The sequence below is a fragment of the uncultured Selenomonas sp. genome (assembly GCF_963528755.1).
Taxonomy (GTDB): Bacteria; Bacillota; Negativicutes; order Selenomonadales; family Selenomonadaceae; genus Selenomonas.
The window spans coordinates 115,344-173,014 of sequence record NZ_CAURXA010000006.1 but is presented as its reverse complement, the minus strand read 5'-3'; the positions used below and the strand labels follow the sequence as shown (position 1 = coordinate 173,014).

General features: G+C 56.6%; 50 protein-coding genes and 1 riboswitch (2 of these 51 cut by a window edge). Of the genes, 2 read left to right on the top strand and 48 right to left on the bottom strand.

The genetic code is table 11. The features are described from left to right. From pcrA to RWS31_RS08515, 46 genes are all read right to left on the bottom strand, one after another. Positions 1–1,863, bottom strand: partial view of a DNA helicase PcrA gene (gene pcrA, locus RWS31_RS08740; RefSeq protein WP_314597596.1) — the 5' portion only. The gene continues 405 nt to the left of window position 1, outside the view; only the first 1,863 of its 2,268 coding nucleotides appear in the window; it begins with the start codon at positions 1,861–1,863; the stop codon falls past the left edge of the window. 92 nt (positions 1,864–1,955) lie between these two features. Beyond that, a complete protein-coding gene (locus RWS31_RS08735; RefSeq protein WP_314597594.1) occupies positions 1,956–3,605 on the bottom strand; it encodes a putative manganese-dependent inorganic diphosphatase in 1,650 nt (549 codons plus the stop codon). 95 nt (positions 3,606–3,700) lie between these two features. Continuing rightward, complete coding sequence (locus tag RWS31_RS08730) at positions 3,701–4,336, bottom strand: SagB/ThcOx family dehydrogenase (RefSeq protein WP_314597593.1); 636 nt, start codon at positions 4,334–4,336, stop codon at positions 3,701–3,703. Beyond that, positions 4,329–5,036, bottom strand: a complete 708-nt coding sequence (gene hisIE, locus RWS31_RS08725) for a bifunctional phosphoribosyl-AMP cyclohydrolase/phosphoribosyl-ATP diphosphatase HisIE (protein WP_006192378.1) — start codon at positions 5,034–5,036, stop codon at positions 4,329–4,331. Before hisIE ends, RWS31_RS08730 begins: the two co-directional genes overlap by 8 nt. After that, positions 5,033–5,791, bottom strand: a complete 759-nt coding sequence (gene hisF / locus RWS31_RS08720; protein WP_264919165.1) for an imidazole glycerol phosphate synthase subunit HisF — start codon at positions 5,789–5,791, stop codon at positions 5,033–5,035. The genes hisIE and hisF overlap by 4 nt, the downstream gene beginning before the upstream one ends. 1 nt (position 5,792) lies before the next feature. After that, the gene (gene hisA, locus RWS31_RS08715; RefSeq protein ID WP_314597590.1) at positions 5,793–6,524 is read right to left on the bottom strand and encodes a 1-(5-phosphoribosyl)-5-[(5-phosphoribosylamino)methylideneamino]imidazole-4-carboxamide isomerase; all 732 of its coding nucleotides are present in this window, start codon (positions 6,522–6,524) and stop codon (positions 5,793–5,795) included. Positions 6,525–6,535: 11 nt separating this feature from the next. Continuing rightward, the gene (gene hisH, locus RWS31_RS08710) at positions 6,536–7,156 is read right to left on the bottom strand and encodes an imidazole glycerol phosphate synthase subunit HisH (protein WP_314597588.1); all 621 of its coding nucleotides are present in this window, start codon (positions 7,154–7,156) and stop codon (positions 6,536–6,538) included. A 10-nt stretch (positions 7,157–7,166) separates the two neighbouring features. Next, entirely contained in the window at positions 7,167–7,751 is a 585-nt protein-coding gene (gene hisB, locus RWS31_RS08705; protein WP_298589923.1) for an imidazoleglycerol-phosphate dehydratase HisB, read from the bottom strand. 1 nt (position 7,752) lies between these two features. Then, positions 7,753–9,102 carry a histidinol dehydrogenase gene (gene hisD, locus RWS31_RS08700; RefSeq protein WP_314597586.1) on the bottom strand — a complete coding sequence of 450 codons (1,350 nt, stop codon included), beginning with the start codon at positions 9,100–9,102 and terminating at the stop codon, positions 7,753–7,755. Further along, a complete protein-coding gene (gene hisG / locus RWS31_RS08695) occupies positions 9,099–9,767 on the bottom strand; it encodes an ATP phosphoribosyltransferase (protein WP_314597584.1) in 669 nt (222 codons plus the stop codon). The genes hisD and hisG overlap by 4 nt, the downstream gene beginning before the upstream one ends. Positions 9,768–9,857: 90 nt before the next feature. Beyond that, complete coding sequence (locus tag RWS31_RS08690; protein ID WP_314597582.1) at positions 9,858–10,382, bottom strand: phosphohydrolase; 525 nt, start codon at positions 10,380–10,382, stop codon at positions 9,858–9,860. Next, positions 10,379–11,563, bottom strand: a complete 1,185-nt coding sequence (hisZ, locus tag RWS31_RS08685; RefSeq protein WP_314597581.1) for an ATP phosphoribosyltransferase regulatory subunit — start codon at positions 11,561–11,563, stop codon at positions 10,379–10,381. The genes RWS31_RS08690 and hisZ overlap by 4 nt, the downstream gene beginning before the upstream one ends. Beyond that, complete coding sequence (locus RWS31_RS08680) at positions 11,550–11,888, bottom strand: YerC/YecD family TrpR-related protein (protein WP_314597580.1); 339 nt, start codon at positions 11,886–11,888, stop codon at positions 11,550–11,552. The genes hisZ and RWS31_RS08680 overlap by 14 nt, the downstream gene beginning before the upstream one ends. Before the next feature lie 173 nt (positions 11,889–12,061). Then, the gene (locus RWS31_RS08675) at positions 12,062–13,345 is read right to left on the bottom strand and encodes an S-layer homology domain-containing protein (protein ID WP_314597579.1); all 1,284 of its coding nucleotides are present in this window, start codon (positions 13,343–13,345) and stop codon (positions 12,062–12,064) included. Between the two features lie 49 nt (positions 13,346–13,394). Next, entirely contained in the window at positions 13,395–14,738 is a 1,344-nt protein-coding gene (locus RWS31_RS08670; protein ID WP_314597577.1) for an MATE family efflux transporter, read from the bottom strand. A gap of 127 nt (positions 14,739–14,865) precedes the next feature. Beyond that, complete coding sequence (locus RWS31_RS08665) at positions 14,866–15,846, bottom strand: ABC transporter ATP-binding protein (RefSeq protein ID WP_314597576.1); 981 nt, start codon at positions 15,844–15,846, stop codon at positions 14,866–14,868. After that, positions 15,836–16,624: an ABC transporter ATP-binding protein gene (locus RWS31_RS08660; RefSeq protein WP_314597574.1), complete on the bottom strand. Its 789-nt coding sequence runs from the start codon at positions 16,622–16,624 to the stop codon at positions 15,836–15,838. The genes RWS31_RS08665 and RWS31_RS08660 overlap by 11 nt, the downstream gene beginning before the upstream one ends. Positions 16,625–16,642: 18 nt before the next feature. Continuing rightward, positions 16,643–18,193: an ABC transporter substrate-binding protein gene (locus RWS31_RS08655; RefSeq protein ID WP_314597708.1), complete on the bottom strand. Its 1,551-nt coding sequence runs from the start codon at positions 18,191–18,193 to the stop codon at positions 16,643–16,645. A gap of 24 nt (positions 18,194–18,217) precedes the next feature. Next, positions 18,218–19,030, bottom strand: coding sequence for a nickel transporter permease (gene nikC, locus RWS31_RS08650; RefSeq protein WP_314597572.1), 813 nt, complete (start codon positions 19,028–19,030; stop codon positions 18,218–18,220). Continuing rightward, a complete protein-coding gene (gene nikB / locus RWS31_RS08645) occupies positions 19,030–19,971 on the bottom strand; it encodes a nickel ABC transporter permease (RefSeq protein WP_314597571.1) in 942 nt (313 codons plus the stop codon). The genes nikC and nikB overlap by 1 nt, the downstream gene beginning before the upstream one ends. A 229-nt stretch (positions 19,972–20,200) precedes the next feature. Continuing rightward, positions 20,201–20,450, bottom strand: a riboswitch (cobalamin riboswitch). 113 nt (positions 20,451–20,563) lie between these two features. Continuing rightward, positions 20,564–21,565 (bottom strand): lysylphosphatidylglycerol synthase transmembrane domain-containing protein, encoded by a 1,002-nt coding sequence (locus RWS31_RS08640; RefSeq protein ID WP_314597570.1) that lies wholly within the window; start codon positions 21,563–21,565, stop codon positions 20,564–20,566. A gap of 39 nt (positions 21,566–21,604) precedes the next feature. Continuing rightward, a complete protein-coding gene (gene folE2, locus RWS31_RS08635) occupies positions 21,605–22,426 on the bottom strand; it encodes a GTP cyclohydrolase FolE2 (RefSeq protein ID WP_314597705.1) in 822 nt (273 codons plus the stop codon). Between the two features lie 7 nt (positions 22,427–22,433). Further along, on the bottom strand, positions 22,434–23,108 hold the full coding sequence (queC, locus tag RWS31_RS08630; protein WP_314597568.1) for a 7-cyano-7-deazaguanine synthase QueC: 675 nt from the start codon (positions 23,106–23,108) through the stop codon (positions 22,434–22,436). 17 nt (positions 23,109–23,125) lie between these two features. After that, positions 23,126–23,770: a ribulose-phosphate 3-epimerase gene (gene rpe / locus RWS31_RS08625; RefSeq protein WP_314597565.1), complete on the bottom strand. Its 645-nt coding sequence runs from the start codon at positions 23,768–23,770 to the stop codon at positions 23,126–23,128. Next, a complete protein-coding gene (gene rsgA, locus RWS31_RS08620; RefSeq protein WP_314597563.1) occupies positions 23,767–24,651 on the bottom strand; it encodes a ribosome small subunit-dependent GTPase A in 885 nt (294 codons plus the stop codon). The genes rpe and rsgA overlap by 4 nt, the downstream gene beginning before the upstream one ends. Before the next feature lie 21 nt (positions 24,652–24,672). Further along, positions 24,673–26,454: a Stk1 family PASTA domain-containing Ser/Thr kinase gene (gene pknB, locus RWS31_RS08615; RefSeq protein WP_314597561.1), complete on the bottom strand. Its 1,782-nt coding sequence runs from the start codon at positions 26,452–26,454 to the stop codon at positions 24,673–24,675. A gap of 11 nt (positions 26,455–26,465) precedes the next feature. Beyond that, positions 26,466–27,860 carry a penicillin-binding transpeptidase domain-containing protein gene (locus RWS31_RS08610; protein WP_314597559.1) on the bottom strand — a complete coding sequence of 465 codons (1,395 nt, stop codon included), beginning with the start codon at positions 27,858–27,860 and terminating at the stop codon, positions 26,466–26,468. Further along, complete coding sequence (locus RWS31_RS08605) at positions 27,853–29,106, bottom strand: FtsW/RodA/SpoVE family cell cycle protein (RefSeq protein ID WP_314597557.1); 1,254 nt, start codon at positions 29,104–29,106, stop codon at positions 27,853–27,855. The genes RWS31_RS08610 and RWS31_RS08605 overlap by 8 nt, the downstream gene beginning before the upstream one ends. Beyond that, positions 29,093–29,812, bottom strand: a complete 720-nt coding sequence (locus RWS31_RS08600; RefSeq protein WP_314597555.1) for a Stp1/IreP family PP2C-type Ser/Thr phosphatase — start codon at positions 29,810–29,812, stop codon at positions 29,093–29,095. Before RWS31_RS08600 ends, RWS31_RS08605 begins: the two co-directional genes overlap by 14 nt. After that, positions 29,809–30,261, bottom strand: a complete 453-nt coding sequence (locus tag RWS31_RS08595) for an FHA domain-containing protein (RefSeq protein WP_314597553.1) — start codon at positions 30,259–30,261, stop codon at positions 29,809–29,811. The genes RWS31_RS08600 and RWS31_RS08595 overlap by 4 nt, the downstream gene beginning before the upstream one ends. Continuing rightward, positions 30,262–31,023 (bottom strand): DUF3662 and FHA domain-containing protein, encoded by a 762-nt coding sequence (locus tag RWS31_RS08590; protein WP_314597551.1) that lies wholly within the window; start codon positions 31,021–31,023, stop codon positions 30,262–30,264. It abuts the gene before it with no gap. An 18-nt stretch (positions 31,024–31,041) separates the two neighbouring features. Continuing rightward, entirely contained in the window at positions 31,042–32,091 is a 1,050-nt protein-coding gene (rlmN, locus tag RWS31_RS08585; RefSeq protein WP_314597550.1) for a 23S rRNA (adenine(2503)-C(2))-methyltransferase RlmN, read from the bottom strand. Positions 32,092–32,095: 4 nt separating this feature from the next. Further along, the gene (rsmB, locus tag RWS31_RS08580) at positions 32,096–33,427 is read right to left on the bottom strand and encodes a 16S rRNA (cytosine(967)-C(5))-methyltransferase RsmB (protein WP_314597549.1); all 1,332 of its coding nucleotides are present in this window, start codon (positions 33,425–33,427) and stop codon (positions 32,096–32,098) included. 9 nt (positions 33,428–33,436) lie between these two features. Continuing rightward, complete coding sequence (locus RWS31_RS08575; protein WP_009645200.1) at positions 33,437–34,267, bottom strand: DUF116 domain-containing protein; 831 nt, start codon at positions 34,265–34,267, stop codon at positions 33,437–33,439. Between the two features lie 32 nt (positions 34,268–34,299). Continuing rightward, on the bottom strand, positions 34,300–35,241 hold the full coding sequence (gene fmt, locus RWS31_RS08570; protein ID WP_314597546.1) for a methionyl-tRNA formyltransferase: 942 nt from the start codon (positions 35,239–35,241) through the stop codon (positions 34,300–34,302). Further along, entirely contained in the window at positions 35,238–35,705 is a 468-nt protein-coding gene (gene def, locus RWS31_RS08565; RefSeq protein WP_006192413.1) for a peptide deformylase, read from the bottom strand. Before def ends, fmt begins: the two co-directional genes overlap by 4 nt. Before the next feature lie 53 nt (positions 35,706–35,758). Further along, positions 35,759–36,571 carry an amidohydrolase family protein gene (locus RWS31_RS08560; RefSeq protein WP_314597544.1) on the bottom strand — a complete coding sequence of 271 codons (813 nt, stop codon included), beginning with the start codon at positions 36,569–36,571 and terminating at the stop codon, positions 35,759–35,761. 120 nt (positions 36,572–36,691) lie between these two features. Beyond that, positions 36,692–37,483 (bottom strand): class I SAM-dependent methyltransferase, encoded by a 792-nt coding sequence (locus RWS31_RS08555; protein WP_314597541.1) that lies wholly within the window; start codon positions 37,481–37,483, stop codon positions 36,692–36,694. Between the two features lie 8 nt (positions 37,484–37,491). Continuing rightward, complete coding sequence (gene mutL, locus RWS31_RS08550) at positions 37,492–39,414, bottom strand: DNA mismatch repair endonuclease MutL (protein WP_314597539.1); 1,923 nt, start codon at positions 39,412–39,414, stop codon at positions 37,492–37,494. Beyond that, complete coding sequence (mutS, locus tag RWS31_RS08545; RefSeq protein ID WP_314597538.1) at positions 39,411–41,996, bottom strand: DNA mismatch repair protein MutS; 2,586 nt, start codon at positions 41,994–41,996, stop codon at positions 39,411–39,413. Before mutS ends, mutL begins: the two co-directional genes overlap by 4 nt. Positions 41,997–42,051: 55 nt before the next feature. Then, positions 42,052–43,386 (bottom strand): tRNA (N6-isopentenyl adenosine(37)-C2)-methylthiotransferase MiaB, encoded by a 1,335-nt coding sequence (miaB, locus tag RWS31_RS08540; protein ID WP_314597536.1) that lies wholly within the window; start codon positions 43,384–43,386, stop codon positions 42,052–42,054. Positions 43,387–43,505: 119 nt separating this feature from the next. After that, positions 43,506–47,273: a PolC-type DNA polymerase III gene (locus RWS31_RS08535; protein WP_314597534.1), complete on the bottom strand. Its 3,768-nt coding sequence runs from the start codon at positions 47,271–47,273 to the stop codon at positions 43,506–43,508. Positions 47,274–47,284: 11 nt separating this feature from the next. Next, positions 47,285–47,914: a lytic transglycosylase domain-containing protein gene (locus RWS31_RS08530; RefSeq protein ID WP_294175302.1), complete on the bottom strand. Its 630-nt coding sequence runs from the start codon at positions 47,912–47,914 to the stop codon at positions 47,285–47,287. Positions 47,915–47,946: 32 nt separating this feature from the next. Continuing rightward, the gene (mutM, locus tag RWS31_RS08525) at positions 47,947–49,380 is read right to left on the bottom strand and encodes a bifunctional DNA-formamidopyrimidine glycosylase/DNA-(apurinic or apyrimidinic site) lyase (protein WP_314597531.1); all 1,434 of its coding nucleotides are present in this window, start codon (positions 49,378–49,380) and stop codon (positions 47,947–47,949) included. A gap of 13 nt (positions 49,381–49,393) precedes the next feature. Next, positions 49,394–51,997, bottom strand: a complete 2,604-nt coding sequence (gene polA / locus RWS31_RS08520) for a DNA polymerase I (RefSeq protein WP_314597529.1) — start codon at positions 51,995–51,997, stop codon at positions 49,394–49,396. 56 nt (positions 51,998–52,053) lie between these two features. Further along, complete coding sequence (locus RWS31_RS08515; protein WP_314597528.1) at positions 52,054–53,310, bottom strand: L,D-transpeptidase; 1,257 nt, start codon at positions 53,308–53,310, stop codon at positions 52,054–52,056. A gap of 421 nt (positions 53,311–53,731) precedes the next feature. On the opposite strand from RWS31_RS08515, the gene RWS31_RS08510 reads away from it, so the two are divergent. Both RWS31_RS08510 and RWS31_RS08505 read left to right on the top strand, forming a co-directional pair. Beyond that, positions 53,732–54,328, top strand: a complete 597-nt coding sequence (locus tag RWS31_RS08510; RefSeq protein WP_314597527.1) for a hypothetical protein — start codon at positions 53,732–53,734, stop codon at positions 54,326–54,328. Between the two features lie 67 nt (positions 54,329–54,395). Beyond that, positions 54,396–54,605, top strand: a complete 210-nt coding sequence (locus tag RWS31_RS08505; protein ID WP_006192860.1) for a hypothetical protein — start codon at positions 54,396–54,398, stop codon at positions 54,603–54,605. 69 nt (positions 54,606–54,674) lie between these two features. On the opposite strand, the gene aspS is transcribed toward RWS31_RS08505, so the two are convergent. After that, positions 54,675–56,477: an aspartate--tRNA ligase gene (aspS, locus tag RWS31_RS08500; protein WP_314597526.1), complete on the bottom strand. Its 1,803-nt coding sequence runs from the start codon at positions 56,475–56,477 to the stop codon at positions 54,675–54,677. Next, positions 56,477–57,671, bottom strand: partial view of a histidine--tRNA ligase gene (gene hisS, locus RWS31_RS08495; RefSeq protein WP_314597524.1) — the 3' portion only. The gene runs 71 nt beyond the window's last position; 1,195 of the gene's 1,266 nt are visible here — the last part of the coding sequence; the start codon falls outside the window, past its right edge; its stop codon occupies positions 56,477–56,479. Before hisS ends, aspS begins: the two co-directional genes overlap by 1 nt.

The window sequence follows — 57,671 nt, the reverse complement described above, 5'->3', positions numbered from 1 at the left end:
CTTGCCGTAAAGCGTCCGATAGCGCGCGTAGCTCAAGTAGAGCTTGCGTTCAGCGCGCGTGATGCCGACATAGCAGGTGCGGCGTTCTTCCTCGATTTCGCTCGGCTCAAGGAGCGTGCGCGCATGGGGAAAGATTCCCTCCTCCATGCCCACGAGAAAGACGACGGGGAACTCCAAGCCCTTTGCCGAATGAAGCGTCATGAGCGTCACGCGGTCGTCCTCCATGTTCGCTGTATCGACATCGGAGACGAGTGCGACCTGGTTGAGGAAATTTTCCAAAGTCGGTTCTTCCTCCGTTTTTTCAAACTCTCGCGCCACGCCGACGAATTCGCGCAAGTTCTCGATGCGCGTCTGCGCCTCGGGCGTATCCTGCTTTTCCAACTCCTTGATATAACCCGTATCGTCAAGCAAGGCTTCGATAAAGGAAGAAAGCGGCATAGCGGCAAGTTTGCCCATGAGGTCAAAGAGAAGCGCGGCGAAGGCTTCGAGCAGATTCTTCGTGCGCGTCTTGAATCCCATGGCTTCGAGCGCTTCGGGACTCGACAGGACATCGAAGAGGGATTCTTCACGCATGGCGGCATACTCTGTGAGCTTGGCGATCGTCGATGCGCCGATGCCGCGCTTGGGCACGTTGATGATGCGCAGGAGGCTCACAGCGTCAAACGGGTTGTAGAGGACGTGCAGATAGGCAATGATGTCCTTGATCTCCATTCGGTCGTAGAACTTCAAGCCGCCGACCATCGTATAGGGAATCCCCGCCGCCATCATGGCTTCTTCGAGGACGCGCGACTGCGCATTCGTGCGGTAAAGCACGGCGATGTCGCCATAATCGACGGAAAAGAGCGTCTTCTGCTTCTGCACGGTATCTACGACGAATCTTGCCTCGTCGCGCTCGTCATTCGCCTGATAAAGGGCGATCTTCTCCCCTACGGCGTTTTCCGTCCAGAGCTTCTTCGGCTTGCGATTCTCATTATTTCGGATGACGGCATTGGCTGCGGCCAAGATATTCTTCGTCGAGCGATAATTTTGCTCAAGCTTGATCGTCTTAGCCTCGGGAAAGTCCTTCTCGAAATTCAAGATGTTGCTGATGTCCGCGCCGCGCCAACCGTAGATGGACTGATCGGCATCGCCGACAACGCAGAGATTGTGATGACCGCCTGCCAGAAGCGTCGTGAGCCTGTACTGTGCGCCGTTCGTATCCTGATATTCGTCGATGAGGATGTAGCGGAAACGCTGCTGATACTTCTGACGCAGTTCGTCGTTATTTTCCAGAAGGTCGACGGCGAGCAGCAGGAGATCGTCAAAATCCAAGGCGTTGTTCTCGCGCAGCTTCTTGTCATACAGGCTGAAAAGTTCCGCAATCTTCTTCGCATGGAACGTATCCGCCTGCCGCGCGTAGGCGCGCGGGCCGAGCATGAGATTCTTCGCGTTCGATATGGCGTTCTGCACCTTTGCGGGAGCAAATTGCTTGTCATCGAGATTCAGCTCCTTGAGGCACGCCTTGATGACAGTCTTGGAATCTGACGTATCGTAGATGACGAAATTTTTCTTGTAGACTTCGCCCGCTTCAATCTCGCGCCGCAGAAAGCGTGCACAGAAGGAATGAAATGTGCTGAGCCAGACATCCTTGCCCAAGCCGCCGATCATGCGATCGACGCGCTCGCGCATCTCTGCCGCCGCCTTGTTCGTGAACGTGATTGCCAAGATGCTGTAGGGCGGCACGCCGTGTGCCAAGAGATTGGCGATGCGACAGGTGAGCACCTTCGTCTTGCCCGAACCGGCGCCCGCCATGATGAGCAGCGGACCATCGATATGCGCGACAGCTTCCCGCTGCATGGGATTCAAGCCCTGAAAAATATCCACTATATCAACCTCGCAAACATCAGCAGCATACACAGCAAAGGAAACGGCTGCCGCAGACATACTGCAGCAGCCGTTCCTGCCTTTTACAGCTCTCACTGCTTCTTGATCAATTTGACGGCTTCCGAAAGGGGCGGGATGATCTGCTTCTTGCGCGACATGACGCCGGGCAAATAGATATGCGTGCCGCTGGCATCCTTGTGGAACGCCTCGCCGATCAACGTCTTGGGCGATCCCGTGTAGAGCAGGTACGTCCCTTCGGCGATGATGTCCGTGACCATGACGAGGCTCATATCGTAGCCTTCCTTCTTGCAGACGTCCGTCATGCTCTTGACAATTTCCGCCTCGATGTCCATGACTTCCTTCGTATCCATGACGGAAATCTGGCTGACGATGATGCGGTAATCGCCAATCTGGAATTCCTTCATATCGTTCTTGGTGATTTCCAAGGGCGACATGTTGCCGATGCCCGACCCCGCCTTGAGCATTGCCATGCCATATTCCATGATGTCGACGCCGGCAATCTCCGCCAGACGTTCCGCCGTCTTCTTGTCGTAGGGCGTGCAAGTCGGCGACTTGAAGAGCACCGTATCGGAAAGGATCGCCGAGAGGAGCAGGCCTGCGATCGACGGCGGGATGTCGACATCCCTGTGCCAGTGCATGTTCGCCACGATCGTCGCCGTGCAGCCTACAGGCTCTTGACGCGTGAAGATCGGCTCGCTAGTCTGTATGCCGCCGAGACGGTGGTGATCGATGATCTCAAGAATCTTCGCTTCCTCGATGCCCTCGACTGCCTGTCCGCGCTCATTGTGGTCAACCAAGATGACGCGCTCGCGCTCCGGTACCATGAGCATGTCCTTGCTCACGAGCCCGACGAGCTTGCCATTTTCCACGACGGGATAATTGCGGTAGCTGTACTGCTCCATCGTTCCCTTGATGTCGCTCAAGAGGTCGAGCGGCTTGAAGGCGACAATCTCGTCCTGCATGATGCGCTTGACGGGGACGCACTGGTTGATGAGACGCGCACAAGTGTAGGTGTCATAGGGTGTATTGATGATGAGCATGTGGCGCTCCTCGGCTTCCTCGATGACGCTCGGCGACACCCTGCCGTTGCCCGTGACGATCATGCAGTCGATTCCCTGCTTCAAGCAGTCAATCAGAGTCTCGTCCCTGCGGTCACCGATGAGGACGACGTCGTGCTCCTTGACGACATCCTGAATCATGCTGATGCTGCCCGCCGCGATGCGCACATTGCCGCGAATCTTGCCGCCCTCATCGCCGTTGACGATGACCTCACCGTCAATGACGCGGATCACATCGCGGAAGGAGACGCCCGCGTCGGCGAGATTCTGCATGCTGAGTTCCTTGAAATAGCGCTGCGCGAGGTCGCTGACGGTCACGATGCCGATGAGCCGCTCGTCTTTATCGACGACGGGAACCGACTTCAGATCGTTTTCACGCATGATTTCACCGAGATGACGCAGGCTGTCCGTTTCTTTGACGACAGTCTTGCAGTCGAGCGTGATGTCCTTCACGCGCGGATAGAGATCGGTGATGAGAAGCGGCTGTTCCACGTGGAAGTGGTTCAGAGCAAATTTCGTCTCCTCGTTGACCTTTCCTGCGCGCGCCGGCACAACATTCTCGCCCATCGCCTGCTTCAGATGCGCATAGCCGATTGCGGAGCAGATGGAATCCGTATCCGGATTGCGATGCCCTATCGTATAGATCGGTTTCGTATTTTTCATCGAAAAGAAGCCTCCCGTTTTCAGATGATATATGATGATTTCCATTATATCCTACGATACACACGAAAAGCAAGCCCGCATCGGCAAGATAGAAATCATATCTTGCCGATGCAGGCTGCATGTACGATCTTTTTCTCCTCACCGTCGAGCAGGAGCGAGCGATGTAGCGCCGCCTCATCGAATCGCCCGACGGCGCACGCGCCCAAGCCCAGTGCCTGAGCCGTCAGATAGAGATTCTGCCCAATATGACCGGCATCGAGATAGATGTACTCGTAGACCTTGCGCCCGTACGTGCGAATGCCGCGCACAATGTCTGCGACCCAAAAGAAGATTGCTGCGCTTTGACGCACCATTGCCTGCTGCTCGAAGGCGGTGAGCACATCCTCTGGAGCATCTTCAGAAAGAGTCAAACGCTTCAGTGCATGTTCCACAGGCATAAATTGATAAAAGCCTGAGGGCACATCTTCTGCGTTCTGCAGATACAGCAAGGTCGTCAACGGATGGAGCGCCGCTGCCGATGGGACATTGCGCAGCGTGCGCCCTCCTTCTGCGACCATCTTGACGCCCTGCGTGCACCATAAAAGATAGGAAAGCTCCTGCAAAGACAGAGCCTCCGCCGTGTACTGCCTGCGGCTCGCGCGAAGTTCAATAAGCTCCAGAAAGTTGATTTCCCTGTCGGGCAGTAGGTCAGGTTCGGGCAGCGTCAGGACATCGCCCTTTCCCTCACACATCGGGACGCACGCCGTCCTTTCCTGTGAATTGGTGGTAGCTGCCGCCGCTCCTGCGGTTCATAAGCTCGACGAACAATTCATCGGGCACGATGTTGTGGAACGCGAGAAGCACGAGGCAGTGATACCAGAGATCGCCCATCTCATAGAGGATGTCGCTCTTTTCCATATTCTTCGAGGCGATGATGGTTTCCGCCGCTTCTTCGCCCACCTTTTTCAAGATCTTGTCCTGTCCCTTGTCGAAGAGATAATTCGTATAGGAACCTTCGACAGGATGAACGCGCCGCTCCTGGATGACGTGATAAACGGCATTGAGCACTTCTGCGAGCGAAGTCTGCGGCTCATCGCCGATGACGGCGACGCCCTTCTCGTCCTTGCCCAGCCTGCGTCCGCTGAAGCACGAATATGTGCCCGTATGGCACGCGACGCCCGCCTGATGCACGCGCACGAGAAGCGTGTCTCCATCGCAGTCGTAGGAGATTTCCTTGACCTGCTGCACGTTGCCCGAAGTCTCCCCCTTGCGCCAGAGCTTCTTGCGCGAGCGGCTGTAGAACCATGTGAAGCCCGTTTCCAAAGTCTTCTTCAGCGATTCCTCATTCATGTAGGCGAGCATGAGAACCTCGCCGTTTTCCTCCTGCACGATGGCGGGAACAAGACCCTTTTCGTCAAAATGTATCATGGAAATATCAATCGAAGTATTCATAATCTGACCTCCACTCCACGATTCTTCAGATAATCCTTGACTTCCCTTATGGTAAATTCGCCATAGTGGAAAACCGAAGCGGCAAGGACGGCATCCGCCTTCCCTTCCGTCAGCACATCATAAAAATGAGAGAGCTTCCCCGCACCGCCCGAGGCGATAACGGGCACGGGGACGCTTTCAGAAACAGCGCGCGTCAACGCGATGTCGTAGCCATCTTTCGTGCCGTCAGCGTCCATGCTCGTCAATAGGATTTCTCCTGCGCCCAAGGCGACGCCCTTCTTCGCCCAGGCAAGGCAGTCCATGCCTGTCGGCGTCCTGCCGCCATTGATGTAGACCTCCCACTCGTTTTCCCCGCTCTTTCGCGCGTCGATGGCGAGGACGATGCACTGCCTGCCAAACCGCTCCGCGCCGAGGCGCAGAACCTCAGGATCTTTCACGGCGGCCGTGTTGAAGGACACCTTGTCCGCACCCGACTTCAACAGCCTGCGGATATCCTCGGGTGTGCGTATGCCGCCGCCGACGGTGAACGGGATGAACATCTCAGAGGCGCAGGCCTTGGCCACTTGGACGATGGTCGAGCGCTCCTCGTGCGACGCCGTAATGTCGAGGAACACCAGCTCGTCCGCCCCTTCTTTGTCATAGCGTGCCGCCAGCTCGACGGGATCTCCCGCATCGCGCAGACCGACGAAATTCGTACCCTTGACGACGCGCCCGTTTCTGACATCGAGGCAGGGAATGATGCGCTTCGTATACATTTTACCCCTCCTGTCCGGCGATTTCAATGGCTTCCTGCAAGTCAAGCGCCCCCGTATAGATGGATTTGCCGACGATCACGCCGCAGACGCCATCAGCTTCCAACCGCTTCAGACGACGGATGTCATCGAGAGAATTTACACCGCCCGAAGCGATGACCGCCGCGCCGCTCTCCTTGGCGAGCGCGACCGTCGCCTCCGCGTTCACTCCCGTCAATGTTCCGTCACGGGAAATGTCGGTGTAGATGATGGTGCGAACGCCTGCATTGACCATGCGCTTTGCCAACTCGCCCGCTTCCACTTCGCCGGAAACGCCCCAGCCGTCGACGGCAACGATGCCGTCCTTGGCGTCAATGCCCACGATGATGCGTTCCTTGTACTTTTGGCATGCCTCTTTCACGAGTGCGGGATCCTGCACCGCCACGGAGCCGAGGATCACGCGATTCACACCGAGAGCCAGCACCTCTTCAATGTTTTCGAGCGAACGGATGCCGCCGCCAAGTTCAACAGGGATGTCTACAGTCCCCAGGATGCGCTCTACCGCAGCGAGATTCATCGGCTTCTTCGCCAGAGCGCCGTCCAAGTCGACAAGGTGCAGGAAGCGTGCGCCGGCGCTCTGCCACTTCATCGCCATTTCCTCAGGATGATCCGAAAAAACCGTCTCCCGGGCAAAGTCCCCCTTGAACAAGCGCACGCATTTTCCATCTCTTATATCAATCGCCGGAATGATGAGCATTCTCCCGCCCCCTAAGCATTCACAAAATTCTTCAGGATCGCGCTGCCGACCGCTCCCGATTTTTCGGGATGAAACTGGACAGCCTGAACATTGTCCTTCGCTACCGCCGCCGTCAGGCATTCGCCGTACATCGCCTGCGCCGTGATGATCTGCGGCTCTTCGGGCACAGCATGATAGCTGTGAACGAAGTAGACGTAAGAACCTGCAGAAATGCCGCGGAAGAGGTCGATGCCCGACCGCCCCTCATGACGTTTCGCAAAATCCAAGGAGTTCCATCCCATGTGCGGAATCTTCAGCTCGGGCGCCTCGATACGGCGCACCCTGCCGGAAAAGACGCCGAGTCCTGCAGCATTTGGCGATTCGTCGCTGCCCTCGAAAAGGATCTGCAGTCCAACGCAGATGCCAAGAAGCGGCTTTCCCGCTTCTATCTCATGCCGTATCACAGGAATCAGCCCTGTCGCTTCCAGACGCTTCATGCAGTCGCCGAATGCGCCCACGCCCGGCAGGACGAGCTTCTCCGCCGCCGCAATTCGTTCTGCATCGTGCGTGACCTCCACTTCTGCACCACTATGGAGGAGCGCTTTTTCTACGCTGAAGAGGTTTCCTACGCCGTAATCAATGACCGCAATCATGCAAATCCTCCTATAAAACACCCTTGCTCGACGGCACGCCTTTGACGCGCGGATCCTTGGCGACGGCAAGGCGCAGCGCATGAGCGAGCGCCTTGAAGATCGCTTCGATCTTATGGTGCGTATTCCTGCCATAGAGCACCTTGGCATGAAGCGTGATGCCGGCATTGAAGGCAAAGGCACGCAAAAATTCCTCCGTCAGCTCCGTATCGTAGCTGCCAACGACTGGCGTCATCTCGCCTCCATCGTAGACGAGGTATGCCCTGCCGCTGATGTCGAGTGTCACGAAGGCGAGCGCTTCATCCATCGGCAAGTAGAACGACCCATAGCGCGCAATGCCCGCCTTGTCGCCCAGAGCCTCGCGAAATGCCTGTCCCAAGGCGATGCCAATGTCCTCGACGGAATGATGTCCGTCCACCTCGGTATCGCCATGACAAAGGATTTCCAGGTCAAAAAGTCCATGCACGGCGAAAAGGGTCATCATGTGGTCGAAGAAGCCGATTCCCGTATTGATGGAGCACTTGCCTGTGCCGTCAAGGCCGATGCGAAGCGCGATTTCCGTTTCGTTTGTCTTTCTCTTGACTTCGGCTTGGCGCATGTCAGTCCTTCCTCTCCTTGCTGCGCAGACGCACGGCATTGGCGTGGGCATGCAGCCCCTCCGCCTCCGCCAGACGTATGATGTCCGCCTCCACATCATGCAGGGCGTCCTTCGTATAGGAAATGATGCTCGTGCGCTTCATGAAGGTCTCGACGTTGAGCACGGAGTAGAACCTCGCCGTGCCGCCCGTCGGCAATACATGGTTGGGACCCGCGAAGTAATCGCCCAAGGGTTCCGGCGAATATGCGCCGAGGAAAACGGCTCCCGCATGGCGCACATAGGGCAGAAGCTCGAACGGCTGCTTCGTCAGAAGTTCCATGTGCTCAGGCGCGGAAATGTTCGCGTATTCCAATGCTTCCATGATGTCATCGGCGATGACGATGAGTCCGTTGTTCTCGATGGACGCTCTGGCGATATTTTCCCTCGGCAGCCCCTTCAGCTGTTCCTCCAGTAGAGCCTCGACCTCATGCGCGAGCTTTGCGCTCGTCGTGATGAGGATGCTTGACGCCAGAGTGTCATGCTCCGCCTGACTCAGCATATCGGCTGCCGTATAGGCGGGATCTGCCGTCTCGTCGGCGACGATGAGGATCTCGCTCGGGCCAGCCAGCATGTCGATGTCACAATGGCCGTAAACAGCTTTCTTCGCGAGCGTGACGAAGATGTTGCCGGGGCCCGTGATCTTGTCGACGCGCGGAATCGTTTCAGTGCCGTATGCCATGGCGGCGATCGCTTGTGCGCCGCCGATCTTGTAGATCTTGGACACGCCCGCAATCTTCGCCGCGAGAAGCACATAGGGATTGATCTTGCCGTTTTTCGGCGGCACCATCATGATGATCTCGCCGACGCCTGCGACGGCAGCAGGAACAGCGTTCATCAAGACGGAGGACGGATACGCCGCCGTGCCGCCCGGCACATAGATGCCCGCGCGGTCGAGCGGAATCAGCGACTGTCCGAGAATCGAGCCTTTCTCGCGGTACGTCAGCCATGAATTTGATTTTTGTTCTTCGTGGTAGCTGCGCACATTGTGCGCGGCTCTTTGTAGCGATGCGACGATTGCCAGGTCTGCATTTTTTTCCGCTTCGGCAAACTCCTCTTCTGATACTCGAAAATCTTCGGGGGAAAAATCCGTGCCGTCGATGAGCTTCGTGTACTTGATAACGGCTTCATCGCCATGACGGCGCACGTCCTCGACGATGCGCACGGCGACTTCCGCCGCTGTGAGATCGGCGCCGAAGATCTTTCGGTTCGCCTCGCGAATCTTTGGATTGAGCTGCACCTCATCGAAGGGCGGCTTCACCAAGAGCTTCCGTATTTTATCTTTACCGAGCTCTTTCGCCGATACAATCTTCATGATTTTGCTTCCCCGCTTTCCAACGCACTGCGTAAATCTTCGACCAGGCGGTAGATCCGCTCAAACTTCAGCTTGTAGCTCACGCGATTGACGATGAGCCGCGCCGTCGCATCCATGATGTGCGCGATTTCCTCAAGATTGTTCTCCTTGAGCGTCGTGCCCGTTTCCACGATGTCCACGATGCTCTCGGAAAGCCCGACCAAGGGGCCAAGCTCGATGGATCCATTGAGCTTGATGTATTCCATCTGCATGCCTTTTTTTGTAAAAAACTGCTCAGCTATATGAGGAAACTTCGTGGCGACGCGCGTATGCGCATAGTCGGCGAGCTTTGCTCTCTTCTGCGCTTTATCGACCGCCATCATCAGATGGCACTTGCCGAAGCCGAGATCGAGGACTTCATAAACGTCCTTTTCCGCTTCCGCGAGGACGTCCTTGCCTATGACGCCGATGTCCGCCGCACCGTATTCGACATACGTCGGCACGTCCGCCGTCTTCGCGACGATGAAGCGAATCTTTTTTTCCTCGTTGGAAATGATGAGCTTGCGCGATTTCTCTTCCAGTCCCTCCGCCGTATAGCCGACGCGGGAAAAAAGCTCTTTGGACAGAGCGAAAAGCTTGCCCTTCGGAAAAGCAATCGTCAAGTAGTCCTTTCCGTTTATATCCATGAATTACACCTCGAATCACTAAGGAAGCGCTGATAAAACGAGGTCGCCCGGACGTGTGAAGATGGGCGGCTGAATTTATCAGTGCTTTCACTAATTCAGACTGTCCGCCTGCCGCAGCAACTGCAGTTCCATCGAGTCTCCAGATGTGGGCGAAGCATGGTGCAGACGCACGACAGACGCCTCCCTGCTGCATCCCAAGAGACGCAATTTCTCACTGCCGATTTCGGCATGATGATAATAGACGTAAAGCGCATGACGCCAAAAACCGAAGATGCCATCGCGCGAGACAGTCGCATGACGGCGCGAAAAGCGCGGCAGAAAGCGGTTCAAGAGAACGACGGCGACCTTTCCCCAAAGGCCGAGGTCGCCTTTCACGCGCCCCACATCGTGCAGGAGAGCGATGCGTACGAGAAAAATTTCGTCTACGCCGTTTTTTTTGTGTGCCAATTCCAATGCCGTATATGCCGTATGAAGCGCATGACGCTGATCGATGACGTCCATCGCATAGAACAGTGCACGCTCCCCTTCGGCAAGAAACCGGCGCACAAAAGCATGATCGCTTTCATTCAGATGCGCTGTGAGGGCATTGAGGAATTGCAGAACCCTCTGTTTCATGAAATGTAGATGAGCTCTTTATAGCCCTTGGATTTTCTGTACTCATCGGCCTTCTGCTCTGCCTGCGCCTGAAACGCCGTTTCGCATGTCTTCCCCTGCTCACGCAGTTTCCTTGCCTCTCGCAGCGCCTCGGGCAGTTTGTCGTGTGCATAGGCGATGTAGCAGTCTTTGGATGGCAGGATTCGCTCTTGACTCTGACGCTCCTTTGCAAGAAGCAGGCGCTCGATGCCCAGCGCGAAACCTGTGGCGGGGCAAGGATTGCCGAAGCCCGCAAGCAGTTGGTCGTAGCGTCCGCCGCCGCATATAGGATAGCCCATACCCGGGGCATACGCCTCGAACACCATCCCCGTATAATAATTCAAGTCGCGAATCACACCGAGATCGAAAGAGACGTATTCGGCGACGCCGTATTCCTGCAGCAGGCGATAAATCTCCGACAGATTGTCGAGCGCCCTTCGCCCCTGCTCGTTCAATACAATGCTGTAGGCTTCGTGCAGGACGTCCTTCTTTCCGTGCAGCGTGGGAATTCGCTTCATGCCCTCCTTTGCCGCAGCGGGAAGATCCGTTTCCTCCACGATTGCGGCAAGCTCTACGAGATCGTGCCGCTCTAGGGCAAGTGTGACGCGCTCCTGCTGCGTCTCGGTGAAGTGCATCTGGCGCATCATGCCGCTGATGAAGTCGACCTGCCCGAGGCAGACTTGAAAATCCTGCAGTCCCGCCGCGCGGATGCCTTCGATGGCCAAGGCGATGACTTCGGCATCAGCCGCGACGGCGCTCGTGCCAATGAGCTCGACGCCGCCTTGATTGAATTCGCACTGCCGCCCCGCCTGCGCCTGCTCCGATCGGAAAACGTTGCTGATATAGGCAAGTTTCAGCGGCAGAGGCTCCTCCCTCATGCGGCTCGCGACAAGACGTGCGATGGGCGTCGTCATCTCGTGGCGCAGCGCCAGCGTCCTGTTGTCCTGATCGAACAGCTTGAACATCTGCGGTTCCAGGCAGCGCCCGTTTCCCATCGTCAAAGTGTCAAGGTACTCGATGGCAGGCGTCGCGATCTCATCGTATCCCCAGAGACGAAAAAGCTCCATGAGCGCCGCTTCCACATGGCGCTTTTCCTGCGCTTCCTGCGGCATGAGATCCCGCGTTCCGTAGGGAATCCCAAAAATCCATTCATTTTCGGACATTTTCATCCACCTCTTGCCTGTTTTTTTCTTCCTTTTTCTGCCGCATTCTCTCCAGCACAAGTTCGTAGCCGTCGGCACCGTAATTCAGGCATCGCTTGACGCGGCTGATCGTTGCCGTACTGGCTCCCGTGCGCTCCACAATCGCATCGTACGTATTCCCCCGCCGCAGCATGGACGCCACTTCGAGCCGCTGCGCCATCGCCTTGAGCTCAGCGACCGTGCAGATGTCCTCGAAAAAAGCATAGCTTTCCTCTGTATTGCGCAGGAGCAAGACTGCCGCCATAAGCTGATCGCTCAACTCGCTGCGCAGCTTTTCATTGATCATGTCCATCCCGTCCTTTTATCGAAGCAATGAGCTCTTTAGTTCTTTACTTTGCGAAAATACTATTTTATTATAGCATTGATTCTTATATGCTGCAAGTAATTCCTCCAAACGTATAAAAAATTCGAGAGGCGATGAAAATCGCCTCTCGAATTTTTGTTTGTGCAATATGGGAATCAGAAGAAGTAGCGGATGCGAGACCAGAGTTTCTTTACATCTCGTCCATTGTCCACGATATTCTCGCCGTCAAAGTAAGCGACGTAGCCAACGATGTTCTTGGCGAACGTGTACTCGCCGCCGACTTCCCAGCCTTTCCAACTCGGTTCTGCACCATAGAAGGTCGGTCCGACGACGCTCATATTGCCGAGATGACGGTAGGCGGCGTAAAGACCAAAAGAGCCGTGGTCAGACTTCGAAGCACCTTTGTACCTAAGCTCGGCATTGTAGTTGCGGTTGAACTTCTTCTCAAGGTCGCCCTTCGTGTTCTCGCCATAGTAGCCGCTGAGCTTGACATTCTTGTCAAACTTGTAGCTCGCTCCAACGCCCCAGATGCCGAGCGCATCGCTGCCGTATCTTTTCGTTTCAGGGGCATAGGTCTCGGTATCAAGTCCTCCAATATGGACGTACTCGCCCGTGATGTCGAATTTGCTGCTCGGACGGAAAGTAAGCGCCGCCTTGCCAAAACTGCCGGTCGTATTGACGGGATAAGAGAACGCTCCTGTATCCGTATAACGAGGGACAAACCTGTCCTTACCGATGCGACCGCCCGTCAGAACCGCCGTGACCTTGTCACCCGCATAGGTGACCTGGCCGCCAGAGATATTATCATCCAAGATGACGCCCTGCTCCGTCCATACAGGAAACATGCCTGCTTCAATTGTCCACGCGCCGTAGTGCCCTTCGACATTCGCCTGCTTGAGTTCCAAAGGCTTCGTCGTATCGTTTTTCATATCAGCACGACCGTCGATACGAGCGCGCACGAGCCAGTGATCGTTGATCGTGGCGACAGGCTTCAAGCGGAGTTCGAGACGATTCATGGAAGAATCCGGTCCATCATGGAATATCCTCTTGCTGGCCGTGTAGCGCATCTCGCCGCCCCACTTCACGTTGTCGATGCGGTCTTCAAGGTTGGCGACGCGCACGCCGAGGTTGCTGAGCTCTGCGGAGAACTCAGCCGCGAGGCGGTCGATCAAAGCCTTCTGCTGTGCATTGACCTGATCTTCCTTCGCCATTGCCTTGGCGACCATCTGCGCCATCTCATAGCGCGTAATCTCGTTCTCTCCGCGATATGTGCCGTCACCATAGCCCTCGATGACGCCTTCGTCAGCAAGTTCAGCCACAGCATCGTAGGCCCAATGATCCCTCGGCACATCGGCGAAGGGATTCGCCGCCGCAAAGGCAGAGGCCGACGTGCAGACGATTGCTGCAGTGAGAGCCATAGCCGAAATCTTCTTGTTCATAAACGAAATTCCTCCTAGTATTCCTATCAATGGATTATATCATTCTTCCTCATCCGCTTCCCATCAGCTCTGCGACACGCACGCGCCGCACGAGGAAGCCCGATGCCGCTGCGCGTAAGCACTGGTCAAAGGCGAGCGCAATCCATGCGCCCAAAATGCCGAGGCCGAGCACGTAGAGCAGAAATGCCGTGAAGAGCGGGCGCAAAAAGGTCACGCTGACGAAGTAGCACATCGCCACCTGCCCCGTTTTGCCGCTGCCGCGCAGGACTCCGGCAAAAATCAGCGCCAAGGCCTCGGGGAAACCCACTGCCGCCACGAAGAGCATGATGGGCGTTCCCATGGTGATGACCGCAGGATCGCGGTCGTAGAAACCGATGATGGAAGTTGAGAAAACTGCTGTCAATACTGCGGCGAGCAGAGAGAATGCCAGACCCCATCGGATGCCTGCATGCAGGTAGGCGCGCCAGTCATGTGCGCGGCGTGCGCCGCAGGACTGGCCGGCAAGCACCATGCTCGCCTTGCCCATGCCTTGAGCAAAGCCATAGTAAAGGTCGCAGAAATTCATGCAAATGCTGTGCACGGCGAAGGGAATCGTACCGAGTTCCACTGCCATGCGCGAATAAAGCACCATGCCGACGCGCTCGCAGCCCATCTCGCCGAAAATCCCGGCAAAGAGACTGCCGAATTCCCGCAAAAAGGGCAGATCGGGAAAAATCTTCTGCATTCCACGAAAAATGCCCAAGCGGAAAAGCGCGATAAGCGTCGCAAGGAAAGCAAAGAACGAGCCTAAGAGCGTGGCAATCGCCGCGCCCTCGACCCCAAGCGCCGGAAACGGTCCGAGGCCGAAAATCAGGAATGCATTGCCTATGACATTGAGGACATTGCTCGTCACATTGACAGCAAGCACGAGCGCCGTATTGCCGAAGCCGATGAGCACTGCCTGCAGAAGTGTCGCCATGGACAGAAAGAAGACTGCTGCAACGGCAATCGCTGCATAGCTGTGTGCAAGAGCGAAATACTCCTCTTTTGCTCCCATGAGGAGAAGCACATCGTCTACGAAGAGAAAGGCTGCAAGGTGCATGGCAACAAGAACTGGCATCGTGATGAACACCGAATGCAGAAGAGCCTCCCCCGCTTCTCGCCGCCTTCCCGCCCCGACATGACGTGCCACCAAGAGCACGACCACGGAGGCAAAGGAACGCGCAACGGTCAGAAGCACCATACGCGGCTGCTCGAAGACGCCGATTGCCGCAATGGACAGCGTGCCCAAGGCGCCGACCATGACGAGATCCGCCATGCCCAGGAGATTCATGAATACGCCTTCCATGGCGGCAGGCATAGCGATTGCGAGATACTTGCGATCATGAGCGGTCAATGTCATAAATCGTCCCAAGCCCCTTTGTTTCCAGCTCGTCACATAATTATCGTTGCTAATTATATAACAAAGCCTTCCTTGCAACAAGACGATAATAAAAATCTTTTTCTTTTTAAGAATATCATCGTCAACTGCACGATTCGTTTCAGGCGCCCTTTGTCTCTTCTTGATCTTCCGCAAAAAGGTGACATGCTACGATATGTCCCTCGGAAAGTTCCATGCGAGTAGGCTTCTTTTCCTTGCAGACCGGCATGCACTTGTCGCAGCGATTCTGGAAAGGACAGCCCTTGGGCACATCGAGCGGACTTGGAATCTCGCCGCGAAGAAGCTGGACGTCCGCCTTGCCCTTGGGCTGCAGCGGAAAGACCGACTTCATCAAGGCCTGCGTATAGGGATGCTTCGCCTTGGGCAGATCCTTTGCGCGCAGGATTTCGACGACATTGCCGAGGTACATGACGACGACGCGGTGCGTGAGCAGCGCGACGAGCGCCAGGTCATGGCAGATGAAGAGGATGGAAATGCCCTTCTCCTTCTGCAGTTTTGCCAGAAGTTCTACGACCTTTTCCTGTACGGAGACGTCGAGCGCACTCGTCGCCTCGTCGCAAACGAGGATTTCCGGCTCAAGTGCCAGTGCGCGTGCGATGCCGACGCGCTGTCTCTGCCCGCCGCTCATATTGCCGGGATAACGCTCGGCAAATTCTGCGGGAAGTTCGACGAGGTTCAACAGCTCCTTCGCCTTTTCCGCTGCACTCGTCTTCAAAAGTCCGAAGTTGCGCAAAGGTTCGGCAAGGATGTCCTTGATCTTCATCTTGGGATTGAACGCCGTACCGGGATCTTGAAAGACCATCTGGATATTGCGGCGATTCTGCCGCGCTTCTTCTCCCGTAAGAGATGTGATTTCCTTATTCTGAAAGAAAATCTTGCCTTCCGTCGGCTTATGAAGCTGCATGAGCGTCTTGACCAGCGTGCTCTTGCCGCAGCCGCTCTCGCCCACGATGCCGAGAGTTTCCCCCTTGCACAGGGAGAAACTCACATCATCGCAGGCCGTGAGCGCACGACCGTCAGCTGTGGGGAAACGCTTCGTGATATGCTCGATGCGCAGGACTTCTTCGTTTTTAACTGGCATACGACATACCCCCGATCTGCGGCACGGAATGAAGGAGTTCCTTCGTGTAGTTCGCCTGCGGGTTTTCGATGATTGCCTCAGACGTTCCCTCTTCCACGACGTGCCCGTTCTGCATGACCATGATTTTGTCCGACATATAGGTGGCAACGCCGAGGTTGTGCGTGACGAGGATGATGGCCGTGCCGTCCTCGCGGCAGATTTTCATCAGTTCCTTGACCACCTGCGCCTGCGTCGTGACATCGAGCGCCGAAGTCGGCTCATCTGCCAAGAGGAGCTGCGGCCGAAAGAACATCGCCATGGCGACGCCGACACGCTGGCGCATGCCGCCTGAAAGCTCAAAGGGAAAGCTATCCATGATGGTATCGGGGTTCGGAAGCTGCATCTTGTCCAGCATTTCCTTCGCCTCTTTTTCCGCCTTCTGTGGGTCCATCGAGCTGTGCTCAAGGATGTACTCGACAAACTGGCTGCCAATCGTGCGGATGGGATTCATCATGCTGCCGCTGTCCTGAAAAATCATCGAGATGTTGCGCCCGCTGATGTCGCGCCACATCTTTGGCGTATTTTTCAGCATGTTCACGCCGGAAAAGATGATCTCGCCTTCATTCACGCGCCCCTCGTGGGGGAGGCAGCCCAAGATCACGCGTATGACGCTGGTCTTGCCGCTGCCGCTCTCGCCCACGAGTGACAATACTTCGCCGGAATCGAGGGAAAAACTTATGCCATGCACCATCTCGGTGCCGGCATATTGGATATGGAGGTTCTTGACCTCAAGAAGCATATCGTTCTTCCTTTCTCCTCACTTCGCCGGGCGGATCTTGTTCGTCACCCAATAGTAGTCGGACGGATACATCGTCGCGCCCGTGATCTTCGTCGAGCTGATGATGTTCGTCTCAGGATAGCCGAGGAAGAGTCCCGCGCCATCGTTCATGATGATCTGCTGGATGTCGATCATGAGCTGGCGGCGCTTCGCCTTGTCGAACTCCGTGGAAAGCTCGGCGAACTTCGCGTCGAGCGCAGGATTGCTGTAGCCCGAGCCGTTCTGCGGGTTGTCGCCGTCCTTGTTCGTGCGCCAGTACCAGTTGAGGAAGATCTCGGGATCGCCCGTGTTCGCCGTCGTGATGTTGGAAATCAACAGGTCGTACTCACCGTTGATGCCCATCTTGTCAATGAGGTTGTAGTCAACGCTCTTGATCTTGACGTCGATGCCGACCTTCTTGGCGTCCGCCTGCACGGCCTCAGCATAGATGGGCAGCTCGGCGCGGCTGTTGTAAACGACGAAATCGACGCTCAGCGGCTTGCCGTCCTTGTCACGGATGCCGTCACCGTCCGTGTCCTTCCAGCCGGCTTCGTCGAGCAGCTTCTTGGCACGCTCCACATCGTAGTGGTTCGGGTCGGTGAGCTGATCGAAACCGTAGTCCATGGAAGGAGGAATCGGCGCCTTGCCTTCAATGAACGTGCCCTTCAGGATGATCTCGTTGTAAGACTTGCGGTCGCACATGCTGATGAAGGCCGCACGAACCTTCGGATCGCCCAGAACGCCCTTCTGGTTGATGCGTGCGAGCACCACGCGCAGCGAGGCGATGCGGTCGATGTGGAACTTCGAGGTGTCATTGAAAAGGCCGATGTCGCCTGCGCCGATGTTCACAGCCATATCGACTTCGCCCGACTGGAGAGCCATGGCGCGCGTATTCGGGTCGTCAATCGAGGGAATCTCGACCGTCTCATACGGCACTTCGCCGTCCCAGTAATGCGGGTTCTTCTTCATGACCGCCTTTTCCTTGGTGAAGGATTCGCAGACGTAAGGACCCGTGCAGATCGGTCCCTGCTTCGCGAAGTCGCGCTCGCCTTCCGCCGTCGTATCGACGATGAGGAAGAGCGGGTCAGCGAGGAAGCCCGGCATGTTCGGCTCAGGCTTCTCCGTCGTGATGATGAGATTCTGCCCGTCCGCCTTGATCTCCTTATACTTGAAGAACGTCTCGGCACGCTTGTTCTTGGCGAAAGCGCGCTCGATGGACCTCTTGACCGCTTCCGCCGTCAGATCCCTGCCGTTCGAGAACTTCACGCCGTCGCGGATCTTGAACGTCCAGGTCATGTGATCATCGCTGATCTTCCAGCTCTCTGCGAGCCACGGCTGCACGTTCATCTTCTCGTCGAACTTTGCCAAGGCCTCGCCCATGCCGTAGCGCATGACGACCCAGCCAAAGTAGTTTTCCGTCGGCTCCAGGCTGTCGGCGAAGTTTGTCACACCGACCTTGAGCGTCGAAGTGTCCGCCTTGTCCGAGCCGCAGCCTGCAAAGATTGCCGCGGAGAAGATCAAGGTGAATACCAGGAAAAGCCATCGTTTCATTTTGTTCACAAAAATACCCCTTTCTTAATTTGCCTTTTTGGGATCCATGACATCGCGCAGACTGTCGCCCCAAAGATTGAAGACGGCGACGACGACGAGGATGGCGACGCCCGGATAGACCATGAGCCAAGGCGCTGTCTGGATGAACTGCCGCCCCTCGTTTAGCATGAGTCCCCACTCGGGCGTCGGCGCCTGTGCGCCGAAGCCGAGGAACGACAGGCCGGCAATCTCCATCATCATCGCGCCGATGTCCGTCGCCGCCGTCAGGATGATCGTCGGCAGAAGGTTCGGCGCGATGTGACGCCAAATGATCATCGACGTGCGCGTGCCGTTCGTGACGGCGGCCGCGAGGAAGTCCTGCTGTGCCAGCTTGAGCGTCAAGCTGCGCGCCAGTCGCGCGTATCTCGTCCAGCCGACGGCAGAAAGCGCCAAGATCGTGTTCGCGATGCTGCCGCCGAGCATGCCGGCGATGGCGATGGCGAGCACAATGCCCGGAAAAGCCAGCACCATGTCCGTGAAGCGCATGAGCAAGGTGTCGACCTTGCCGCCCACAAAGCCGGCGATGATGCCGACGAGCGTGCCGATGACGGACATGATGAAGACGATGCCGAGTGCCATGGCGATGGAAATTCTCATGCCGTAAAGGATGCGCGTGAAGGAATCCCTGCCGAGCTTGTCCGTGCCGAAGAGATGCTCCGACGACGGCGGCAGAAGCGACGTCTGCATCGAGGACGTGTACGGGTCGTACGGTGCAAAATACGGTGCTATGACAGCTGCCGCAATGAGCGCAACAACCAGTACGGAATAGAGATAAAAAAGTTTTCTGTCCTTCGCCATCAGCGTCCCCCCCTCTTCAAGCGCGGATCAAGCTGCGCGTAAGAAATATCGACGAGGAGGTTGATGATCATGTAGAGTATGGCGATCCACAGCACAAATCCCTGCACCAGTGGATAGTCGCGCATCTCGATCGCATGGACGGCCATCTTGCCGAGTCCCGGCCACGAGAATACCATCTCGATGACGGCTACGCCGCCCAAGAGCCAGCCGATGGCAAGCCCCAGGAGCGTCACGAGCGGCAGGCAGGCGTTCGGCAGCACATGACGCCAAAGGATGCGCTGCATGGAAAGACCGCGCGCCTTGGCACCGATCACATAGTCCTGTCCAAGCTCTTCGAGGACAGCCGTGCGCACCTGTCGCGTATACTTCGCCGACATGACGATGGCGAGCGTGAGCGCAGGAAGCACGATGCCTCGCGCCGTGATGTCACCGCCCGCAATCGGGAAGAGGTGCAGCTTCAATCCGAAGATATAGAGCAGCACAAGTCCGATCCAAAAGCCCGGCATCGAAACGCCGAAGAACGACAGCACGCGGATCACATAGTCAATCCAACGGTTGCGGTAAATGGCTGCGACGATGCCCAATGGCAGGGAGATCAAGACCGTCATGGCGGTCGCAACTACGGCGAGCGCCAGCGTGCCCGGCAAGCACTGCATGAGCTTGTCAAACACGGGAATTTTCGCCGAATATGAGCGTCCCATGTCGCCGTGCAGCACGCCGCCCAGCCATCTCCCATACTGCACGAGAAACGGCTGATCGAGTCCCAGTTCCTTGCGCGTCGCGTCGATCGTTTCCTGTGACACGACGGAATCGCCGACCTCCAAGAGCGTTTCCGCAGGATCGCCCGGCGAGAGATACGTCAGGCTGAATGTCAGGAAGCTCACGCCAAAGAGTGTGATGAGCATCTGACACAGACGGCGTATCAATTCTTTTCCTTTCAATGCAATATCTCATCTCCTTAAAAATCATATAAAAAAGACATTTGCGACCGAATCCTCAGAATCGGTCTCTATAAGGAAACGCCCATCTATCCGGCATTTCCATAAAAAAACGCATGTCCGTCAACCAAGACAAGACATGCGGATTTTTCCTGCAAGCGCAAAACACCAAGAGCATATTCTGCCAACAGAATACACCTCGGCATCCATCTCCTCATCTCTCGTAAGTCAAGCAATGAATCTTATCATAAGCAGGCTTTCTGGCTCTCGGATCATCGTTTGTTTCCGTCTTCCCGGGTTTTCCCAGTGACATGTCAGGAAGTGCCGATGCATTCAGCACTTTCATAAGAAACAGCGATTTCAGCGTTTCCTATGGAAACAAATTCCCCGATTACAGCTGCGGGACAGCATGGGTCTTTCACCCATTTTCCTCTCATCGCTCGCCGATATACATCGGCGACACTTATGACGTCTGTATGAAGTTTTAAGAAACTAATTACTATCGGTAATTATATAGCAAAGTTCCTATCATGGCAAGCGCACGAAAAATTTTTCTTTAAGAAACATTATTTTTCTATGTGATATACCTGCATGCTCAGCCATCCTCCTGCTGCTCCATCTGGCGATGCATAAAATCTCTGCCGAACACCTTGAGCGTGTAATAAAAACCGATGAAGAACGGGATGTACTCGGCGATGAGCCGCCAGCAAACGGCGAGGATGCCGACGGTGCCTGCCGGTACGGAATCGGCGAAGAGCAAGACGAAGCCGCCCTCCGCGATGCCGGAGCCGCCGGGCGTCGGCGTGAAGTAGAGCAGCATGTTGAGGAAAATCATGCGCCCCATGACCGTGTACCAATCGGCATCTGTCACGCCGAGTCCCAAAAGAAGACATGGCACGATGGCATAGATGAACATGAGACTGAAGCCTGATTCAAAAAAGATGCGAACCATGCTCTTGGGCGAGGACGCGAGGAGATGCACGCCCATCTTGAGATCACGATAAAAAGAGAGCAGCTTTTTGCTGCGCTTCGCGCTCAGTCGCTTCGTCAGGCGCAGGATGATGTAGTCGAACGCATTCGCACGAAAAGCAAGCGCGATGAGTGCGATGACGACGAAGGCGATGACAGAGATGAGCATCAGCGTATGATTGTCCACGCCGGGCAGGATGCCTGCGTCGTGCAGGAAGATGAACGGCATGCAGCATATAAGGAAGAGGATGGACACGAGGGTTCGCACGATGACGAGAACCGTCGCCTTGCCCGCTGGTACGCCTGCATGGCGCAGGAACATGAGCTGCGCCACAGCGCCGCCCGTTGCCCCCGGCGTCAGGAGCGCGAGAAAGTAGTTGCCGAAGACCACCTGCACCGCCTGTCCCAGCGTGATGTGCTCGCCCGAGATCTTCACGAGGTGCATGAGGCGCGTGCCGTCAAGCGTCAGACCAAGGCTCACGCAGAGGAGCGCAAGGGCGATGGACCACGGCTGGAACGCTGTGAGATTTTTCAAGGTATGAATGTCGACCGTCGAATAGATGACGGCGCCCGAGATGAAGAAAACGAGCAGCAGCGGTACGATGAAACGCTTGCAGAACACCTTCATTTGACACCTCCTCAGAGCGGCCTGACGCAGTTTCTCAGCTCATTGCTCTTTGCCGGCTGTCCGCGCCTCGCAATTCACATATTCTTCGTGGCTCGCATAGGCGCTGTGATTGTGAATGGACTCGAAATTCTCGCAGGAAAGCGAGAACCAAAAGAGTCCGGGCAAAGGACGCAGGGCGAGCACGAGGTCGCGCAGGATGTCCTCGACAAACTTCGGCTGCTCGTATGCCTTTTCTGTCACATACTTCTCATCCTCACGCTTCAACAGCGGATAGATCGGGCACGATGCCCGCTCTTCCATGAGCACGGCGAGATCCTCGATGAAGATGCACGGCGCGGGCGGCTTGAACTCGACGACGGCCTGCAGAAGACTCCTCTGATTGTGCGCACCGTAGCGCGAGATCGCCTTGCTGCACGGGCAGAGGGATGTCGCAGGCACGGTGACGCCGAGACGGAACGACATCACCTCGCCCGCACGCTTTTCGCCCTCGAAGAAGCAATCGAGGTCAAGCACGGATTTCTTGCCGCTCGCCGGCGCTTCCTTCTCGATGAAATACTTGAAGGAAAGGCGCAGTTTCGCCGTCTCCGCTTCAAGACGATGAAGCGCCTCCTGCAGCATGGCTTCCATCTCTTCTTCCGCTACGGGCTTGTCGCACCACTGCTGCAAGATTTCCAGGAAGCGGCTCATGTGCGTGCCCTTGTACTCCTTGGGAAGAGAAACCGTAAAGAGGATGCGCGCTGTGACCTGTTGGAAATCACCCGCCTTCGTCTTGATGCGAAACGGCAGATGGGCGTCCTTGATGCCGACATGCTGTATGTCGATGCCGCGCATATCCGCGCTTTTCTGTATGTCCTTCATCATCGTTTCTTCAGCGTCTTTCATACTCGATCGGATCTTTTATGCCGGCAGCCGCGAAGCCCTGCAGACGCAGTTTGCAGCTGTCGCAGATGCCGCACGCCTTTTTGCCGCCGTTGTAGCAGCTGTGCGTGAGCTCCAACGGCACGGCAAGACGCGTCGCCAAGCGCACGATGTCGGCTTTGGATAAATTCTGCAGGGGCGTGACGATCTCGATGCGCTTTCCTTCGGAGGCCGCCTCCGTCGAGTAGTCCGCGACGGCCTGAAAATGCCGGATAAATTCGGGACGGCAGTCAGGATAGCCCGAATAGTCGACGCTGTTGACGCCAATGTAGACGGAGCGCGCGCCGATGGTTTCGGCATAGCCGAGCGCATAGCTCAAGAAGATCAGATTCCGTGCGGGCACGTAGGTCACGGGAACCGACGTGCGCGAAACGTCGCCCTCGGGCACAGCGATGCTGTCGTCCGTCAGGGCCGAACCGCCGATCGCTTCCATGTTCGTCTCAATGATCAGATGACGTTTCACTTTGTAAAAAGCTGCAATCTTCTTCGCGCCTTCCAGTTCGATGCTGTGGCGCTGATGATAGTCAAAACTGATGGGATAAAGTTCTTTCCCCTGCTCCTTTGCGACGGCCATGCAGGTCGTCGAATCAAGTCCGCCCGAAAGCAGCACTACCGCCTTTTCCATTCGCGTTTCCTCCTCCCTCAGCCGCGAATCGCTTGAATCGCTTTTTCTATATCGCTCGCACCATAGACGGCAGAGCCTGCGACGAGGATGTTCGCCCCCGCCTCTCTCACGAGCGGCGCCGTCTCGGCATTGATACCGCCATCGACCTCGATGTCGAGAGCGAAATCATTTTCTTCCACCGTATGACGCAGAAGCGCGATTTTTTCGAGCATCGACGGAATGAACTTCTGTCCGCCGAAACCTGGATTTACCGTCATGATGAGCGCCATGTCGATATCTGCCATAAGTTCTTCGAGCATGACGAGCGGCGTCGCAGGATTGAGCGCGATGCCCGCCCTGCAGCCGAGAGATTTGATCTCCTGTACAAGGCGATGGGCATGACGCACCGCCTCGATATGAAAGGTGATGACGTCCGCACCAGCCTCGACGAAGGAGGCGATCTGCGCTTCCGGGCGCTCGACCATCAGATGCACATCAAAAACCGCCGCAGAGCATTTGCGAAGCGACTTCACGACGGGAGCACCCAACGTGATGTTCGGCACAAAAGCGCCGTCCATGACATCGATATGGACATACTCCGCCCCCGCAGTTTCAATGCGCTGCACCTCATCGGCAAGATGCGCGAAATCCGCCGAGAGAATCGACGGCGCCACTTGAATCATCGATATACCTTCTTTCTCCGTACACTCTGCTGCAGCATTTCCAAATAGGAAGCATAGCGCGAGTCTGCAATCTTTCCCGCCTGCACGGCTTCTTTGACAGCGCAGCCCGGCTCGTGGCTGTGCGTGCAGGGCTGAAATCGGCAAGCGCCGAAAAAGGAACGAAATTCGGGAAAAAGCTCCGGGAGCGCACAAGGCTCGATCTCGGCAAGTTCCGTAGCGCTGAAGCCCGGCGTATCGACGAGGAATCCTCCGGCGAACGGCAGAAGCTGCGCCGTTCGCGTCGTATGCCTGCCGCGCTTGATCTTCTCGCTGACAGCGCCCGTAGAAAGGGCGCTGCCCGGTGCGAGGCAGTTCAAGAGAGAGGATTTTCCCACACCCGATGAGCCGGCAAACACGCTCGTCTTTCCCTTAACAAGAGACTGCATGTCTGCCACGCCTTCCCCTGTAACAGTGGACAGCAGGCATACGGGATAGCCAATTTCACGATAGAGTGCGGCGAGTGCAGGAATCTCCGCCCCATCACCATCCAGCAGATCCATCTTGTTGATGCAGAGGATGATACGTTCGATCTTCGACCACTCGGCGAGCACGAGAAAACGGTCGATGAGCACAGGATTGATATCCGGCTCGCGCGCAGCGAAGACGAGGACGACCTGATCGATATTGGCGACCAACGGGCGGCGCAAAAGGCTTCTTCGCTCACAGCGCCGCTCAATGACGCCCGCGCCGCCTTCCGTAAGCTCAAGCTCCACGTCATCGCCCGGCACGACGGCAATGCGCTCCTTTTTCAGGCGGCCTCGCAGCTTCGCCTCCACAAGTCCCTCTCGTGTCGCCACGTAGAAGAAACTATTCTGCGCTCTGAGCACCTTTCCCTGCAACAAACCGTCCTCCTTTCCCACTTGCTAGCGGTTCGACTTGCCGCCGCTTGCGTCCTTGCTCGGCGTCTTGTCGCCTGCATTGTCGTCCGACGCGCGCTCCTTCGTCTTCGAAGACTTCTTTTCCGTCTCGGCGGCAAGCACAAGGTCAACCGCCGTGCCTTCTTCCACCTCGCTGCCTGCCGCCGGGCTCTGCCGCACGACCGTGCCTGCCGCCTGCGAACTCGCTTCCTTCGTGACGGAGCCTACATGAAGTCCGCGGTTCTTGATCGCTTCCTTGGCGCTTGATTCCGCGCCGCCGACGACGCTCGGCACGGAGACCTTGCGCGGCCGCTCGCCCTTGCTGATCACGAGGTCGACGACCTGCCCCTTGCTGATCTTCGATCCCGCACGCGGATCTTGTCCGATGACGCTCCCCGCAGGCTGCGAGGAGAACTCTTCCGTCACGACGCCAAGTTTCAGACCCGCTCCGGTCAGCTTGCTCTCCGCCGCTGACTTCTGCATCCCCTTGAGTTCCGGCATACTGACCTCCTCGCCGCCCTTGCTCACGTAGATGGTCACGAGGCGCTCTTCTTTGACCTTCGAGCCTCCCTCAGGATCTTGCTTGACCACCTGTCCTGCCGGTATATTGGAATCGTACATCTCCGCGATGTCCACGCGCAGTTTCTTGTCCTCCAGCTTCTGCTTGGCGACGGCCAGCGTCTGTCCCGTCACATCGGGAACGACGACTTCCGCACCGCTCCAAAACTTCCCATAGGAAAGGAATGCGCCTGCAAAGAAGCCAAAAAACAATACGAGGAACAGGACGAAAAGAAAGGCCTTGGAGCGGTACGCCTTCTTCGCTGCACCGCCATGCCCGGCATCTGGCACATGCACGGACTGCCGCTCTTCCTGCCCGTGTCTTGACAAAAGAGATGAATCGACCTCGGCCTCGCGCACGCGCGGCAATACCTGCGTCGCATAGGGATCGAGCAGCGGCGATGCCGAGCCGCCAAGCATCGCCTCATCCTGCGCGATCTGCCGCACGACGGTTTCACTGTCGGGGCGCCGGCTCGGATCCTTTGCCATCAATTCCGCAACGAGAGCCTCGACGAAGGGCGGAATTGACGGGTCGATGGCGCAGACGGAAAGAGGTTCTTCCTGCAAGTGCTTCAAGGCGATGCCGACGGGCGTTTCGCCCGTGAAGGGCAGCTCGCCCGTGAGCATTTCATAGAGAACGACGCCGAGGGAATAGACATCTGACTTCGGCGTGATCGAAGCGCCCTTCGCTTGCTCCGGCGAAAAATAATGCACGGAGCCAACGATGTTGCCTGTATACGTCGACGTGACCGAGCTCACGGCGCGAGCGATGCCGAAATCGGCGACCTTGATGCGCCCGTCCTCCATCACGAGGATGTTGTGCGGCTTGATGTCACAGTGGACAAGACCGTTCTTGTGCGCATGATGCAGAGCCTCGGCAATCTGACGCGCAATGGCGAGCGCCGTGGCAACGGGCAGGCGTCCGCCCGCATCAAGCTCTTCGCGCAGGGTCTGCCCCGAAACGTATTCCATAACGATGTAGTGGGCGTTTCCCTCCTGCCCGACATCGTAGATATTGACGATGTTGGGATGCGACATCTTCGCGGCTCCCTGTGCTTCAGCTTGAAAGCGTGCTACAAACTCGGCGTCACTCGCGAATTGGGCGTGCAGCACCTTGACCGCGACCGTTCGATCGAGCAGTTTATCGTGCGCCTTATATACATCAGCCATGCCGCCGCTTCCAACAAGCTCCACAAGCTCATAGCGATTGCCTAAAATGCGTTGTTCCATGGCACTGCCTCCTAATCATCTTGCAACTTTTCCAACAGCTTCCGTGCGATTGGTGCAGCTTCTGTGCCGCCTCCGCCGCTGTTTTCCACAAGGATGGCAAAAGCCACCTTTCGACCTTTTATTTCCGCCGAGCCGATGAACCACGCATGATCCTCGCCCGAATTTTCCGCCGTGCCCGTCTTGCCCGCTACGCGCACGCCACGGAGTGCCGCCGCCGTGCCCGTGCCTTCCTGCACGACCTCCTCCATGAATCCATGAATCAAGGAGGCTCGCGCCGCCGTCGTAGCCTCGAACCACTTCTCGCTTCGATGCTGTTCGAGTGTGATGCCGTTGGGCGTCACGACACGTTCGACCATGTAGGGCTTCATTACGACACCGTCATTTGCAAACGCTGCGGCGAGCAGCGCCATGTGCAGCGGCGTGACGAGAAGCGTGCTCTGCCCAATGCCGATCTGAGCCGTATCTCCTTGACCGAGGGAAGCGAAGTCGGGCAGATGCGCTGCCGCCTCCGCCAATTCGCCCTGCGCCGTCTCCTCAAAGCCGAAACGCCGGAAGGCGTCCGCCAGTTTCTTGCCACCCAGGCGCAGCGCAAGCGAGCCGAACGTCGTGTTGCAAGACTCAATCAAGGCGTGCTCCACATCGATCCTGCCGTGCACAGCGCCGTGGCTCTCGTGGATGACCGAATCCCCCACTTTGAGCGCTCCCGTGCAGTCGAATACTTCCTTGCTGTTCGTAACGCCGTTTTCCAACGCCGCATCGAGAATCAATGGCTTGATGGTCGATCCAGGCGGATAAAGACCTTGCAGCGCACGGTTTACGAGAGGACTTTCCTTGTCCTGTCTCAGGCTATCCCACTGCGCTTGAATATTGGACGGATCGAACGAGGGACGCGATGCGAGTACGAGAACCGCCCCGCTTTCCGCATCGAGCATGACGACAGCCCCGCGCCGTTCTCCCAGCGCCTCGTATGCCGTTTCCTGCAGTGCGGCATCGAGCGTCAGATAGACATCGTCGCCGCGTGCAGAGGCGAAAATTTGCGCGAGCGGCCCCAATCGCCCGAGAAGGCGGCTGTGTCCCGAAAGCTCTGCCCCCTTATAAGCCTCGATGCCCGTGCTGCCGATCGTATCATCAAGATAGCCCGTGACCGACGCCATGATCCGCCCGTAAGGATAGCGCCTTTCGCCCACATTGGGGCTGAGCGCGAGAACTTCACCCTTTCGATCAAGGATGCTGCCGCGCAGCACGCTGTCCTCGGCGAGAGCCGCGCGGCGATTCAGCGGATGCTCTGCGAGCCGATCCGCTTCCCAGACCTGCAGATAGACGACATAAAGCGCCAGGCAGGAAAATGACAGGAGCAAGAGGATGGCTGTGCGCAGGATATACCTTGTATTATTTCGCTCAACCATGGCGATTCTCCTTTTTGGAAAGCACAGTCAAAATGCCGAGCAGCATGAAGCTGGCGATCATGGAACTGCCCCCGTAGCTTACAAAGGGAAGCGTGATGCCCGTCAGCGGTAAGAATTTCGTCACGCCTGCGATGATGATGAAAGCCTGCAGGAGAAACACGACTGCGATGCCGGCGGCAAGCAGCATGCGCGTCTCTTCCCGGCAGGCGAGCGCGATGCGTATGGCACGATAAAAAAACAGGGCAAAGACGAGCATGACGCCCAGGGAGCCGAGCAGCCCCAGTTCTTCCGCAATCGCCGCAAAAATAAAATCCGTATGCACTTCGGGAATCAAATTGGGATGACCGTGCGCAAAACCTGCGCCCCAAACGCCGCCCGAGCCGAGCGCAAAGAGGGACTGCACGACCTGATAAGCGCTGCCCGAAGGATCGCTCCAAGGGTCGAGCCAGATGTTGAAGCGCACGCGCACATGGGAAAAGAACGAGTAACTGAGCGCGGCTGCGCCAAGAAAGAACGCGAAGGCAAGCGCCACATAAGATTTTCGACCCGTAGCCATATACGTCATGGAAACAGCTATGCCAAAAAAGAGCAGAGCCGAGCCGAGATCGCGCTGCACGACGAACATCAAGATGGCGATGCCCCAGATCAGTAGGAGCGGTGCAATGAAGCGAAGCACGGGCAGCTTCAGCCAAAGAAGCCTGTGCCTGGGCAGCGTCAATACCTCCCGATGCTCCGTCAGATAGGCGGCAAGAAACATGATGATGATGATCTTGCCAAATTCCGATGGCTGCACGGCGAAAGGGCCGAAGACGATCCAGTTGCGGCTGCCGCCGATCTCCGTGCCGAAAAAGAGCGCCGAGCACAGGAGCAGAAGGCAGAATACGCCCAGAAGATATGGATAGGAAAGGAGGCGAAGAAACCTCTCTCCAAGAAAGACGAGGAAAAGATAAACGATCAGACCGAGCAGCAGCCAGCGCATCTGTGTCAAAAAGAGCGCGGGCTTCAAGCGTCCGATCATGATGAGGCCGAGACTTGCGAGCAGCATGGCCGCAGGGAAAAGCGTCAAGTCCGTTCCATCTCGTCTGCCCAAAATGAACTGCGTGAAGAATGCACCGACGATGACGGCCGCAAGCCAGGGAAGCAGCAAAAGATCCCCCGTCAGACGATGTGCAAGAAGCAGTACGCCCGTGCCCAGCAGCAGGATGCCGAGCGGAGGCAGCAGCAGGTGCAGCTTAGCCTCTTTCATCGCATTCCACCACGATGGCTGTGATATTGTCGAGTCCTCCTGCCAGAAGTGCCAGCTCGATGAGAGTCCGTGCCTTGTCCGCAGACTCTCCCTGCAGAGTCTCGCGAATGGCGGCTTCTCCAACCATATTCGTCAATCCGTCCGAGCACAGGAGAAAGATGTCGCCCGCCTCAATCGTGAAGCTTCCCGTGTCGACGACAAGTTTTTCTTCCACGCCGACTGCACGCGTCAGAAGATTTTTTTTCGGATGATTCCTCGCCTCCTCTTCCGTGATGGAGCCTCGATCGACGAGATCCTGTACGAAGGAATGGTCGCGCGTGAGCCTCCTGAGCGCACCCTTTCGCAGAAGATACAGGCGGCTGTCGCCCACATGCGCCCAATACGCCGCATTTTCCCTATACTGCAAGGCGACGACCGTCGTCCCCATGCCCTTTCGGGCTTCACTCGCTGCCGCTGCACAGAGAATCTTGCTGTTCGCTGCCTGTACGGCGTGAAGCAAAGCTTTCTCGCCACATTCATGCACAGCATCGGAAAACATCTCAGCAAATACATCGACGAGCATCGCGCTCGCCACCTCTCCTGCGGCATATCCCCCCATGCCGTCCGCCACGACATACGTATCAGGCGGTATGAAGGCGCATGCATCCTCGTTGCTCTCGCGCACCTTTCCCCTGTCCGTCGCTTTCGAGACTTTCAAAAAAATCACCTCTCAAACCTCAGTGTCACAAAGCCGATGCGTATGAGATCCCCCGGCTTCAGATAAGCCTTTCCCTGCAGGATCGCATCGTTTAGATACGTGTGGTTCATGCTGCCCATGTCCTCGATGACATACTGATTGTTTACAAGACGTACGACAGCATGACGGTGCGATACGAAGGAATCGGGAATGCGGATGTCGTTGTCGGCGCTGCGCCCGATCGTCAGTCCCTGCGTGAAGGCGAAGCGCTTGCCAAAAAGCGCTTCATCGCCTGCCTCCACGACGCTGAGCACGGCTTCGTCAGGCAATATCTCACGCGGCTTTATTTCCTGCCGCAAGACCTTGGCGTCTTCAAACATCGCCTGTGCCAGGCGTGCGATAAAACGAAAGAGCAGCAGCAGGACGCCGTATTGAAAAGCTACGCTCAGAACGCGCAGCAAAAGATCTGAACCCGGCAATCATATCACCTCATAGCGCAGGACGGAATTTCCAATCTGAATCTCATCGCCATGCCGCAGCCATGATTCGAGCACGGGACGTCCGTTGAGAAGCGTGCCGTTCGTGCTGTCCTCATCCTGCAGGAAATGGCGATGCCTTTCATAACGGATGGAGGCATGGACGCGCGAAGCGTTGGGATCGGTCAAGATGAAATCACTTCGTTCACGTCTGCCGAGAAAGATCTTTTTCTCGCCGAACGCGAGGTAAGAATCGAGATCCGCCCCTTCCACAACCGTGAGCGAAGCGATCTTGTACTCCGTCGGCAAATCGAGCGGCACTTGGAAAGACGGTCTCTGCAGAACGATCGTGTGCTGCTCCTTCACCGCCTGCGCCACACGCTGCACCATGTCAGAATATGATGCCTTCACGCGGCACAGGCCGAGAGAAAGTTCCACATCCTTCTGGATGTTGATGGCAAGTTTCCCATCCATGAAGGCATCGAGCAGGATGACTTTTTTCTCCGCCAAGATGTGAAGATCATCGAGGAAGCGCTGTGACGAAAGGTGGTGGCAATCTTCCTCGTTCATAAGGATCGTATAGGCATTGGGCAAGATCCATTCTTTCTTCCCTTTCTTCCCTTTTTTCACCCGCTGCTTCGCATTCGCGATTTCTTTTTCGAGCTTCTTCTCCACCTCGATCGGTTCAAGGGCGCTGCCAAACTTCTTATTGAAGAATCCTTCGATATGATTTTCCAAAAATGTTTCCCATTTGGTAAAAGCCATGGAATCCCTCACAATCTATTACTGCTCTTCGTTCTCGGACATGTGGCGGTTGCGCAGTTGTCCGCAGGCCGCCTGTATGTCAGCGCCCATCTCCCGACGTACCGTGGCCGTTATGTGACGGCGCGTGAGCGCACGACAGAAGGCTGCAGTGCGCTCCTCGGACGGCCGCTCGAAGCCCCGCTCCTTCACAGGATTGATGGGAATGAGGTTGACGCTTGCAAGTTGTCCTGCGAGAAGTTCGGCTAATTCCCGAGCCTCCCGCTCGCCGTCGTTCACGTCACAGATGAGGATATACTCGTATGTGACGCGCCTCCCCGTCTTTTCCGCATAGCGTTTTCCTGCCGCGACGACGTCCGACAATGGATACTTGCGATTGATCGGCATGAGTTCGGAACGAAGCTCCTCGCGCGGCGCATGGAGCGAGATAGAAAGCGTCAGAGGCATACCCTCTTCGGCAAGACGGTCTATAGCGGGAACGATGCCCGAAGTAGACAGCGTGATGCTGCGATAGCTGATGTTCAGCACGTATTCTTCATGCAGCAGGCGCAGGAAATCCACGACATTTTCATAGTTCATCAAAGGCTCTCCTGACCCCATCAGGACCATGGTGTCGACCTTCCCGCCTTGCGATTTCAACATCTCCTCGATGAAGAGAACCTCGGCGAGCATTTCCCCCGCCGTCAGATCACGCGCCAATCCATGCAAGGTCGATGCGCAGAAGGAGCAGCCCATATTGCAACCCGCCTGCGTCGATATGCATATACTGTTGCCGTAAGGTTGACGCATGAGCACGGCTTCCACGGCCGCGCCGTCGGAAAAGGCGAGCAGGAACTTGCTCGTCCTGCCGTCGGCGGCGTCGAGCCTCGCGCGCAAAAGAGGCGTGTCGATCGTGTACCTCGTCTCAAGTTCCGTGCGCAGGGACTTTGGCAGATTCGTCATGTTGGAAAAACGCTTCGCACATTTCCTGTAGAGCCATTCCGCCACCTGCCTCGCGCGGTATTTTTCCAAGCGCAGGGCAGCGAAATCCTCCTGCATCGCTTCGAGCGTCATGCCGAAAATGTTCTTCATGCATTCACCTTCTTCTCATGCGGGCGATGAAGAAGCCGTCCGTGCCGTCTCGCTGCGGATAAAGCTGCAGCATCCGCTCGGGGCGCTTTTTCAGCGGCAGGAGTTCTCCTGCATTCTCCAAGCTGAACTCTTCGTGCCGCGCGAGGAAGTCCTCCACGACGGCTTCATTTTCCTCGCGCTCGATCGTGCATGTGCTGTAGACGAGCACGCCGCCGCTTTTCACGGCTTCCGCAGCAGAGCTGAGAATTTCCCGCTGCAATCGTGCGAGAGCGGCGAGGTCGTCCGGCCTCTTTCGCCAACGCGCATCGGGCTTTCGCCGCAGGACGCCGAGTCCCGAGCACGGCGCATCGACGAGCACGCGGTCGGCTTGGCGCGGAAAGCGCCTCCCCGCCTCGCGCGCATCAAGGAGCAGAGTTTCCACCGACTTGATGCCGAGCCGCTCGCAGTTTTCCACAATGCGGCGCATCTTGTGCTCATGCACGTCGAGTGCGACGATGCGTCCACGGTCGCCCATAGAGGCGGCGATATGCGTCGTCTTGCCGCCCGGCGCACTGCAGACGTCGAGCACGAATTCGCCCGGCTCGGGCGCGAGGACGTGCGCCACGAGCATCGAGCTTTCGTCCTGCACCTGAAAAAGCCCCTGCTGCAAAGATTCCAGAGCGTCGAGAGAGCCGTGACGAAGGCAGAGGATTCCTTCAGGTGTCCAAGCGGAAGGCTCCGCTTCCACGCCCTCTTGCGAGAGGCGTTCGAGAAGCTCGTCCCGCGTAATCTTCAAGGTGTTCGTACGCAGGGAAAGCGTCGCCTGCGCATTGTCAAATTCGCAGAGCGCTCTTGCCTCTTCATAGCCGAACTGCTCAATCCAACGTCGCACGAGCCATTCGGGATGCTGCAGGGACAGGGCAAGATTTTCCGCTTCATGCGCCTTGCCCGTCGGGAATGTGGCCTTCTCGGGTTCACGAGCCGCCGTGCGCAGAACGGCGTTGACAAACTTCACCGTGCCCGCATGGCTGCAGCGCTTCGTCATCTCCACCGCCGTATTGCAGGCGGCAGAGGCAGGCACGCGCGCAAGGAAAAAAAGCTGGTATATGCCCAAACGCAAAATATCCCGCACCATGGGCGGGATCTTGGAAAGCGGACGGTTCAAGTAGCGCCGCAGAATCCAATCGAGCGTACCGCCCGCCTTCGCCGCGCCGTAGACCAGTTCCGTTGCAAAGCGGCGATCCACTTCGGAGAGTTTCGCGGCACGCAAAGACCGCGTCAATGCCACATTGGCATAAGCGCCCTTTTCATTCACTTCATGAAGCGCCTTGAGCGCCGTCTCCCGCGCCTTGTCCATAGCTCCTCCTCATTTTTGCCCGTCACCCTCGTCTTCGGGCACATTCTTCTCCTTCTTCGCCGCATCGTCGTCAATCAAGAATTTCTTGATTTCCTCACGCACCTTCTCAATATCGACGTGCGTATTGAAGCACGGGCCGTTCGGCCGTATGTTCAGAACGCCGACGGCCGGAAGAGGGTAAACGTCCTGTATGCCGCTCGTCAAATCACGCTCACAGGCAATCGCCATGACCGCCTTCGGGCGAATCTTCTTGACCGTCTGGCGCGCGAGCGTGCCGCCCGTCACGATGAAGAAATGGAAACCCATCTCATCGGCAAGATTCACGAGAGCGCCGACGTCGCAGCCGCCGCAGCGCTTGCAGTTGTGCGGGTCGCGCGTAATCTTGTGCGGGCAAGTCGCAAGCTGCAGGCAATGCGGCGTGACGACGAGAAGCTCGTTCGCATGCACCTTGATGCCGCGATGGTGGATGATCTGGTTGCTGACCTCGATGAAGGAGCGTTCGATGCGTCGCCGGTTGAAACCGAACACCTTGCCGATCATGATGGCTACGGGAAAGAGCAGATTGATCAGCGTGTACGATTGCTTCTGAAAAATATGCAGAAACGGCAGTCCGAGAATCGCTCCGACCATGCTCAAGATGCCGAAACCCGTGAGAAATACGACGCTCGCGAAGAAGATACCGAGCACGAGCGGCAAATAGGCATTGATTTCGAGCAGACCGAGGTAGCTCACGCGCCAGACGGCATAGGCGAGAAACGTCATGCAGAGGAAGCTCAATGACAGAAGTGCCATGAAGAGTCTCTTGTGCGGACGCTCAAGCCCCGGTATCACAGATGTCAAAACGATTCCCTCCTTTCCTCAACGCAGATGCGTCATTCTGCATCGAAATCGAAGTGTGCGGGCAGCTGCAGCCCGTGGCCGCGCACATAGTCGCCCGCCGCCATCTTCTTCTTGCTCGGTGCCTGCAGTTCCAGTATTTCCAGCATCCCCTCGCCCGTGCCGACGAGAAGTCCCTGCTTCGTCACGGAAACGATTTCGCCGGGTTCTGCCGTGCCTTCGGCAAGGCGCGTGCGCCAGATTTTGAACTTCTGCCCCGCCAGCATCGTGTAGGCGCCTGGCCACGAGTTCAGGCCACGCACGAGATCATGAATCTCCTGCGCTGATTTCTTCCAGTCGATACGCCCCACCTCCTTGTCAAGAAGCGGCGCGTATGTGGAAAGCGCATCATCCTGCGGCGTGCGCTTGAGTGTTCCCTCCGACAAGGAAAAAAGTGTCTTTTCCAAGACATCCGCACCGAGCTTCATCATCGCATCGTGCAGTTCGGCAGCCGTCATCGCCTGCGTGATCGGCAGCGTTTCCCGCAAGAGCATATCGCCCGTATCAAGACCTTCGTCCATGAACATCGTCGTGACGCCCGTCTCCTTCTCTCCGCGCACGATCGCCCACTGCATCGGCGCCGCACCGCGATAGCGCGGCAGGAGCGAAGCGTGGACGTTGATGCAGCCCAAGGGAGGCAGAGAAAGAATCTCCTTCGACAAGATCTGCCCGAAGGCGACGACGACGATGAGGTCAGGCGCGAGTCCGCGCAGGACGTCGACGAAATCCGGCGCTTTGACGCGCACCGGCTGATAGACCGCGATGCCATGTTCTTGAGAGAACACCTTGACGGGCGGCGGCAGAAGCTTCTGCCCGCGCCCCTTGGGTCTGTCCGGCTGCGTCACGACGGCAACGACATCGGAAATCTCTACGAGACGCGCGAGGCACGGCACGGCGAAATCGGGAGTTCCCATGAAAATCACACGAAAGCGCTTCATGACTTTTGCTCCTCTTCCTTGCGCAGGCTCTGCGCCACGTCGATGAAGAGCACGCCCTCCAGATGGTCAAGTTCATGCTGGATGCAGCGCGCCAAAAGCCCCTTCGCCGTGATATGCTTGCGCTTGCCGCGCCGGTCGAGAAACTCGACCTTGACCTTCGCCGCGCGCTCGACCTCGCCGAAAATTCCGGGCACGCTCAGGCAGCCTTCCGAATCCGTTTCGCTTCCCTCACGAAACGTGATCTTCGGATTGACGAGCTCGATGATTCCATCGCCTATATCGATGACGACCATGCGCAGAGCCTCACCCACCTGCGGCGCAGCGATGCCGATGCCGTTCGCCTCGTACATCGTTTCTGCCATGTCATCAAGCAGTTTCCTGAGCCTTGCATCGACACGTTCCACGGGAGCGCAGATTTCCTTCAAGACAGGCGCTCCCGCCTTCTTTATTTCCAATAACGACATGCCTCATTTCCTCCAAAAGCTATGATTCTGAAAACTACACCGACCCTCGCACCTCACGACAGGCCCAGCCCATAGATGCGATTTGCAGCGGAAAAGAATACCTTTTCCCACTCTTCCTCGGGAACGATCTCTTTCATGAACCGTATGTAATCCGCCAAATTCGCCAAGGGCCAGTCCGTACCGAACATGATGCGGTCATAGCAGTCGAGGTATTCCAACCAATCCGTCAGCATGCGCATATACCCTTGCTTCTTTCGATAGAATCGCTCGGCGTCAACAATCTTTCCCTCCAAAAGCCCCGAAAAGTCCACCGCGACGTTGGGGTTCTTCTCCACGACGCCCACGGCGTCCAAGAGCCACGGGTTGCCAAAGTGGCACATGACGAACTGCACGCGCGGCCAGCGCACGGCGGCCTCATCGAGCACAAGCGGATGACTGTACTTTAAAAGGCCGTCCGTGGAAGCTGTCAGCCCCGTATGGATGGCGACGGGTTTGTCGTATTTTTCCGCCAGCGCATAAAACGGTGCGAGAGCTTCTTCGTAAACGTAGAAATGGCGATAGCCCGGATAGAGCTTGATGCCGACGCATTGCCTGCGCTTGAGGTTTTCCTCGACGAGCGCGATCTGCTCCTCCGGCGAGCGCTCCTCGCCCAAGGTGTCAAGACCGATGCAATAACTGAGAAAAGCCGGGTAGTCATGCTCCTTTGGCTCAAGGCTCTTGTTCCCCATGACGACGCCATGCACGATGCCGAGACGCTGATAGGCGTCCTCCAGATGCTCTGCTGTATTTTCATGCCCTGCAGCAAGGGCAATCTCGTCAAAGTAATCTTCCTTGCAAAAGTGCAGGTGCGCATCTATGATTTTCATAAAGTATATCCTTTCGCATAGCGAGAGCCTTTCATTCTGCCGAAAGCTCCTTCCTATCATAGCACAAGACGCGTGAGAAGAAAAGAAACGGAAGTTACGGCAGCATGGATAAACTCTTCGCTACACATCGAGCACGCCGTAGTGAACGGGACTGTATTTTCCCCCTGCAATATGGGAAAAGCCCAGGCGTGCGAATTCCAGGCTGCGGCTGTTTTCCTTCAGCACGACGCGCCGTCTCGCCACGCGGCACGCTTCGGCTACGGCGGAAAGGGAGACGGGCGCGGATTCCGCCAGAAGGCGCAGCGGCGCGAGCTGCACGCTGTCCTTCAGAGGATGCCGAAACATCGGGTCGAAGTAGACAACATCATAAGAATCATCGGGAAGCGTTCGCAGAAAATCCTCATAATCTGCCCGCCGCACCTCAACTCGACGCATGGCGGCGTGCAGATCGTAATTTCCTGCCGAGAAGTGCGCGAGTCCATGGCGCACAATCTCATAAATCAACGGGCTTTTCTCAAGCGCCGTCACCTTGCCGCGCTCCCCTGCGATGAAGCTCGCCGTGATGGAATCGGCGCCGAGGCCGAGCGTACAGTCAAGCACCGTGTCCCCCTCGCCGATTCCCATCGCTTCCACCATATGATCCTTTTGCCCGCGCCCCAGTTCCCTGACACGCACATGTGCCATATTGGGATGGAAAAACAATTCGCCATCGGACGTTTCCAGGCGCAGACCGCCCTTCTTCACCACGAGCACGAAGAGCACTCCGTACTGCGCCCGCAAGTCCTCATACGATACATGCCTGCGCTTGACGAAGGGGATTCCCAGCCGCTCTGCAGTCTCTTGGGCGAGCAGGCAGTCCGCCTGGCGGCTCTTGTAGCCCGTCGTGACAATCGCCAAGTTCTTCTCTTCCATCCTGCACCTCACGTCCGTTTGAACATCTTCGCCAATTCTTCACTGCTGAACTTCAAGATGGTCGGGCGTCCATGCGGGCATGTATAGGGACGCGCCGTCTGCGAAAGCTCCTCCAAGACGATCTGCATCTGGCGAAAATTTAGCTCGTCACCCGATTTGATGGCTGCGCGGCACGCCATTGTAGCGAGACACGCATGGCGGATTTCCTGCGCCGTCGTCTCGTGCATGTCATAGAGTCTCGCGAGGATTTCGCGAACCATATCCTCTGCTTCGGATACGGGAATGTCCGCAGGGACTTCCTTCAAGCGGAAATCGCGCTCACCGCAGGCCTCCATGTCAAAGCCCAGACGGCGGAACAGCTCCTGATTCTCCGATACGAGCGCGGCTTCCCTCGCATCGAACGACAAGATCGGATGCACGAGAAGCTGCTGTGACGGGATGCGCTCCGCCATGGCGGAAAACTTGTCATAAAGGATGCGTTCGTGCGCCGCATGTTGATCGACGATGTAGAGGCCATCCTTGTCCTTCGCGATGATATAGCAGAGATCGACCTGCCCGATCGGCGTGATGCTCGCATGGTAAAGACCGGCTTCCGACACGTCGGCAAGCGGCATCTCTGCGGCTCTTCCCTGCGGCTTATATGACGCGTCCCGCGCCTCGTGCACGAGTCCTCCGTCAGCGGAGGCGACGTCGTGTGCGCTGTATGCCGCACCTTCGCCCTTGAGGACGCTCTGCGCCTCAGCGAAACTCATCGCCGCCGGCGCGGGTGCTGCTTGGTAAGGATTCTCCGTATATCTGATACCAAAAGAGGTCTTGGCCGAACCATTCCCGGCGAAATGTTCCTCCTCCGATGCCTGAGCGGCTGCGACAAACTGCATCGGCTCCATCGCATAGCGGCGCTCGACATTCTGCACGGAAGCTGCCACGTCCTCAAGCGTCTGCCCGACGGGTCGGATGGCGTCGACCACTGCCTTGTAGACCGCCTTGAAGATGCGCCCCTCGTCCTCGAACTTCATCTCGCTCTTCTGCGGATGGACATTGACGTCGACGGAGCGCTGCGGCACAGTGATGTTCAAGACGACCATGGGAAAGCCCGATTTCGGCAGGAGCGAGTGATAGGCGTTGTCGATCGCCTTGGCAATCGCCTTGTTCGATATGATGCGGCTGTTCACGATGAAGGTCTGCCAAGCGCGGCTGCTCTTGAGCATCGAAGGCTTCGTGATATAGCCCGTAATCTTGACGTCCTCATCCTCGAAGGAAAGCGCCAGAAGTGCGTCGGCGACCTGTGAACCGTAAATGCTGCGAATGGCATCAAAGAGCGAACCGTTTCCCGGTGTCATCGCTGCCGTCTTATTATTGCTAATGAGACGAAATGCTATGTCGGGGCGAGAAAGCGCGAGCTTCGTCATAAAGTCGCTGATGCGCCCGCCTTCCGTATGCGTCGTCTTGAGGAACTTCTTGCGCGCGGGCGTATTGAAGAATAAGTCTTCGACCTGGATCGTCGTGCCCAGACTGCATCCCGTCTCGCCGATGTCGTGCGTGACGCCGCCGATGATGCTCACTTGGGTACCGAGTTCTTCGCCCTCTTTTCGCGTGCGCATACGGAAGCGGGAGACGGCGGCTATCGTCGGCAAAGCCTCGCCGCGAAAACCAAGCGTCCTCAAGGAATAGAGATCGCCAACCTCCTGAATCTTGCTCGTCGCATGACGCTCGATGGCAAGTTTTGCATCTTCCAGGCTCATACCGCAGCCATTATCCGTCACGCGCATGAGGCTCGTGCCACCCGCCATAATTTCCACTTCGATCTTCGTCGCTCCCGCATCGATCGAATTTTCTACAAGTTCTTTGACGACGGAGGCAGGGCGCTCCACGACCTCACCCGCCGCGATCTTGTTGATCGTATTGTCGTCGAGCACATGAATCCGGCTCATCGCTTTCCCTCCTCTCCCTTCACCTGCTGCTGCAGACGGTACAGTTCATTCAAAGCTTCCAACGGCGTCATGGCCATGACATCGAGCGACAGAATGGTATCACGCAGGGACGGGGCGAAGAGCGAACCCATCAAGGCGGCTTCTTCCTGCGGCGCCGCTTGCTCAGGCGCTTTCGAGGAAACGGCGATGCCCGCGCATTGCTCGATTTCATCGAGAATTTCCTGCGCCCTCTGCGTGACGTTCTTTGGCAGACCCGCCAGACGCGCCACATGGATGCCGTACGACTTATCCGCACTGCCCCGGATGATGCGGCGCAGGAAGGCGACCTTCGCGCCGCGCTCCTTGACCGCGATGCAATAGTTCTTTATGCGTTCGTCTTCCATATCCGTCAGTTCATGATAATGCGTGGCAAACAGCGTCTTGGCATGAATCTTGCTGCGCATGTATTCGACGACAGCGCGCGCGATGCTCATGCCGTCGAAGGTGCTCGTCCCCCTGCCGATCTCATCCAGAATCACGAGGCTGTCCTTCGTCGCATACTTCAAGATCTGCGCCACCTCATTCATCTCGACCATGAAGGTGCTCTGCCCGCTGACAAGATCATCGCTCGCCCCGATGCGCGTGAAGATGCGGTCAACGGGAGAAAATGTCATCTCCTTCGCCGGCACGAAGCTGCCGCTCTGCGCCATGAGCGTCAAAAGGGCGACCTGGCGCATGTAGGTCGACTTTCCCGCCATATTCGGCCCTGTGATGAGCATGATCTCGCATTCTTGATGGTTTAGTTCGGTATCATTCGGCACGAAGAGGTCGTTCGTGAGAATACGCTCCACGAGCGGATGCCTGCCGTCGCGAATGGAGATTTCTCCGTTTGCTGCGAGTTTGGGACGCACATAGTTATAATTGTTCGCGGCTTCGGCGAGACTTGCGAGCACATCGAGGACGGCGATGTGCTGCGCCGTCTGCTGGATGCGGCTCAGATCCGCCTTGATCGTCTCGCGGATCTCCGTGAAAAGGCGGTATTCGATCTGGACAATCTTTTCCTGTGCGCCGAGGATCTTCGTTTCAAACTCCTTGAGTTCCTCCGTGATGTAGCGTTCGGCATTCGCCAATGTCTGCTTTCTTATATAGCGCTCGGGCACGAGATCGGCGCCGCTGCGGCGCACCTCGATGTAGTAGCCGAAGACCTTGTTGTAACCGATCTTCAGGGTTTTGATTCCTGTGAGTTCTTTTTCACGCTCCTCCATCTGCTGCAGCATCTTCTTGCTGTCATGCGAGATATGGCGATACTCGTCGAGTTCCGCATCATAGTTTTCCTTGATGATGCCGCCTTCTCTGAGGGAAATGCCCGGTTCTTCCACGATGGCACGCTCCAAGAGCGATACGATTTCTTCAAATAGCGCGACGCCGCCCTCTGCTTCGCGCAAGAGCGGTGCAGAGACTGCGGCAAGCCGCGCCTTCAAAGGAGGCAATGCCCCGAGCGACAGCTTCAGCGCAACGAGATCTCGCGCATTCGCCGTGCCCACTTCGATGCGCGTCAAAAGGCGCTCGAAGTCAAAAATTTCCCGGCAATGCGCCTGCACATCCTCTCGCAGGGAAAAGTCTGCGGCAAACTCCGCCACGCCGTCCAAGCGCCGCTCAATCTTCTCGCGGGAAAGTAGCGGATATTCGAGCCACTTGCGCAGGAGGCGGCTTCCCATCGCCGTTTTCGTGAAGTCGAGGACGTCGAGCAAGGTATCTTTCTTGCCGCCGTCACGCAGATTGCGGATGATCTCCAAATTGCGCAAAGTATATGTGTCGAGGACGAGGTTTGCGCTCGCATCGAGGTAGATCAGGCGGTTGATATGCGAAAGATCTGTCTTGACCGTCTCATGCAGATAGTCAAGCAGGACGGCGACCGCCTTTTGTGCAAATTCACGCCGCGGCAAGGAATCCTTGTCAAAGTGCTGTGTCAGACGCAGCTTCCAATCGGGGAATGCAGTCTTTCGATGCGTCAGGGCGCACTTCGGCATCCGAAGCGCGAGGAATTCGTCGAGTTCATCGCGGAAAGTAATTTCGCCCATCAGGATGAGTTCCGGCATCATCAGGCGATAAAGCTCATCGAAGAGCATCTGCCGCGCGGCCTTTCCCTCATAAATGCCGTAGAAGCACTCGCCCGTCGAAACATCGGCGGCGGCGAGTGCGAGCGCTTCCTCTTCCTCAAAAATCAGAGCTATATAGTTGTTCTGCGCATTGTGCAGCGAGGATTCCGCGAGCACTGTGCCGGGCGTGACGATCTTTATGACCTCGCGTTTCGTAAGCCCCTTCGCCTTCGGGTCGCCGATCTGCTCAGCGATGGCGACCTTGTATCCCTTGTTGATGAGCTTCGCAATGTAGCTCTCAGCGGCATGGTACGGAACGCCGCACATCGGCGTCTTCTCCTTGTTGCCGCTGCGGCTCGTCAAAGTCAGCCCAAGTTCCCGAGAAACGAGCTTGGCGTCATCGAAGAACATCTCATAAAAATCGCCGAGCCGAAAGAACAGTATCTCGTCGGGATGCCGGTTCTTCGTTTCCAGATACTGCTGCATCATCGGTGTGAGTTCCATAAAGCCTCCTAAAGCGCTCTCGAACAAGAAAAGGGCAGCCTATGCCGCCCCCGCCCTACTGCAATTCACCCTTGAGCACCCATGTCTGCGGCTGCGTGATGCGCACGCGCACGATGTCGCCCTCAGTTTCCTGACCCTTTTTCTGCCACAGGACGATCTTGTTCGTCCCCGTCCTGCCCGTCCACACATCCTCATCGGTACGGCTCGGCCCTTCCGCCAGAACCTCCTGCACCGTTCCTTTGAGCGCCGCATTCTTTTCCAGACTGATTTCATTCTGCACCTCCATGAGGCGGTGCAGACGTTCCTTCTTGACGGAATCTTCCACCTGCGCCTCCATCGTCGCAGCCGGGGTGCCCGAGCGCTTCGAGTAAAGGAACGTGTAGGCGGCATCGTAGCGAATTTCCCGCAGGAAGTCGAGCAATTCCCCAAAATCCTCCTCTGTCTCGCCCGGAAAGCCGACGATGAGATCCGTCGTGAGACTTGCGTCCGGAACAGCCGCGCGAATCCGCTCGACAAGAGAACGATAGGCGTCCTTTCGATAGACGCGGTTCATCGCCCGCAAGATTCGGTCAGAACCATGCTGCACGGGCAGATGAAAATGCGGACAGATGTGCCTGCCCTGCTGGACTGCATCTATGACAGCATCGCTGAGATCCTTGGGATGCGAAGTCATGTAACGCACGCGCTCGACGCCCTTGACCGCATCGACCATGAGCAGAAGTTCCGCAAAGCTCGCAATCTTGTGATCCTTGCCGTAGGAGTTGACATTCTGTCCCAGGAGCGTGATTTCCTTGAAGCCCTGCGCTGCCGCCTCTTCCACCTCGCGCACGACGTCCTCCGGCCGGCGGCTGTGCTCGCGGCCGCGCACATAGGGAACGATGCAATAGGTGCAGAAATTGTTGCAGCCGTACATGATGGGCACCCAGGCGGAAAGCCGTCCCGTGCGCTCGATCGGCACGTTCTCGGGCAGCGGCGCATCGCCCAACAGCACATCGACGACAGGACCGCGCCTTGCGGATTCAAGCCGGCGAACCGTCGCCTTCAGCTCATGCACCTTGTTCGTTCCAAGCACGAAGTCGATGTGCGGTGCACGGCGAATCAAGGCTTCGCCTTCCTTCTGCGCCATGCAGCCCGTGATACCAAAGATGAGTGCGGGATTCGCGCGCTTGATATGCTTGATCTCGCCGATCTTCCCGTAGACCTTGTCCTCCGCCGTCTCCCTCACACAGCATGTATTCAGAAGAATGAGATCGGCGCGCGCCATATCCTCCGTGCGCTCGTAGCCAAGCGTCGCCAACTGGCCTTCCATCCGCTCCGCATCGGAAATATTCATCTGGCAGCCATAGACGCCGATAAATGCCCTCTTCTTCTGCAAGATACCATTTCCCATGAAAAATTGACGTACTCCTTACAAAACTGAAATCTGCGTATCATTATATAGTATTTTTCTTGAAATGTCATATTATTTTCTCATGACGTTCCAAGAGGTCAAGCCGAAGCCACCCCCAACTACATGAAAAGTTCCATCTGATCGCTCGCATCCATATCGGCAAGGCAGCCGTGCGCCTGCAGCGCCTCGATGCACGTCTTCGATACGCCCGTGCGCTTCTTGATGTCCTCGATGGACGTGAAGAGTCCGTCCTTTCGCGCCTCGACGATGCTGCGCGCGGCAGAAGCTCCAACGCCGCCCAAGGAGGCGAGCGGCGGCAGGAGGGATTTCTCGTGGAGCACGAAGCGCTCCGCTTCGGAGGCGTAGATATCGACGCGCTCCATAAAAAAGCCTCGAAGATACATCTCCCAAGCAAGCTGCAGGACGATGATCGTCGCTTTTTCCTTGATGTCGGGCGCTTCCTTCGCCTCCAATGCGTCGAGCTGCTTCTTCACATAGTCCTTGCCGCGCGCCACGACATCAGCGTCAAATTCCGCCGCACGAATCGAGAAATAGGCCGCATAGAAGGCGAGCGGGTAATGCACCTTGCAGTAAGCGATGCGCCAAGCCATCATGACGTAGGCGGTCGCGTGGGCGCGCGGGAACATGTACTTGATTTTCTGACACGCCTCGATGTACCATTCGGGGATGCCTCCCTCGCGCAGAATCTTCACCGTCTCTTCCTTTATGCCCTTGCCCTTTCTGACCGATTCCATCGTCTGAAAGGAAAGGAGCGGATCGATGCCGCTGTGAATCAAGTACATCATGATGTCATCTCGCGCCGATATGGCTTCGCGCAGGGTACATTGACCGCTGCGGATAAGATCCTGCGCATTGCCGAGCCAAACGTCCGTGCCGTGCGAGAAGCCCGAGATACGCACGAGGTCGCTGAAGCACGACGGATGCGTATCGTCGATCATCTGGCGCGTGAATCCCGTTCGGAACTCGGGGATGCCGAACGTGCCCGAATTCGCTCCAAGTTCCTTGGGATCAAGCCCCAGCGCCTTCGTCGAAGAAAAGATGCTCAGGGTCGCCGGATCGTCGAACGGTATCGTCTTGGGATCGCGGTGCGTGAGGTCTTCGAGCATCTTGATGACCGTCGGGTCATCGTGTCCGAGGATGTCGAGCTTGACGAGACGGCTGCTGATTGAATGATAGTCGAAATGCGTCGTGATCGTCGTCGTGTTCTTGTCGTCGGCGGGACGCTGGATCGGCGTGAAAAAGTGTACGTCCATATTGCGCGGCACGACCATGATGCCTGCAGGATGCTGTCCCGTCGTGCGCTTGACGCCCATGCAGCCGGCGGCGAGACTCGCGATGTAGGCATTGTGCTTCTTGACGCCCTTCTCCTCAAAGAACTTCTTCACATAGCCGAACGCCGTCTTGTCAGCGACTGTGGCGATCGTGCCCGCGCGGTAGACGTTGTCCTTGCCGAAAAGCTCTTCCGTATACTTGTGTGCCACGGGCTGATATTCGCCCGAAAAATTCAAATCAATATCGGGAACCTTGTCGCCGTCAAAGCCGAGAAATACGGCAAACGGGATGTCGTGCCCGTCTTTTAGGAGCTCCGTGCCGCAGACGGGGCATTTTCGGCTCGGCAGATCGTAACCGCAGCCGACGGAGCCGTCCTCGACGAATTCGCTGAACTTGCAGTGCGGGCAGCGCCAATGCGGCGGCAGAGGGTTAACCTCCGTGATGTCGGTCATCGTCGCCACGAAGGAAGAGCCGACCGAGCCGCGCGAGCCGACGAGATAGCCGTCATCGTTCGACTTCTTGACGAGGCGCTGGGCAATGAGGTAGAGCACCGAGAAACCATGCCCGATGATCGGCGTAAGCTCCTGCTTCAAGCGGGCTTCGACGACCTCGGGCAGGTTCTCGCCGTAGAGGGAACGCGCCTTGCGGTATGACATATCGCGGATTTCCTCCGCAGCGCCCGGAATCATCGGTGAATAAAGTTCATCGGGAATGGGCTTGAATTTCTCGATCATGTCGCTGACCTTGCGCGGATTCGTCACGACCGCCTCGTAGGCGGCTTCTTCGCCCAGATAATCGAACTCGGCGAGCATCTCCTCCGTCGTGCGCAAAAAAAGCGGCGGCTGCAGTTCCGCATCCTCGAAGCCCTTGCCCTTCATGAGAATCGCGCGGTAGATCGCATCCTCGGGATTGAGAAAATGGACGTCGCACGTAGCGATGAGCATTTTCCCGAGTTTCTTCGCCAGCTCCGCCACCTTGAGATTGATGCGCCGCAAGTCCTCGTCATCCTTGATGTGCGGGAATTTGTCGCTTCGCACTAGGAACTCATTGTTGCCGATGGGCTGGATCTCAAGGTAGTCGTAAAAACTCGCGATTTCCAGAAGCTCCTCTTCGGGCTTCTGCGCGACGATGGCGCGGATCAGCTCGCCCGCTTCGCAGGCAGAGCCGATGATGACATCCTCGCGGTATTCCTCAATGATGTGTTTGGGAAGGCGCGGCTGACGATGCAGATATTTCAGATGCGACAGCGACACCATCTGATAGAGATTGCGCAGGCCGTTCAAGTTCTTTGCCAGAAAAATGATATGGTTCGCGTGTTTCTGCTCAAAATCCTCCTGGACAAGATAGCCTTCCATGCCGTATATGACCTTGATGTCGAGCTTGGACGCCGCCTTGGCTGCATCGGGGAACGCCTGTACGACGCCATGATCGGTGATGGCGATGGCAGGCCAGCCCCATGAAGCCGCCGTCTTGATCAGCGTTTCCGCTGAGACCACGGCATCCATGTTGCTCATGCGCGTATGTGCATGAAGCTCGACGCGCTTGACCTCGGACTTGTCCTCGCGCTTCGGCTTTTCCACTTTCTGCATCGAATCGACGAAGAGCATGAACTCGTTCTGGAACGTGTCAAAGCGAATCGCGCCCTTGACGCGTACGAGCATCCCTTCTTTCACGGAAGCCAGTGCCTTGTCGTATACTTCCTGCTCCTTTTCCTTGAAGAACTTCTTACAGCTGATACCATTCGTCGCATCGGCGAGATCAAAGAGCAGCAGCTTCGTGTTCGTCTTGAACTCCCGTGAACTGACGCGCCCGATCGTACCTGTCAGGATGACGTTCTTCATCTCGCCGTCAGTGTCGTCGATGGAAATCGCTTCGCCCGTAAACCTCTTGCCAAAAATCAAGTCTGCGCCATGCCCCGCCGTCCGCGTCATGGGCGCTGACCGATGCGCCGAAGCCGCAGACGCTTTTTTCGGCTGTGCCGCAGAAGGAGCCGCGGCAGACGCTTCTTTCTTCTGCCGCAGATTTTCCTCATAGACGCGATCCATCATGAGGTCGCCATCCTCTTCCAGGATGTCGTATTCCTCGTCAAGCGCCTTGTACGAAACGGTGCAGCGAATCGTGAGCATCTTCTCGATGGCCTTCTGCAGGAGATTCGGCACATCGTGCGCGCGCAGAATCTCGCCCGAAAGCTCACCCTTGACCTCAAGGAGCAGACTGCTCCCGTCGAAGATGCGCTTTGCATTCTTGAGCAGATGGAGCACCGTCGGATTGCCGTTGGCGGCAACGAGGCAGAGTTCCTTCCATGTGCGCTCAATGGAAGCCTCAATATCGAGAACGTCCTGATAAAACACAAGATTCTCGATCTGCACCCGCTTCTTGATATATGCGCCCACATAGTCGAGGAGGCTCGTGCGGATGAATTCCTGCGTCTGCAGCAGAATCTCCCAAGAGTTCCCTTTCAGAGAAATCTCCACATGCTTGACGACGGCGGCAAAGAGAAGCTTCTGCTCTGCTTGCGTAAGCTCGATGCCCTGCGTGAGTTCGCGCAGGATATTTCTTTTTTCCGGAACAATACATAGCTTCTTCTGCATCATACGCGCCTCGCTCAATCTTCCTTGTCGCCGTAAAGCTCCAAATACTTCTGCCTGTTCTTCAGAACACTCATCACATAGGCGCGCGTTTCCTCATAAGGTATGGCGGAAACCTCACGAAAATCCATGCCCCAATGATTTTCTTCCATCCAATCGTGCACATTGCCGCGTCCGGCGTTGTACGCTGCCAGAGCCAGCACGTCGTTTCCCTCGAACTCCTTTTCCAGCGAAGCGATGTACCATGTGCCGTACTCGATATTCTTCTGCGGTTCATGCAGTTCGCCCGGATTATACTCCTGATCGTCGATTTGCTCGGAAATCCACAGCGCCGTTTCCGGCATCAGCTGCATCAGGCCGACGGCGCCGCGATGAGATTTCGCCCCGCTTTGAAACTTGCTCTCTGACAAGATCATGCCCGCCACGAGAGAACTGTCCACCTTGTACTTTGCAGCATAATGCTCGACAACCGAGCGATATGGATAGGGGTAGATGTACTGACGCTGCATGGATTCCGACTGCATGGCGAAAAAAAAGGAAAACGCCATGCACAGGATGACAACGCCAAGGAAGAAGGCGGCAAAGCGACGATTCGTCTCCTGCCGTCTCTGCCTGACGCGCCTGTGAAAATCATTGCCCTCCGCCATGCAAGCTCCCTCTTCCCTCTGTGCGGCGCATCTCAAAGCGCCGACAGCCTTTCCCATGCCGCCGCTGTCTGCGCAGCCGTCTCTTGCAGCGTGCCATCGTTCTCGATGATGCAGTCGGCACGCTGCCTCTTCTCCTCCAACGGAAATTGCGAGCGAATCCTTGCCGCCGCTTCCTCCTCGGTATAGCCGTTACGCTTCATCAGACGCGCCAGCTGCGTCTCCTTCGACACAGAAACGAGCCAGATGAAATCTGCCATGCGATTCCAACCTGCCTCAAAGAGCAGCGGCACATCGAGAAAGATGATTTTCGCGCCCTTTTTCTCAAGAGCGGCAATCTTTTTCCTCACGCTTGCAGCAATCAACGGATGCGCCGCCCCATCGATCCAGCGCCGCTCCTCGGGATCGGAAAACACTCGCGCCGCAATCTTTTCACGGCAAAGACTGCCGTCCTCGGCCAAGATCTCTTCACCGAAATGCTCGCGATAGGCATCCCAAAGAGGTTTGTGCGGCTTTGCCAGATCGTGCGCGATCTTATCGATATCAACGACATGTGCGCCAAGCTTCATGAGCTGACGGCTGACCGTGCTCTTGCCACTCGCGATGACGCCGGTCAAGCCGATCAATCTCAGCTTGCCGTCGCGCAGCGCCTGACAATGCGGGCAGAAGCGCGTGCCGCGCCCGCCCACACGAATCTTCTCGATCTTTGTGCCGCAGACGAGGCACGGCTCTCCTTCCCGATGATAGACGCGCAGCTTTTGCTGATGGAAGCCAGACTTGCCCTCGCCGTCCACATAGTCACGAAACGTCGTGCCACCGTCTTCGATGCCTTCGGCGATGACCTTCGTGATCGCCTGCCAAAGACGGAACGCCTCGTCGTGATTCAGCGTATGCGCTCTTCGCAGAGGATGGACGCCTGCAAAGAACAAGGCCTCATCGACATAGATATTGCCAAGTCCCGCCACCTTGCCCTGATCGAGCAAAAAGCTCTTGATGCGCTGACCGCTCTTTTGCATGGCGTCATATAAATACGATGCATCAAATTCCTCGGTCAAAGGCTCCGGGCCCATGCAGGCAAATGCAGGAAATGCTTTCCTTTCCTGCGGCTGCAGTAGATGGATCTCGCCGAATGTCCGAACGTCTTCAAAAAAGAGACAGCTTCCATCGTCCAGATGAAATATAGCTCGCACATGTTTGCTGGGCGGCGTGTCGACATCGCGCCGATAAAAGCGTCCCGTCATGCGCAGATGGAGCAGCAAAGTTTCCCCGCTCTCCAGAAGCAGCATCAGATACTTGCCGCGCCGTTCCAAGCGAAGGATGCGCTGCCCGCGCACACGCGAGCGGAACACCTCGACCTCTGGGGATCTTATCGTTCGCGGCAGAAGCGCATCGACCTCCGTGATGCGCCGTTCCGCCGCAACTTTTTCCAAAGAACGCCGTATGGTTTCAACTTCGGGAAGTTCCGGCATTCATCTCATCCCCTTATTTTGCTGCAGCCCAGTTCTCACCCGTATGAATATCGACCGAAAGCGGCACGGAAAGCTGCACGACATTTTCCATGGCGTCGCGCACAAGCTCCGCAACCTGCTCTTTTTCGTTCTGCATGATTTCGAGCACAAGCTCATCGTGCACCTGCAGCAGGATGCGGCTCTTGAATCCGCCTTCTTGGAGCTTGCGATGTGTCTTGATCATCGCGAGCTTGATGATGTCGGCAGCCGAGCCTTGAATCGGCGTGTTCATCGCCATGCGCTCCGCCAACGTCCGCTGATTGTAATTGGAGCTTTTGATGGCGGGCAGATCACGCCGTCTGCCGAAAAGCGTCGTGACAAAGCCGTCGCTGTGCGCCTTTTCCACAACCCCATCGATAAAACGCTTAATGCCGCTGCACTTTTCAAAGTAATTCGTAATATAGTCGGCTGCCTCCTGCCGCGAGATATGGAGATCTTTGGAAAGTCCATAGTCGCTGATGCCGTAGACGATGCCGAAGTTCACGGCCTTCGCCTTGCGGCGCAAATCCGGCGTGACCGCTTCCATCGGCACGCCGAAGACCTCGGACGCCGTTCGCGCGTGAATATCCTGCCCGTGCAGGAATGCTTCCAGGAAATTCTTATCCTGCGAAAGATGCGCGAGGATGCGCAGCTCAATCTGCGAGTAGTCGGCGGACATAAGGGCGTCATAGCCGTCGCTCGGTTCAAAGAGCGCACGGATCTGCCGTCCCTCTTCCGTACGCACGGGAATGTTCTGCAGATTCGGCTCTGAGCTGCTCAAGCGTCCCGTCGCCGTGACCGTCTGATTGAACCGCGTATGGATGCGCTTCGTGCGCGGAGAAATCAAGCCTTCCATGCTGTCAAGATACGTCGACTGCAGTTTCGTCCAAAAACGATAGGAAAGAATTTTTTCCAGAATCGGATGGTCGAAGCGCATGGCTTCAAGCACCTCGGCATTCGTCGAATACCCAGTCTTCGTCTTCTTCGTTCCCATGGGCGGCTGCAGGTCAAGACGCTCAAACAGGACGGCAGACAACTGCTTGGGCGAATTGATGTTGAACTCGCCCTTCGCCAAATCATAAATCTCCGCTGTCAAGTGGGCAATGTGGGTGGAAATCTCTCGGGATTTTTCATGCAAGGCCGCCCGATCGACATAGATGCCTGCCTGCTCCATCGCGGCGAGCACCTCCACGAGCGGAAACTCCATCGTCTCATAGAGCGAAAGAAGCTGCTGCTCTTCCAAACGCTTCTTCAGCACAGGATAGAGCTTTTCTAGCAGCACCGCGCACCATGCCGCTCCCACAGCTCCTTCCCGTGCAGCTTCCGCAGCATTCACGGAAGGAAGGTATATAGCTGCGAGACTTGCCATATCGTATTGCGAAGCGGCAGGAGCCAGCAAATATTCAGCAAGAGAAATATCGAAACAAGGAGCGAAGTCCATGCCGCAATGAAGGAACGGCTTGTATTCATGGACAATCTTCTGAATGTCCTCTTTTTCGAATAACGACGAGAAACAGGCCAATTCCGCCGCTTCAGCGAGCAGAACCTCGCCCCCCGCGCATAAGACGAGATGCGTCGCCTTCATGTCAGGAACTTTTCCCTCGAAGCAGGCGGCAATCGAAAAGAAGCCTTGTTCTTCCGCTTTTTCTGCAAAGGCTTTTTTGGCCTCTTCATCATCCATCGTATGCAGGGAAAGCTCCGGCGCAGCTTCTTCCCGCACTCCGTCTGCCGCAGCGAAGGAGGCGAACGCGGTCGCCAAAGATTTCATCTCGTACCGTTGGAAAAAAGCCTGCAATTCATCTCCCTTAGGTTTCATCACATACGAATTGGGGGTAAATTCCAAAGGCATGTCGCAGCGAATCGTCGCCAAGTCTTTGGACAGAACGGCCTTTTCCTTATTCGATGCGAGATTTTCTTTGAGCTTCTTGCCCGAGATTTCCGTCAAGCGTTCGTAGACGCCTTCCAAGGAGCCACAGTCGACGAGGAGCTTCTTCGCCGTCTTCGGGCCGATGCCCGGAACGCCCGGGATGTTGTCAGAAGCATCCCCCATCAATCCCTTCATATCAATGAGTCCCTTTGGAGGGAAGCCGTACTCTTCCAAGAACAGCTTTTCATCGTAAAGCAAAAGATCCGTCATGCCCTTGCGCGTAAAGAGCACGCGGATATTTTCCCGCACGAGCTGCAAGGCGTCGCGGTCGCCCGTCACGACGAGGACGTCCACATCTTCCCGCGCTGCTTTCACGGCGAGCGTTCCCAAGATGTCGTCAGCTTCATATCCCGCCTCTTCGATCAATGGCACGCCCAATGCGGCAAGAAATTCGTGCAGCATGGGAATCTGGCTTGAAAGCTCGGGCGGCGTAGGCTTGCGCGTCCCTTTGTACGCCGCAAACATCTCATTGCGGAAGGTCTTCTTCCCCTTATCAAAAGCGACGGCAAGATAGTCAGGCGCATATTCGTTCAGCAGCTTCTGCAGCATATTCGCAAAGCCGTATACCGCATTCGTGTACGCGCCCTCCGCCGTCTGCAAAAGCGGCAGTGCATAAAATGCACGGTAAAGAAGACTGCTGCCGTCGACAAGGATAAATCGTTTGCTCAACAATGCTCACCTCATTGCAAATCGCGGCGGATTTTTTCGATGGCTTCTCGAATAGGGAGTCATTTTTTTGCAGAATCCATCGCATCCGCCTGTCCTTCGCGATAGATTCGCGTCGTTCTCGCCGCGACAGGACGGCGATCCTGCGTTTTAGCGCTTTCCACCGTTTCCTCGCCGCTCTTTGCCGTGCTTTTTTCTGCACCGCTCTTCATCAGCTCGTGCTCAACGTTGTCCTTCGTCTCGACGGCTTCCTCCTTCGTCGAAGCGACGGGCGTCTCCTTTATAGATGTCAGCTCGTAGACGCCGTGCTTACTCAAACCGCCCTGCAGGTGAAACAATACGCCTGCATCTTCCGCATTAAAGAAAAGCGACCCTTTCTTGTCGTAGCCGATCGCCTTGCCGTACTTCGTCCCCAACGTGGCAGACTTGGAATCCCAGGTCACAAGCACCTTGAGCCGTTCGGCAATCTTGTCTGCTGGAAGATATACGATGTCGTCCTTGATCAGAGTTTTGTCGCTCATCGGCTTTCCGTTGACGGACAGATTGTATACCCTGGCGACGTATGTGGGCTGACCGTCAGACAGTTCGATCTTCCGCTCGATTTCCTCGTCGGATTCAAACTTATCCACACCGTAGCCCGCAAGCCACTTCGCTACTGTCTCAACATCGAGCGGCTGATATCCATAACCATCGGGATAGATATAGTAGACGATCATGTTGTCCTTAATCTTGTCAATGACAATGCGCTGATACATGATTTCCACGGGCGTGCCAACGCTCGCATAATCATAGACCTCCTCGACATCGGCCTCCTTCATGCGGATGCAGCCATTGGAGACGTAGCTGCCGATGGATTCGGGATGATTTGTGCCGTGGATGCCATAGTTTCCCCAGACCTGCATCCAACGATAGCCGAGAGGATTGCTCTCCCCCGAAGGGATTGTGTTCCCTGAATCGCCAGGATCGACCCAAGTAGGATTTTCCTCCTTTGTCAAGACGGAAAAATAACCGACAGGCGTCGGTGTAGAAAACTTTCCCAATCCCACGGGATAGAGGCGGATCTTTTCATTGTTCTTGTAAACACCCAAGGAGCGTGCGGCCACATTGATGATGATCTTGTAGGGATCTTCCGTCTTTTCGGCAGCGGTAGATTTTCCTTCCGGCGCATGCACTTTCTCAGGCTTCGGGCTCTCGGCCGAAATATCCTTGACCCATGCGCCGTAGGAAGAGCCTTGCTCCTTCTCCGTCGCCTCAGCCCATCCGGACAAGCCGGCAAACATCGAAAGACAGACAAAAAAAGTCGCGATTTGCTTAAACATTATTGCATCGTCCTTTTCTTCAAAATTGCTTTCATAAAAGATGCTTTCATTATAGCACAACCGCGCCCTATTTTCACTGCCACTGGAAAAAGCTTTACACAATAGCAGATAAATTTTTCTTCGGTAAGCTACACGCACAAACGTCCACTTTGTGGACATTGTGCGCCGCCCTTACAGAAGCCTGGTCAATCGGTCTGCGCCTGCGGCTTGACCTCTTGGGGCTTCATGGTAACCTACACGCACAAACGTCCACTTTGTGGACATTGTGCGCCGCCCTTACAGAAAGTTACCCAATCAATCTGCGCCCTTTGGGCTTGACTTCTTGGACTTTCATGGTAAGAAATGATACGACATTTCTTCCGTAAATGGTATATCATATAATTTGTTGATTAGTTTATCAGTTTTTACGGAGGTATGAGCAATGAGTGCATTTTTAGGGCCGATTCATTTCCGCATGTATAAGAAAATCCAGTCGCAGGAAAAGCTGACGAAGAGGATTGCCAATCTCGCCGTTGAAAAAGGCTGGCTGAGCGCAGAAGAGGCGGCAACCTATGTAAAGGAAGAGTCGCGGCCGCTCGAAACGATCATCGATCTGGCAAACATCCACAGCTGGCTGCTGGGCAAAATCGAGGATGCCGAATCCCGTTATGCCGCTATTGTTACGAAGCTTTTGAAGCAAGACACAGAACGCTTGGAGGAGATGAAGCGAGCCGCCTTCGCCTTTGGGGCTGAAACCGCTGTGGAAGAGTCGCGGCCGAGCGCCTTGTTCAATGCTATGGACAGCCTCATGCTCGACGGCATGCCGTGCGACGGCGCCTGCATGGTCATAGATTCGTCCGACGGAAGCTTCACATGGGAACTGCGCCTCGATGTGCACCGTGCTTTCTGGCGAGAAGCTGGCGGCGACCCTGCCAATTACTTCACATTGCGCGATGAAGTCGTTGCGGGCTTCCTTTCAAAATCCGGCAAGTGCGTCGTGACAGAAGATGGGCACACCTATCGCTTCTCCGCCAAATAAGTCAGCTTTACAATCAATCAAAATGATGTATAATATAAGGTATAATTATAGAAAGAGGTGACTTATTTTGACAGAGCAGGAACTGGAGAAGCTGGTCGAAGCGAAATTCGCTGAAGCGGACAAGGCCTTCGAGGATCGTCCGAAGAAGTTCTTCATCACGCAGAACGGCCGCGGTGTCGTCGACGGCGGCGAGCTCTACAACAAGGTCTACACCGACGTGTTGCGCGTCGCGCAGCAAGCTTGCACGGCGATCTTGAAGGAAGCGCTCAAAAAATAAGCCGAACATAAAAAATCCCCATGCTCCTGCATGGGGATTTTTTATATCTTGCGGCTTGCGGCTGGCTGCCTACTTGCTCTTCTCTTCCTTCTTGACCACCGTCGAACGCACATAAAGCTCTCGCAGCTGCTTGGCGTCGACCTCGGACGGCGCGTGCGACATCACGTCCGAAGCGCTCTGCGTCTTGGGGAACGCGATGACGTCGCGGATCGAGCGGCGCTTCGCCATGAGCATAACGAGGCGGTCGAGACCGAAAGCGATGCCGCCGTGCGGCGGCGTGCCGTACTCGAAGGCGTCCATCATGAAGCCGAACTTTTGACGCGCCTCTTCCTGCGTGAGCCCGATGGCTTCGAAGACCTTCTCCTGCAAATCGCCCTGATAGATGCGCAGGCTGCCGCCGCCGATCTCGACGCCGTTCAGAACCATGTCATAAGCGTTCGCCTTGACCCTTCCGGGGTCGGACATCAAGTACTCGACATCCTCGCGGCGCGGTGCCGTGAACGGATGGTGCATGGCCTTCCAGCGCTTCTCTTCCTCGTTGTATTCAAACATTGGGAAGTCCGTGACCCAGAGGAATTTCAGCGCATCGGCATCGATGAGGCCGCGACGGCGTGCCATCTCAAGGCGCAGTTCGCCGAGCGCCTGTGCGACGACGAGGGGCTTGTCCGCGATGACGAGCAGGAGATCGCCCGTCTTGGCATGGCAGGCCTCCTTGATCTTCTCGAAGACTTCATCGGCGTAGAACTTCTTGAACGGCGACTTCACGCCCTCTTCCGTGTACTGAATCCACGCGAGACCCTTCGCGCCGTAGCCCTGCACATACTGCACGAGACCGTCCAGCTCGCGGCGCGGGATATTCGCATAGTCCTCGACATTGATGACCTTGACCTGTCCGCCGTTTTCGAGGACAGAGGAGAAGACCTTGAAGTCCGAACCCTTGACGTACTCCGAGATGTCCATGAGCTCCATGCCGAAGCGAAGATCGGGCTTATCCGAGCCGAACCGCTCCATCGCCTCGTCCCACTTCATGCGCAAAAACGGCGTTTCGAGCTTGATGCCGAGCGTCTTGTCGAAAAGCTCCGCGACGAGGCCCTCCATCAGCTCTAAGATGTCGTTCTCGTCAAGGAAGGACGTCTCGATATCGAGCTGCGTGAACTCAGGCTGACGGTCGGCACGCAGATCCTCATCGCGGAAGCAGCGCACGATCTGGAAATACTTCTCGAAGCCTGCGACCATGAGAATCTGCTTGAAGATCTGCGGCGACTGCGGCAGTGCGTAGAACTTGCCGGGATTCAGACGGCTCGGCACAAGGAAGTCGCGTGCGCCCTCGGGCGTGCTCTTGCAGAGCATCGGCGTCTCAATCTCGATGAATTCATGACGGTCGAGGAAGTCGCGCATGATCTTCGTCACGCGGTGACGCAGCATGAGATTCGCCTGCATCTCGGGGCGGCGCAGATCAAGATAGCGATACTTGAGGCGCAGCGTCTCGTCGACATCGATGTTGTCCTGGATGTAGAAGGGCGGCGTCTTCGCCGTATTCAGGATGCGCAGCTCCTCACAGACGACCTCGATCTTGCCCGTCTCGATATGCGGATTGACCGTATCCTCCGAGCGCGCGCGCACCTTGCCGCGCACGCCGATGACGAACTCGTTGCGCAGGGTTTCCGCCTTGTGGAACGCTTCCTTGCCCATCGCCGCCTCATCGTAGACGACCTGCACGAACCCCGAACGGTCACGCATATCGACAAAGATCAGACCGCCGTGATCCCTTCTCCTCGATACCCAGCCCGAGAGCACGACCTCGGCGCCAACATCGCCCTCACGCAGCTCGCCGCAGTGACGCGTCCTCTTCATGCCTTCCAATGTTTCCATCAATTCTTCACCTCAACACATAATGCAGGAACAAAATCCTTCAGGGCGAGCTTCTTCTGCTCGCTCGTCTTCATATCCTTCAAGAGGGCAGAAGCCTCCTTGACCTCATCTTCACCCAAGATCGCCACAAAGCGGGCATTCTTCTTGTTTGCCTGCTTCATCTGTGCCTTCATGCTGCGCCCTGCGAAGTCCATGGCAGCGGAGAATTTAGCCGCGCGAAGCTCGTGCAAGAGCCTGAAGGCAGGAATTCTCGCCTCCTCGCCCAAGGCGACGACGAAGACATCGACCGCTTCTCGCTCCTCAGGCAAAAGCCCCTGTTTTTCGAGCGCGAGCAGCACGCGCTCAAGCCCCACGGCAAAGCCGATCCCAGGCGTCGGCGGACCGCCGACCTCCTCGACGAGTCCGTCGTAGCGCCCGCCGCCCGCCACGGCACTCTGCGCACCGAGCGGCGTGTACTTGACCTCGAAAGCCGTCTTCGTATAGTAGTCGAGGCCACGCACGAGATTCGCATCAAGCTCGAAGGGAACACCCGCTGCCGTAAGATACGACTTCACCTCAGCGAAATGCGTGCGGCACTCGTCACAAAGGCAGTCCGTGATGCGCGGCGCATCCTCAGCGAGTGCATGGCAATGCTCGTTCTTGCAGTCGAGGAGGCGCAGCGGATTGCGCTCGAAACGCGAGCGGCAGTCCGTGCAAAGCTCTTCGAGATGCGGGCGGAAGAACTCCTGCAGTTTCTCGCGATAGACGGGACGACACTTGGGACATCCGACGGAATTGAGATGCAATTTTAGCTCCTGCAAGCCGAGAGCGCGCAAGAATTCGACGGCAAGCACGATGATTTCCGCATCGACTGCAGGACTTGCCTCGCCCAAAGCCTCCACGCCGAACTGGTGGAACTCGCGGTAGCGTCCCGCCTGCGGACGATCATAGCGGAACATCGAGCCGATGTAGAAGAGCTTCACGAGAGCGTCCGCCGCATAGAGCTTGTTCTGCAGGTACGAGCGCACGACAGAAGCCGTATTTTCGGGCCGCAGCGTAAGGCTGCGCTCGCCTCGATCGGTGAACGTGTACATCTCCTTTTCCACGACGTCGGTCGTCTCGCCGATGCCGCGCAGGAAAAGCTCCGTATGCTCGAAAATCGGCGTGCGGATTTCATGGTAACCGTATCGCGCACATAGCTCGCGGATCACCTTC

Coding starts and splice junctions, on each gene's coding strand:
- RWS31_RS08735 (WP_314597594.1), bottom strand. CDS start 3,605: ATGAAAAATACGAAACCGATCTATACGATAGGGCATCGCAATCCGGAT.
- RWS31_RS08730 (WP_314597593.1), bottom strand. CDS start 4,336: ATGTGTGAGGGAAAGGGCGATGTCCTGACGCTGCCCGAACCTGACCTA.
- hisIE (WP_006192378.1), bottom strand. CDS start 5,036: ATGAATACTTCGATTGATATTTCCATGATACATTTTGACGAAAAGGGT.
- hisF (WP_264919165.1), bottom strand. CDS start 5,791: ATGTATACGAAGCGCATCATTCCCTGCCTCGATGTCAGAAACGGGCGC.
- hisA (WP_314597590.1), bottom strand. CDS start 6,524: ATGCTCATCATTCCGGCGATTGATATAAGAGATGGAAAATGCGTGCGC.
- hisH (WP_314597588.1), bottom strand. CDS start 7,156: ATGATTGCGGTCATTGATTACGGCGTAGGAAACCTCTTCAGCGTAGAA.
- hisB (WP_298589923.1), bottom strand. CDS start 7,751: ATGCGCCAAGCCGAAGTCAAGAGAAAGACAAACGAAACGGAAATCGCG.
- hisD (WP_314597586.1), bottom strand. CDS start 9,102: ATGAAGATTGTATCGGCGAAAGAGCTCGGTAAAGATAAAATACGGAAG.
- hisG (WP_314597584.1), bottom strand. CDS start 9,767: ATGGATATAAACGGAAAGGACTACTTGACGATTGCTTTTCCGAAGGGC.
- RWS31_RS08690 (WP_314597582.1), bottom strand. CDS start 10,382: ATGAAACAGAGGGTTCTGCAATTCCTCAATGCCCTCACAGCGCATCTG.
- hisZ (WP_314597581.1), bottom strand. CDS start 11,563: ATGTCCGAAAATGAATGGATTTTTGGGATTCCCTACGGAACGCGGGAT.
- RWS31_RS08680 (WP_314597580.1), bottom strand. CDS start 11,888: ATGATCAATGAAAAGCTGCGCAGCGAGTTGAGCGATCAGCTTATGGCG.
- RWS31_RS08675 (WP_314597579.1), bottom strand. CDS start 13,345: ATGAACAAGAAGATTTCGGCTATGGCTCTCACTGCAGCAATCGTCTGC.
- RWS31_RS08665 (WP_314597576.1), bottom strand. CDS start 15,846: ATGCCAGTTAAAAACGAAGAAGTCCTGCGCATCGAGCATATCACGAAG.
- RWS31_RS08660 (WP_314597574.1), bottom strand. CDS start 16,624: ATGCTTCTTGAGGTCAAGAACCTCCATATCCAATATGCCGGCACCGAG.
- RWS31_RS08655 (WP_314597708.1), bottom strand. CDS start 18,193: ATGAAACGATGGCTTTTCCTGGTATTCACCTTGATCTTCTCCGCGGCA.
- nikC (WP_314597572.1), bottom strand. CDS start 19,030: ATGGCGAAGGACAGAAAACTTTTTTATCTCTATTCCGTACTGGTTGTT.
- RWS31_RS08640 (WP_314597570.1), bottom strand. CDS start 21,565: ATGAAGGTGTTCTGCAAGCGTTTCATCGTACCGCTGCTGCTCGTTTTC.
- folE2 (WP_314597705.1), bottom strand. CDS start 22,426: ATGATGAAGGACATACAGAAAAGCGCGGATATGCGCGGCATCGACATA.
- queC (WP_314597568.1), bottom strand. CDS start 23,108: ATGGAAAAGGCGGTAGTGCTGCTTTCGGGCGGACTTGATTCGACGACC.
- rpe (WP_314597565.1), bottom strand. CDS start 23,770: ATGATTCAAGTGGCGCCGTCGATTCTCTCGGCGGATTTCGCGCATCTT.
- pknB (WP_314597561.1), bottom strand. CDS start 26,454: ATGGAACAACGCATTTTAGGCAATCGCTATGAGCTTGTGGAGCTTGTT.
- RWS31_RS08610 (WP_314597559.1), bottom strand. CDS start 27,860: ATGGTTGAGCGAAATAATACAAGGTATATCCTGCGCACAGCCATCCTC.
- RWS31_RS08605 (WP_314597557.1), bottom strand. CDS start 29,106: ATGAAAGAGGCTAAGCTGCACCTGCTGCTGCCTCCGCTCGGCATCCTG.
- RWS31_RS08590 (WP_314597551.1), bottom strand. CDS start 31,023: ATGGCTTTTACCAAATGGGAAACATTTTTGGAAAATCATATCGAAGGA.
- rlmN (WP_314597550.1), bottom strand. CDS start 32,091: ATGAAGAACATTTTCGGCATGACGCTCGAAGCGATGCAGGAGGATTTC.
- rsmB (WP_314597549.1), bottom strand. CDS start 33,427: ATGGACAAGGCGCGGGAGACGGCGCTCAAGGCGCTTCATGAAGTGAAT.
- fmt (WP_314597546.1), bottom strand. CDS start 35,241: ATGAAGCGCTTTCGTGTGATTTTCATGGGAACTCCCGATTTCGCCGTG.
- def (WP_006192413.1), bottom strand. CDS start 35,705: ATGTCGTTATTGGAAATAAAGAAGGCGGGAGCGCCTGTCTTGAAGGAA.
- RWS31_RS08560 (WP_314597544.1), bottom strand. CDS start 36,571: ATGAAAATCATAGATGCGCACCTGCACTTTTGCAAGGAAGATTACTTT.
- RWS31_RS08555 (WP_314597541.1), bottom strand. CDS start 37,483: ATGGAAGAGAAGAACTTGGCGATTGTCACGACGGGCTACAAGAGCCGC.
- mutL (WP_314597539.1), bottom strand. CDS start 39,414: ATGAGCCGGATTCATGTGCTCGACGACAATACGATCAACAAGATCGCG.
- mutS (WP_314597538.1), bottom strand. CDS start 41,996: ATGGAACTCACACCGATGATGCAGCAGTATCTGGAAACGAAGAACCGG.
- miaB (WP_314597536.1), bottom strand. CDS start 43,386: ATGGGAAATGGTATCTTGCAGAAGAAGAGGGCATTTATCGGCGTCTAT.
- RWS31_RS08535 (WP_314597534.1), bottom strand. CDS start 47,273: ATGATGCAGAAGAAGCTATGTATTGTTCCGGAAAAAAGAAATATCCTG.
- RWS31_RS08530 (WP_294175302.1), bottom strand. CDS start 47,914: ATGGCGGAGGGCAATGATTTTCACAGGCGCGTCAGGCAGAGACGGCAG.
- mutM (WP_314597531.1), bottom strand. CDS start 49,380: ATGCCGGAACTTCCCGAAGTTGAAACCATACGGCGTTCTTTGGAAAAA.
- RWS31_RS08515 (WP_314597528.1), bottom strand. CDS start 53,310: ATGTTTAAGCAAATCGCGACTTTTTTTGTCTGTCTTTCGATGTTTGCC.
- RWS31_RS08510 (WP_314597527.1), top strand. CDS start 53,732: ATGAGTGCATTTTTAGGGCCGATTCATTTCCGCATGTATAAGAAAATC.
- aspS (WP_314597526.1), bottom strand. CDS start 56,477: ATGGAAACATTGGAAGGCATGAAGAGGACGCGTCACTGCGGCGAGCTG.